The sequence below is a fragment of the Niveispirillum sp. BGYR6 genome, from assembly GCF_027568365.1.
In the GTDB taxonomy this organism is placed as follows: domain Bacteria; phylum Pseudomonadota; class Alphaproteobacteria; order Azospirillales; family Azospirillaceae; genus Niveispirillum.
Genome location: NZ_JANLNL010000005.1, coordinates 56,879 through 111,330, shown reverse-complemented (window position 1 = coordinate 111,330; position 54,452 = coordinate 56,879). Strand labels below are relative to the sequence as shown.

Genomic DNA, 54,452 nt, shown 5'->3' with positions numbered 1-54,452 from the left:
TTTAATATAGATGACGGTATTTTAATACGGACTAATGGTTTTTCCTGAAAAGGGGTTTGGCGCTTCACAGCAGAGAAATGTCAATGACAAAGGGCAGCCCGTGGCCACGGGCTGATACCAACGGTCTTAATTCATGACCATTGGTAATGCTGCGACTGCCGCTGCGCCGTTCGTGCGGCGTAGCCAAGCCAGCGGATGCTGGCGCCAGCAATTGAGGGGCACGAAAGCGTGACCTTCGGTCATGATTTCGTGCCAGTGGTATGATTAGAGCCGGGTGAGTTTAACCGGAAACGCACTTGGCGCTAAGTCCTTCTTCAGCGGGTGGATTCACGCTCCAAAGCGATTCCGCATTTCCGCGATCCACCCTAAACAAAGGCGAATAGCGTCAATGCGGCTTGGCGGGTGGCTGACCCTGACCGATCTCGCTCAACACCTCGGCCAGCCGGTGGCTGGCGCTGCCACGCTTGGCCGGCTGCTGCTGCACGCTGGCATCGGGTGACCAGCCGGCCAGGAAGATCACCTGGAAGGTGGCGGGTACGCTGCCATCCTCTTCGGCGAACAGCTCCACATAGCGTTCCATGGTACGGGCCAGCAGGGCGCTGGGCATGGGGCGGCGCAGGCGGGACAGGCCGGCATTGGTTTCCCCCATGCCGCGCAGGTCCGACAGCAGGCGGAACGGGTTGGCATAGGAGACGGTCAGCGTATCCATATCCGCCACCGGCAGGGCAAAGCCGGCCCGCTGCAACAGGCCGGCGGCATCGCGCAAGCCCGCCATCGGGCTGATGCGCGGGCTGACCCCGCCCAGAATCTCGCTTTCGGCCTCCATCAAGGCGCGGCGCAGTTCAAACAGCGTGTCGCCGCCGAACATGGCGGCCAGGAACAGCCCATCGGGGCGCAGCGCTTGCCGCACCTGGATCAAGGTTCCCGGCAGGTCATTCACCCAATGCAGCGACAGGTTGGACACCACCATGTCAAAGCTGCCAGGGGCGAAGGGCAACAGTTCCTCATCCGCCGCCAGTACAGCCGTGCCATTGGCGGCACCGGCCACGCCGGCCATGCGGGGGGAGATGTCAGCCTGGATGATCTGCTGGATGCCGGACAGCCCCTGCAGCAGCCCCGCCATTTCCCCGCCATGGCACCCCAGATCCAGCACGCGCGGGAAGCTGCGGCGGATCAGTTCCAACCGTTCGGCCAGGCGGCTGCCCACCTCCCGCAACAGGAAATCATGGTCGGCGATGGTCGCCGCCGCGCGGTCGCGGTGACGGCGGACCAGCTGGCGGTCGAAGACCTGCATTGTGTCGGCGTCGCTCATGCCCCTTGCCATATCCCGATGCGGCGTCCTTGGCAACCGGGCGAATGGGCGTCTGGCGATGTATCGCACCCGATGCTACCATGACGGGATGAACCAGATTGTCGAAACGCTTCAGGGTTGGCGGGGGCCGCTGCAGGCTTTTCTGCGGTCGGCCCTGGATTTGCTGCTGCCGCCGCGCTGTCTGGGCTGTGGGGACAGGGTGGGCACGCCCGGCACCTTGTGCCCCACCTGCTGGACCGCGATGCATTTCATCGATGCGCCTTTTTGCGCCTGCTGCGGTCTGCCATTTGATTATGATGCCGGGGCGGGGGCGCTGTGCGGGGCCTGCATCGCCGCACCGCCGCAATTCGGCCGGGCCCGTGCCGTGCTCTCCTATGATGATGCCAGCCGGCCGCTGATTCTGGGCTTCAAGCATGGCGACCGTACTGATGCCGCCCCCGGCTTTGCCCGCTGGATGGCGCGATCGGGTGCCACCTTGCTGGCGGAATGTGATGTGATTGCCGCCGTGCCGCTGCATCGCTGGCGGCTGCTGCGCCGGCGCTATAACCAGTCGGCCCTGCTGGCGCTGCATCTGGGCAGGGTGTCGGGCAAGCCGGTGGTGCCCGATCTGCTGATCCGTCGCCGCGCCACGCCCAGCCAGGGCGGGCTGACGGCCAAGGGCCGGGCGCGCAATGTCGCAGGGGCCTTCGCCGCCCACCCGCGCCACCGTGACCGGATCAGTGGTGCCCGGGTGCTGCTGGTGGATGATGTGCTGACCACCGGGGCCACGGTGGGGGAATGTGCCCGCGTGCTGCGCCGGGCGGGGGCTGTGGGTGTGGATGTGCTGACCCTGGCGCGGGTGCCGAAACCTGTGCGGCTGGACCCCATTGAAGACACGTGATGTGCTGCCCAAATTGTCCTGGATCAAATCAACGCAGGGCATTTGTGGGCCAGTGTGAAAACACCATCGCCCATGCTACATAGGGCCATCATGCATCGCTTCGCCAATCCTGCCCGCTTCCTGCGTCTGGCCACCATCATTCTGCCCTGGGCGGCCCTGCTGTCCGTGGGGCTGTTCATTGCCGGCCTCTGGCTGGCCTTGTTCAACAGCCCCGGCGATTATCAGCAGGGGGACACGGTGCGCATCATGTATGTGCATGTGCCCGCCGCCTGGATGAGCATGTTCACCTATTCCAGCATGGCCGTGGCGGCGGCCTGTGCCCTGGTCTGGCGCCACCCGCTGGCGGAGGTCTATGCCCGCGCCGCCGCGCCCATCGGGGCCGGCTTCACCCTGCTCTGTCTGGTGACGGGCAGCCTGTGGGGGGAGCCGATGTGGGGCACCTGGTGGGTGTGGGATGCGCGACTGACCAGCGTGCTGATCCTGTTCTTCCTTTATCTGGGCTTCATGGCCCTGGTGAATGCCTTTGATGATCCCGTGCGCGCCAACCGGGCCGGCAGCATTCTGCTGCTGGTCGGGGCGGTGAATGTGCCGATCATCAAATTTTCCGTGGATTGGTGGAATACCTTGCACCAGCCGGCCAGCGTGTTCCGCATGGGCGGCCCCACCATCCACCCGGATATGCTGTGGCCGCTGCTGCTGATGGCGCTGGCCTTCCAGACCTATTTCGTGGCTGTGGTCATCCTGCGGATGCGGGCGGAACTGGCCGATGCCAAGATACAGACGTTGCGCATGGCCCGCGCATCGGCCCAGGGGTGAGTGACGGCGGACCATGTCTGAGACGATGAAAGAGTTTCTGGCGATGGGGGGCTATGCTCCCTATGTCTGGGGCAGCTATGGGCTGGCCCTGGTGCTGTTGCTGACGCTGCTGGTGGCCAGTTTGGCCGGCCTGCGGTCGCGCGAACGCACCCTGGCCGCACTGGAGGCGGCGAACCCGCGCCGTCGCCGCCGCAAGGCGGATGCGGCGGCGGGTGGTGAGGGTGGGGAAGGGGCTGCCATGCTGCCCATGACCGGTGGCCGCAGCAAAGGCGGCCAGAATGATGCTACCGATGCGGATGCTGGTGGAGGCGAATGATGATGACGCGCAAGAAACGCCGGCTTTACCTGCTGGGCATCGCCATGCTGGGCCTGGGCACCGCCACCGCGCTGACCCTTTCGGCGTTTGAGGAGAATGTGGCCTATTTCTTCTCGCCGTCGGACCTGCAGGCCAAGCCGCCGGGCGACCGGCTGATCCGCGTTGGCGGGCTGGTGGAGGCGGGTTCCGTTTCCAAGCAAGGCGATGGCATCACCACGGATTTCGTCATTGCCGACCATGCCGCCACCGTGCGCGTCACCTTCAGCGGGGCCCTGCCGGACCTGTTCCGCGAAGGCCAGGGCGTGCTGGCCGAAGGGCGGATGCGTCCCGATGGCGTGTTCCAGGCCCGCGAAATCCTGGCCAAGCATGATGAAAATTACATGCCCAAGGAAGTGGCTGACGCCTTGAAGAAATCCGGCCAGTTCCGGCCGGAGGCACCGGGCAGCAAGCCTGCCGCCGGCAATGGTGGCGTGTGAGGCAGGGGAGGCAGCGACGATGAAGATGGACCATCGCTACCGGCTTCGTTCCCCGCATGACCGCGATGCTGCCGATGCCCTGGCGGCGTCGATAGATGCGGCGGGGGATGAAGGTGACCTGACCGGCCCGGTACCAACAGCCCAGCTTGCCGAAATCATGCAGGCGCTGGAGCGGGAATGGGATGCGGCTGACTGCTGATCCATCTTCCGTCTTCACATCGACTTATCCTGATTTTTCATCAATGGGCCGGCCCCGGTCAAAGCCCTTTCCAGAAGAGAGAAGCGTCCCATGATCCCCGAGATCGGTCATTATGCGCTGGTGCTGGCGCTGCTGCTGGCCATCATTCAGGGGACGCTGCCCTTTGCGGGGGCGGCCCGGCGCAATGCCGCCTGGATGGAGGCGGGGCGCATGGCCGCCTATGGCCAGTTGGGCCTGATCACGCTCGCCTTCCTGGCCTTGATGTGGGCCTATGTCGTCTCCGATTTCTCGGTGCTGAATGTGGTGGAGAACAGCCACAGCCAGAAACCGATGCTCTATAAGGTGGCCGGCGTCTGGGGCAATCATGAAGGCTCCATGCTGCTGTGGATCTTCATGCTGTCGCTGTTCGGTGCCGCGGTGGCGGCCTTCGGGCGCAATATCCCGCCGACCTTGAAGGCCAGGGTGCTGGGCGTGCAGGGGCTGATCGGCGTGGGGTTCCTGCTGTTCATCCTGGCCACCAGCAACCCGTTCATCCGCATCCTGCCGGCTCCGCCCGATGGCAATGATCTGAACCCGCTGCTGCAGGATCCGGGTCTGGCCTTCCATCCGCCCTTCCTCTATCTGGGTTATGTCGGCTTCTCCGTGGCCTTCAGCTTTGCGGTGGGGGCCTTGATCGAAGGCCGGGTTGATCCCGCCTGGGGGCGCTGGGTGCGGCCCTGGACGCTGGTGGCCTGGTCGTCGCTGACGCTGGGCATCGCCATGGGCTCCTGGTGGGCCTATTACGAGCTGGGCTGGGGCGGCTGGTGGTTCTGGGACCCGGTGGAAAATGCCTCCCTGATGCCGTGGCTGGCCGGTACGGCGCTGCTGCATTCCGCCATCGTGGTGGAAAAGCGCGACTCGCTGAAAACCTGGACCATCCTGCTGGCAGTGCTCACCTTCTCGCTCTCCCTGATGGGCACGTTCCTGGTGCGCTCGGGCGTGCTGACCTCCGTTCATGCTTTCGCGGTCGATCCGCGTCGCGGTGTCGCCATCCTGGCCCTGCTGGGGCTGGCCACCGGCGGCGGCTTGCTGCTGTTTGCCCTGCGGGCGCACGCGCTGAAGGTGGGCGGCCTGTTCGCCCCGATCAGCCGGGAAGGGGCCTTGGTGCTGAACAATCTGCTGCTGTCGGTTTCCACCGCCGTGGTGTTGATCGGCACGCTGATGCCGCTGGTGCTGGATGTGTTCGGGCATAAGATTTCCGTCGGCGCCCCCTATTTCAACGCCATTATCCCCTTCCTGGCCGTGCCGCTGGTGCTGGCCATGGCGGTGGGGCCGTTCCTGCCCTGGAAGCGGGCCGATCTGGCCGGCATCATGGGCCGGCTCTGGGTGGCGGGGATTGTCACCGTGGCGGCGGTGATGCTGGCCCTGTGGGCGCATGGGGTGAAACCGGTCATGGCCCTGGTGGGCATCGGGTTGGCCGCCTGGGCCTTTGCCGGGGCGCTGTGGGAGATTGCCGACCGGGTGAAGCTGTTCCGCATCCCGCTTTCCGACAGCCTGTCGCGCGCCGGCGGCCTGCCGCGCGGGGCCTGGGGCACGGCCGTGGCCCATGCCGGGATGGGCATTGCCATTGCCGGCATGGTCGGCACCTCTTTCTGGCTGACGGAGGATGTGCGGGTGATGGCGCTGGGCGATAAGGCCACGGTTGCCGGGTACGAACTGACGCTGGATAAGGTGGCACCGGCCAAGGGCCCGAACTACACCACCGAAATGGGTTTCTTCACCGTGCGGGTGGATGGCCGCGTGATCGCCACCCTGACGCCGGAGCGCCGCTGGTACCCGGTGGCGCGGATGCAGACAACGGAAGCCGCCATCCACACCACCTTGGTGTCTGATCTCTATGCCGTGCTGGGCGAACCCAGCCCGGATGGCAAGGGCTGGGTGGTGCGCCTCTATCACCATCCGCTGGTGCCTTGGATCTGGCTGGGGTCGGTGGTGATGGTGCTGGGCGGGTTGCTGTCTTTGTCCGACCGGCGCTTGCGCGTCGGCGTGCCGCAGCGCCGCGCCAACCCGGTTTCCCCCACCATGCAACCCGCCGAATAAGGGCCTGGCCGCACCATGTCGCCTGTTACCAAGCATCGTCTGCTGCTGCTGCTGCCCTTCACCATCTTCCTGGTGCTGCTGGCCTATTTCGCCATCGGCCTGACGCATGATCCGTCCAAGCTGCCTTCCACCATGATCGACAAGCCGGTGCCGGTGTTCGATCTGGCTGGCATCGATGGCGGGCCGGGGCTGGCCAGCACCGACCTGACGGGCAAGGTGCAACTGGTCAATGTCTTTGCCAGCTGGTGCGCGCCTTGCCGGGTGGAACATCCGCTGCTGGTGCGGCTGGCGCGGGAAGAAGGGATTGTCATCCGTGGCCTGAACTACAAGGACAAGCCCGAGGCGGCGCAAGCCTTCCTCACTATGCTGGGCAACCCCTATACCAGCGTTGGCGCCGACAAGGATGGCCGGGTCGGCATCAATTTCGGCGTCTATGGCGTGCCGGAAACCTATGTGATCGACAAGGCCGGACGCATCCGCTACCGCCATGTCGGCCCGCTGATGCCCCAGGATATGGAAAACGTGATCCTGCCGATGCTGCGGGAGCTGGCGAAATGAAGAAGTTTTTCTGTTCCCTCAAGCGCCGGGCGGGCGCATCCGCGCCCTTGGCTTACGCGCCATGGGGCGCGGGCCGCCGGTCGGCGGCCTGCCTCGCGTTGCTCGGCTTATCGTTTTCCCTCAAGCGCCGGGCGGGCGCATCCGCGCCCTTGGCTTACGCGCCATGGGGCGCGGGCCGCCGGTCGGCGGCCTGCCTCGCGTTGCTCGGCTTTTTCTCTTCCCTCAAGCGCCGTTCCGCGATGGGCTTGACCGCGCTTGCCCTGGCCTCCCTGCTCTCCGCTCCCGCCTTTGCGGTGATGCCGGATGAAAAGCTGGCCGATCCGGCGATGGAGGCTCGCGCGCGGGAGATTTCCAAGGAACTGCGCTGTCTGGTCTGCCAGAATCAGTCCATTGATGACAGCAATGCCGATCTGGCGCGCGACCTGCGGGTGCTGGTGCGTGAACGGCTGGTGGCGGGCGACAGCAATGATCAGGTGCTGGCCTATGTCACTGACCGGTACGGGGATTTCGTGCTGCTGCGCCCGCCGCTGAAAAGCTACACGCTGGTTTTGTGGGCGGGGCCGTTTGCCGTGCTGCTGATTGCGGGGCTGGGCACCGCCATCTATCTCCGCCGGCGCCGGCAGGAGGTGGAGGCATCCGCCGGTACCGTGTTGAGTGATGAGGAAGAGGCACGGCTGCAGGCCCTGCTGGATGGGACAGCGGAAAAGCGGGGGCCTGGGGCATGATTGGTTTCTGGATTGTCGCGGCGGCGCTGACGGCGCTGGCGCTGTTGCCGCTTGTGCGCGCCCTGCTGCGCCCCAGCGGCGATGTGGGGGAGGCAGCCAGCTTCGCCCGCGGCGTCTATGCCCAGCAGGTGGCAGAGGTGGAGCGCGATCTGGCGCGCGGCGTGTTGACGCCCGATCAGGCCAAGTTGGCCCGCGCGGAGATCGGCCGCCGCCTGCTGTCCGCGGCGGCGGAGGCGGATAAGCTGGAAGCTGTTGCTACCCAGGCCACCAAGCCCAGCCGCAAGCTGGCGCTGGCCCTGACCCTGGCCATGCCCGTGGTGGCGCTGGGCATCTATCTGCCCACCGGCCATCCCAACATGCCGGCCCAGATTTTCGCCGAACGGCCCAAGGGGCGGGCGGTGCCGGAAAAGGTGCTGGAAGCCGTGGCCAGCCTGGAAAAATCCCTGCAGGAAAATCCCAATGATCAGGCCGGCTGGACCCTGCTGGGCCAGACCTATGCCGCCATGGGCCGGATCGATGATGCCGCCATGGCCTATCGCCGCGCCTTGGGCCTGTCGCAGGGCGACCCGGAATTGATGAGTGCTTTGGCCGAGACCCTGACCAGTGCCGCCGACGGCATTGTCGGGGAGGAGGCGCATCGCCTGTTTGATGAGGTGGTGAAGGCCGATCCCAACAACCCGCGCGCCCGTTATTATCTGGGTGTGGCCCGCCAGCAGGCAGGCGACATCAAGGGTGCACTGGACCGCTGGACCGCCCTGGTGGGCGACAGCCCGGCTGACGCCCCCTGGCTGCCGTTGCTGATGCAGCAGATCCAGCAGGCAGCGGTTTCCGTGGGCCTGGACCCGGTGGCGATCACGCCCAAGCCCAAGCCGCCCGCCAACCCCCAGACCCCGCGCGGGCCGATGCAGGGGGGTGGCACTGGTGCGGGGGGCGGTGCGGCCCCGGCCCTGTCGGCCGAACAGATGCAGGCCATGGCCGGCATGTCGGCAGAGGATCAGCAGGCCACCATCAATTCCATGGTGGATGGGCTGGAAGCCAAGCTGAAGGATAATCCTGGCGATGTGGATGGCTGGCTGCGGCTGGCCCGCGCGCGGGAGGTTCAGGGCAATCTGGATGCCGCCCGCGATGCCCTGCGCGGGGCGGTGAAGGCCGATCCCGGTCGGGTTCAGGCCTGGCTGGACCTGTCCCGCCTGCTGGCCCCGGACACGGCCGATGGAAAGGCCACGCCGGAATTCCTGGCGGCGATGGAAAAGGTGCTGGCGCTGCAGCCGCAGAACCCGCAGGCGCTCTATTATCTGGGCCAGCAGGCGGCCAACCAGGGTGATACGGCCAAGGCGCGGGATTACTGGCAGAAACTGGTGAACAGCCTGCCCGCCAACGCCCCGGAACGGCCGGAGCTGCAGCGCCGGCTGGATGCGCTGGGCAAATAGGAAATAGCAAGGGTGGGCAGGGGGCTTCCCCACACGCCCACCTTGCCTATTCCCCTGCTTTTCACCCACACTGCCGCCCGTCTTGATCCTTGTCAGGGGGCGATCTTGGGGAACAGGCGTGGGGTGGCCCGGCGGTTGGGCCGGGTTCTGGGCTATGGGCTGGCCGGCATTGCCGGGATCGTGGCCATGGCCGCCGCCGGTGTCGGCTGGACGCTCTATGCCTCCCGCCCGGTGCTGGATGGGACGCGGCCGATCCCCGGCCTGGATGGCCCCGTCTCCATCGCCCGCGACAGCCAGGGCGTGCCACTGGTGGAAGCGCGCAGCCGCGCCGATCTGGCCCGCGCCCTGGGTTTCCTGCACGGGCAGGAACGGTTCTTCCAGATGGATCTGATTCGCCGGGCATCGGCCGGGGAATTATCCGCCCTGCTGGGGCCGATCGGCCCGGTGGTGGAGATTGACAAGACCCGCCGCCTGCACCGGTTCCGCCACCGCGCCGGGCAGATCATCGCCACAATGGATGCCGGCGAACGCGCCCTGCTGGAAGCCTATGCCGAAGGGGTGAATGCCGGGCTGGACGCGCTGGGCGCCCGGCCCTTTGAATATGCGCTGCTGCTGGCCAGCCCCCAGCCCTGGAAGGCCGAAGACAGCATCCTGGCCGCCTTTGCCATGTATCTGGATTTGCAGGATGGCGGCACCGCTGGGCAGGACCGCGCGCGGGCCGCCGCACAGGATCGGCTGGGGGCCGACCTGACGGATTTCCTGTTCCCGCGCGGCACCCCCCTGGATAGCGCCCTGGATGGCAGCCAATTGCCGGAACCGCCCATGCCGGCCGCCCTGCCGGCCGGGCTGGCCACGGCCCCGCCGGCCAAGGCGGCCCTGCTGGCCCCGCTGCTGACCCCCGGATCGGCCTTTGGCAGCAATGGCTGGGCTGTGGGCGGCGGCTTGACGGGCACGGGTGCCGGGCTGCTGGCCAACGATATGCATCTGGGCCTGTCGATCCCCGGCACCTGGTACCGCGCCCGGCTGAAAATGGCCGGCGGTACGGAGCCGGATCTGGATGTCACCGGTGCCACCCTGCCGGGCACGCCGCTGGTGGTGGCCGGCAGCAATGGGCGCATCGCCTGGGGCTATACCAATTCCTATATCGATACGGCCGATCTGGTGGTGCTGGACCCGGTGGAGGGGGCCGCCGATCAGTACCAGACGCCCGATGGTCCCCGCGCCCTTACCCGGGTGACGGAACAGATTTGTCCCGCCTGGGCCGATTGCCAGACGCTGGAGGTGGAAGAGAGCATCTGGGGCCCGGTGGTGGGCCGCGATGGGCAGGGGCGGCGGCTTTCCGTGCGCTGGACGGCGCATGACCCCGACGCCATCAACCTGCATGGCTTGCTGGGGCTGGAACGGGCGCGCAGCGTGGCCGACGCGATCAATATCGCCCATAAAGCCCGCCAGCCGCAGCAGAATCTGGTGGTGACGGATAGCGCCGGCAACGTGGCCTGGACGGTGATTGGCGCTGTGCCGCACCGGTTCGGCCAGGATGGGCGGCTGCCCACCAGTTGGGCCGATGGCCGGCGGGGCTGGGTCGGCATGGTGTCGCCCGATCAGATACCCACCATCCTGAACCCGGATGATCAACGGATCTGGACGGCCAATGCCCGCATCGTCGGCGGGGCCGCCTATGCGCTGCTGGGCGATGGCGGCTATGATATGGGGGCCCGGCAGGGGCAAATCCGCGATGCGCTGCTGGCCCGCCACCAGTTCGCGCCCAAGGACATGCTGGCCATCCAATTGGATGACCGGGGCGGGGTGCTGGATTTCTGGCAGGGCCAGATGCTGGCGGCACTCGGCCGGCATAAGGATGATCCGGCGCTGACCGCCCTGGTCGGCCCGGTGCAAAACTGGGGCGGGCGGGCCGTGCCGGACAGTGTGGGGTACCGGCTGGTGCGGGAATTCCGCCAGGGCGTGGCGCAGCGGCTTTACGGGGCCTATCTGGGGCTGACGGAAAAGCCCAGCCGGCGGGAGATGGCCCGCCAGATGGAAGCACCGCTGCGCCGCCTGCTGGAACAGCGCCCCGCTGCCCTGGTGCCGCCCGGCTATGCCGATTGGGATGCGCTGCTGTCTGCCGTGCTGACCGACCTTGCCGGTAACATCAATCAGGCCGGCGGTGTGGATGCCTATACATGGGGGGCCCGCAACAAGGCCGGCATCGGCCATCCGCTGGCCCGCATCCTGCCGCCGCTGGCCTGGCTGACCGATCCGCCGGATGTGCCGCTGCCGGGTGACGCGCTGCAGCCGCGCGCCCAGGCCCCCGGTTTCGGGGCCAGCGAGCGGTTCGGCGTGTCACCGGGACGGGAAAAGGAAGGCTATTTCCACATGCCGGGCAGCCAGAGCGGCAACCCGCTCTCCCCCTATTATCTAGTGGGTCACCAGGATTGGGTGATGGGCAACCCAACGCCCTTCCTGCCCGGTGCCGCCCGCTGGACCCTGACCCTGCGGCCGGAAAACTGATCAGCAGCCTGTTCCACATGAAAAACCCCGGCGGAAGGGGCCGCCGGGGCGTTTCGTCTTCTTGATGGTGTTACTTGGGCGTCGCCGCCGGGGCGTCCGGCTTGGCAGCCTCCGTCTTGGCCTTGTCCGTCTTGTGCTTGCCCTTGTGGTGCTTGGCGCTTTCGGCGGTCTGATGGGTGTTGTGTTCCACCTTGCCGGCGGTTTCAGCCTTGGCTTCGGGCTTTGCCTCGGTCTTGGCGGCCGGGGCCGGGGTGGCCGCCGGGGTAGCCGGGGTCGCTGCCGGGGTGGCGGTGCTGGTCACCGGCGCGCTGGGGCTGGCCGGGGTGGCAGCGGGGGCGGCGGTCTGGGCCTGGGCGGCACCAGCAAACAGGGCGGCGGTCAGACCAGCGATCAGCATCATGGAACGGGACATGTGATCTCTCCTGAATATCGTCAGAATGAAGGGGGGTGGGTTACTTCGGCGTTGCGGTCTTGGCGTCGGTCTTGGCTTCCGCCTTCACCTCCGTCTTCACATCGGCCTTGGCGGCCGGCGTGGCGGTGCTGGTGCTGGCGGTGGTGCCAACCGTCGCGGCCGGGGCAGCCGGGGTGGGCGTGACAGCGGCTTCGGTCTTCGCGGCGGCACCACTGGTTACGGCAGCCGCTTCCTTGGCCTCGGTCTTGGCCTTGTCCACGATGTGCTTGCCCTGGTGCTCAGCCTTTTCGCCGGCCTTCTCCACCTTGGCACCCGCCTGATGGGCGGTGTGCTCGGTCTTCTTGACAGCGCTGCCGACGGTTTCCGTAACCGGGCTGGTGACCTGTGCGCCGGTGCTGGCGCTGGCGGTCAGGCCCTGGGAAGCGGCACCCACGGCGCCGGTGGCATTTCCGACCAGCTGGGCCTGGGCGGTGCCGGCCAGCAGGGCGGCGGTCAGACCAGCCATCAGCAACATGGAGCTACGCATTTTATTCCTCCGAACTTCGTTCGTCTGTCGGCGTTGCGCGGGGTGCGCTCTGTTGCCCGACAGCTATATAAAGCCAGGGGAAGATGGTGGCGGATTGACCGCTCCCAGGCAGCTTGCGGGAATTGCTGCGCTATTCCCGTGTCGGGATTGCAGCGGAATTGCCTTAATTGGGGGTACCTCTGTTTTTTTCAGGGCAACCCGGCACTATTCCCCGCGCAGCATCCGGCGGATGGCCTGGGCCAGCAGCTGATAGGGATCATCGCCCCGCGCTTTGGCGACCTCCTGCAGCTTTTCGCGCAACCGGCTGTCGGTGGCCTGCCGGCGCAGCCGTTCCAGCTCCGCCGCCTTCAACCGGTCGTCAAAAACCCCGCCACCGTTTTCGGTGGCGGGGTTGGACGAGTTGGGCGGGCGGGTTGGCGGCTTTTTATTCATGGTCGGGAAGGCTCATTCCCCGACATGGATGCTGCCGCTGCCACTGCTGCTGAACTGGGTATTGCCTTCCTTGCGGGCAATATGCACAGAACCGGCGCCGGTGGCATTGATGCGGGGATTGACGGCGGTACCGTTGAACCGCACCTCCCCCGCGCCGCTGAGATTGACATCCAGCGGCTCAGCCCGGCCATCCTCGATCCCCAGCGTACCAGCACCAGAGAAATCCACCTTCACCGGGCCGTTGACCCGATTGATATTCACGTCAGCGTAGCCGGGAACGCTGATCTTGGTGGCATCATTCACCCGGTCCACCGACACTTCGCCATGGCCATTGACCTCCAGCGCCAGTGTTTCGGCCCGGCCGATGGCAAGGGAGCCGGAACCCTGGATGGCGGCCTTCAGCGGCCCATCCACCCGGTCGATGGAAATCGACCCGTTTTCCAGGATGTTGATATCGGCGGGGCCCACCCGGTCGGCGGAAACATCGCCCCGCCGCATCCGCAGCTTCACCGGCGCGTTGGTCCGGCCATCGATGCTGATATCACCCACATGATCCATCACGCTGATGGCGGCGGATTCTGGCAGGGTCAGATGGATGCTGCCCGGCGTTCCATTGCCCTGGCTGATGGTCAGCACACCATCCTTCAGGTTGGTGCGCACACCCTGGGCGCCATCCTCCACCTCCAGGCTGGTCTTGTCGTTGCGGTTGGAGATGGTGATCGTCACATCGCCGGTCAGATTGACCAGGGAAATCCCCTGGGGCGCATCGAAGCTGGCCTTGCTGACCCCATCCTGGGCGCTGCCGGCGGTGGCGGCCGTGGCGGCGGCGATCTTGGCATCGATGCGGGCTTCGGCGGCCCGCAGCCCCTTGTCCACGGCATCCGGGATATTGCCGCTGGCACTGCGCATACTTTCACGCGCGGCGGCCAAGCCCTGGCGGGCGGCGTGCAAGGCTTCCAGCTGGGTGGCATTGCGGTCAATTTCCCGCTGCGCCCGTTCCACCGCCCGTTCAACGGCGCGTTGATCGAAATGCGGCATGGGGGGCATGGGTGCGGCGGGGGCCGCTGGCGCTGCGGGTGGCACCGGCGCTTCCGGACCATCATCATTGATGGTGATCTTGAAGCTTTTGTGGTCCCCCCCGTCCTCTTTACGGCTGTCGCCGGCGGCCAGGCCCCAGCCGATAATGCCAAGGGCGATAAGCACGGCAGCAATGCCGCCGGCAGGAATGCCAGGGGTCAGGCGCGGGCGGGCAATGGTGGAGGGGGAGCCATCCATGGGACGTATCCTGCGTGTCATCGGTTTGCTGTCTTCCCTTCGACTATGCGGCCCGCCGCCGCCCCTGTCCGCCGCGTTTGCACCGGCGTTACAATTTTCAGCATCCCGTTTACACAGGCGCCAGCCTGTTACAAGCGGGTCAATTCTTCATATGCCAGCCGATGGCATAAAGCCGCCCAGCCAGGGCATAGAGTAACGCGGTCGCGCCCGTGACCACCAGCGCACAGAGGCCGGGATCCTGATGGCTGGTCCCCATCATGGCGTAACGGAACCCGTCCATCGCATAGAAGATCGGGTTGGACTGTACCAGATGGGCGAAGAAGGGCGGCATCCCCGCCACCGGGGCGAACACGCCCGACAGGAAGGACAGCGGCGTGAACAGGAAGGTGAAGTAAGCCGCCATATGGTCCCACTTGGTGGAGGCCAGCCCCGTCAACAGCCCGCAGGCCGCCATCAGCAGACCGGCCAAGGCAGCAAACAGCACGGCCAACCCCGGATGGGCCACCGGCTGCGGCCAGATCAGCAGCGATCCGAACCAGACGAACAGGCCGCTGACCAACCCCGCCGACATGCCGGTGATGGCATAGGCGGGCACCACCTCCCGCGCGCCGATCGGGGCCATCAACTGGTCCAGCACATGGCCTTCGATCTTGCCATAGAGCAGGGAGAAGCCGGTATTTTCCGCCGCCCGCATCAGGATGGACAGCATCACCAGACCGGGCACCAGGAAGGACAGCACCGCGTCACCTTCCGGCGTGCCGCGCTGCGGCCCCAGCCCGAACAGGAAACAGACGAAATAGATCACCGCCATCAGCGCCGGGGCGACGATGATCATCGCGGCCATCTTCCACACCCGCCGCATCTCCTTGCCCAGCAGGGTCAGGAAGGCGCGGGTATGGAAGGCCGGCACCATGCGGTTGATGGCGGCGTTGAAAGCGCCAGCCGGCCGGCTGGCAATGCTGTCCAGCGACATGGGGCTCGTCTCCGTCAGGTTTCCGGATGGGGTCAGGCGATCAGGCTTTCAGCTTGTAACCACGGGCAATCATCCGCCAGGCGACAAAGCCCAGCACCAGATTGATGCCCAGCATCACCAGAATGCCGGTTCCCAGCGTGCCATCCGTCTGGCCGATGAAGCCATAGCGGAACCCATCGATGAAATAGAAGAACGGGTTCAGATGGGCGATGAAATGGAAGGTCGGCGGCAGGCTGTCCACCGAATAGAAGGTACCGGAGAGGAAAGACAGTGGCGTGACGATGAAATTGGTCACCGCCGCCATATGGTCGAACTTCTCCGCCCAGATGCCGCCGATCAGGCCCAGCAGCGCCAGCAGGCTGGCCGCCGCCACGCCATGGAACAGGATATAGAATGGATGGGCCAGACCGACCGGCACAAACAGCGAGATGGCCAGGGCCGTGACAAAGCCCACCAGCGCGCCCCGCACCACCCCGCCGATAATATAGGCCAAGGTCAGTTCCAGGGCCGAGATGGGCGGCATCAGCACATCGACGATATTGCCCTGCACCTTGGCCACCAGCACGGAGGAGGAGGAATTGGCAAAGGCATTCTGGGCGATGGCCATCATGATCAGGCCGGGGGCGAGGAATTCCAGGAAGGGCACATCGCCCACCTTGCGCACCACCCCGCCCAGGGCCAGGGCGAAAACGGCATAGAACAGCAGGGTGGTCACCACCGGTGCGGCGATGGTCTGCACCCAGACCTTCAGGAAGCGGCGGATTTCCTTATGGATCAGCGTGGACAGGCCGATCCAGTTGACGGCGCCCATCTGGCGGGGCATGGGAAAGCTCGGCTGCGTCATGGCGCGAAATGGCCTTTTGGGCGTGGGGAACCGGGGCGGCATGGGGGCCGCAGGCTTTGAATTGGCGGCCACACTACCCCCATGCCAGGGGCGGGGCAATTACGGCTGTCACACCGGGCAAGAAATCCGGGCAGGAAGGGTGCGCAACGATGGATGAAATCAGGACCCCGGCTTCACCGGGGCGCAAGATAAGGCGGGTGACGCCGGAATATCTGGACCGGGCAGCCCTGCATTATCTGGAACGGTTCGCCAGTTCCAGCGCCAACCTGCGTCGGTTGCTGTTGCGCCGGGTGATGGCGTCGGCCCAGGCCCATGACACCGATCCGGCACAGGGGGCCGAATGGGTCGAGGCGCTGATCGCCCGCTATCTGCGCAGCGGCCTGTTGAATGACGGGCTTTACGCGGAAATGAAGGCGCGCGGCCTGCAGCGTCGTGGCGGCTCCACCCGCGCCATCCGCCAAAAACTGCGCGCCAAAGGGCTGGAGGATGCCGAGGTGGATGCCGCCATGGGCGAGCTGGAGGGGGCAGAGACAGGTGAGGCCGATCTGGCCGCCGCCATCGCCTATGCCCGCCGCCGCCGGCTGGGCGGCTTCCGCCCAGATCGCGGGCTGGATGCGGATGCCGCCCGCGCGCGGCGCGACAAGGATATCGCCGCCTTGGCGCGGGCCGGATTTGACCTGGAGACCGCCCGCCTTGTCATCAATGCCGATGACCCGGAAGGGCTGCTGGATAAGGACTGACTCTACACCCTTACAGCATCGGCGTTTCGTTCAGCAGATCCAGCACCGCCACATTGCCCAGATTGCGGGTGGCCAGCAGGCGCAGGCGGCGGTCCGGCCCATGCAGGAAATCCGCCGGTCCGGCCAGCCGGGGGGCCGTGGGCTGGCCCAGCAGAAAGGGGGCGATGGCCAGCCGCAGCTGATGGAAGGCGCCGGCCGCCAGAAACTGGGTCAGCACCTGGCTGCCCCCTTCCACGAACAGCCGGCGGATGCCGCAGGCCCGCAGGGCGGCCAGGATGGCCGACACGGTTTCATCGGCCAACCCTACCACTTCCGCCCGTTCCCCCAGCCTTTGCCGCAGCGCTGCCAGCTTTTCCGGCGGGCACAGCACCAGCTTGCGGCCGCCATTGTGGAAAAAGCCGGCATCGGGGTCGATATCGCACGATCGGGTCAGCACCACCTTGGCCGGCTGATCCGGCATCCCGGCGGCGCGGCGTTGGGCCAGCAGTTCCGGATAGCGCACGGTCAGGCGGGGATCATCCCGCCGCAGCGTGCCGGCGCCGACCAGAATGGCATCACAGGCGGCGCGGGCGCCATGCATGTCATGGCAATCCTCCGCACTGGACAGTACCAGCCTGTCGCCATCGGCAGCATCAATATGGCCATCCAGTGACATGGCGACGGAGAGCTGTACCCATTCCATGCCGATATTCCGCCCCTTGTCGTTATGCCAGCGGCGCCAGCATTTGCTGGCTTGGCTACGCCGCATAAGCGGCGCGGCGGCAGTCGCAGCATTACCAACGGTCATGAATGATGACCGTTGGTACTATTCACCCGATCAAGAGTGGTGCCTGCCACCCTGCCTGTCCAGTGCAACGCCGGAAAAAGGCCCCTTGATCCATGCCGGCATATTCTTTGCCTCTGGGGAGCGATCAGCGGTCCATCCATACCAGTAAATCCACAACGCACTGTTGCAGGAAGGGAAACGGGCTGCTAATGAAGAGATCAGCAAAGTATTTGCTGTTTTCTCTATTTCCCCACTCCCTTTGATGCAAGACGGCGGAGCCATCATGCGCCTTGTCATAGGCCTTTTTCTGGTACTTTGTCTTGGCGCTGTGGCGATGGCAGCGGAAACGCCGGTCAGCCGCCGCCAGGGGGAGACGGCCGCCGGCATCGTTTTTTCCTCCAGCGGCATCGGGGTGGAGGGGCAATGGCAGGCCCTGGAAAATCTGGCCCTGCGGCTGGATGGGGTGCTGTTCTTTGTCGACAAGGATTTCGGCATTGCCAATGTCTCCTATGATGGCGATGCTAGGCTGGCTTCCAGCGGGCTGACGCTGGATTATTTCCCCTGGGAAAACCGGGGCTGGCGGGCCAGCCTCGGCGTGCGGGCCAATTTCACTGAACTGCGCGCCGAAGGGATGGCGCGCGGGCCGGTGAATATTGCCACTTATTGGGTGACCCCCGAACAGCTGGGCACGGTCCGTGGTACAGCCCATTTTCCCCGCATGGCGCCTTATGCCGGCATCGGTTTCACCGGGCCGGTGGGGCGGGATGGTTTGCTGGCGGTGATGGATCTGGGGTTGCTTTATTACGGCAATCCCCGGGTGCGGCTCTCGGCCGATGGCACGCTGGCGGGCTATCCCGATTTTGTCAGGATCACCCGCAATGAAGAGGCGCGGCTGGCGCGGGAACTGAAATCGCTGGCCTTTTACCCAGCGGTGAAGCTGGGGCTGCTGTATCGTTTCTGATATGGCAAACCGGAACCGTCCCTTTTATAAACAAAAGGCGTAGGATATCGGGATTGACAGCAGGGCTTTCTTGAACTAACCGCACCGGGTGCTTGTTCCGGTTGGGGGCTTTTCTGATGGCTATTTCGCGTATTTTTACCGTTTTATGCAAACTGGCCATGCGGCGTGTTGCGCCGCTGCTGGCGGCGCTGGTCCTGGGGACCGCTGGTGCCGCCGCTGCCGATGTGGCGCTGCGGGCCGATGCATGGTGCCCCTACAATTGCGAACCCGGTGCCCGGCCCGGCTATCTGGTGGAAATTGCCAAGGCGGCGTTGGAGCCGGCCGGCCATAAGGTCACTTACGCCATGATGCCCTGGACCAAGGCGCTGGCTGCGGTCAAGGCCGGTGAGATTACAGGGGCCCTGGGTTCGGTACCGACCGAGGCGCCGGAACTGATCTATCCGAAATCCCCCCTGGGCTTGTCCCGGCCTACTCTGGTCATCCGGCGGGGCAAGGAACTGGCAGGGCTGAGCGAGAAGAACCTGGACCCGCTGAAAACTGTCCGCTTCGGTTCCATCACCGATTATTTCTACAGCGAGGCGGTCAACGCCTTCATCGATGCCAACAAGTCCCTGCCCAATATGGTGCGGGTATCGGGCGATAATGTCACCGAGGATCTGGTGAACATGCTGATCGAAGGCAAGATCGACGCCATGGTGGAGGACAGCAACGTTCTCGATTACCTGCTGGAATCCAAAGGGTACCGCAACCTGTTCAACTATGTCCCGCTGGGGGAGCCCAGCGATGTGTCCATCGGCTTTTCGCCCAAGGATCCCAATGCCAGGGCCTATGCCGAGCTGATCGACGCCAAGCTGGCGGAGATGCGCAAGAATGGTCAGCTGGTGCAGCTGCTGACCCGTTATGGGATGCGTGACTGGGCGCGCTGATGATAACAATCTCCCTTGATCGTGACCGATCCAGGGAGATTTTACGTTCCCTCAGATGCCGGGCGCTGCCTCCGGCAGCTTGGCTTGCGCGCACATGGGTGCGCGGGCCGGCGGTCGCCGGCCTCCAACCCGCCTAAAGGTCAACCTTTAGGCGGGTTGGTATTATTTGGTCACCCCCCCCCAACCGGGTACACCGGCCGGGGCGGGGGGTGGTGATCAGCCATAGCGCTGTTCGGTCCAGGGATCGCCTTCATTATGATAGCCGCGTTCCTCCCAGAAACCGGGGCGGTCGTCGGCCACGAATTCAATCCGCTTGATCCATTTGGCGGATTTCCAGAAATAGAATTTCGGTACGATGGCGCGCACCGGTCCGCCATGTTCCACGCTCAACGGCTTGCCTTCCCAGCTATGGGCCAGCAACACGTCGGCATCATCGAACACCGACAGGGCGACGTTGGTGGTATAGCCATCATAGGAATGGAAGATCACATGCCGGGCCTCGGCCAGCGGCCGCACGGTGGCCAGGATATGCCGGGCCGACACGCCTTCCCATTGATTGTCATAGCGTGACCAGGCGGTGACGCAATGGATGTCCGACACATCGGTGAAGGGCGGCTGGGTGCGGAAATCGGTCCAGCCCCAGGTCAGTGGATTTTCCACCAGCCCGTCGATGGTCAGTTCCCATTGTTCCAGCGGCACTTCCGGCTGGATGCCCAGATCCAGCACCGGCCAGTTTTTCACCAGCCGCTGGCCCGGCGGCAGCCGGTCGCTGCGCGGGGCGGCGGTGCCGGTCATCAACCGGCCTTCGGCGGCCCATTGCTGCTTGCTCTGCACCAGCTTGGCGTTGGGTACGCCGGCCGGTCCCTCTTCCTGTGCCATGTTTTAAGGTCCGCGGTTGGATAGCTTGGTATTTAACAGCGCCCTCAAACGCCGGGCGCTGCCTCTGGCAGCTTGGCTTGCGCGGGCACGTACCCGCGGGCCAGCGGTCGCTGGCCTCCAAGGGTCATGAGACATGACCCTTGGTACAACATAGCGAGGCACTGCACCCAGGGCGAGGGGGGCCATGGGCAAATGCCCCATGCGCCGCCATCGGTATAGGCCGAATGGTCAGCCCTACACCGCACGGCAGGTTGGCAGTATGAAACAGCCTGTCTAATGTGTCGCCCAAATGATTGCCGCCCGCCGGAGACGCCGTTCCCATGTCCCGCCTTGTTCGCCTGCTGTTGCTCAGCCTGTTCTGCCTGTTCATCATTGCCGGCCCGGCGCCGGCGCAAAGCCAAGCCCCCGCCGCCGACCCTGCCGTTGACGCCAAACAGGTCAATGCCCTGATCCAGACGCTGGAAGACCCGGCCAAGCGTGATGCGCTGCTGGCCCAGTTGAAGGCGCTGCAGGCAGTGGAAAAACAGCGCCAGGGGGCCGAAGCCCCGGCCAGCAGCCTGGGCAGCCGCTTCCTGTCCACCCTGTCCGACCGGGTGGAGGAGGTGAGCCAGCAGATCGCCGAGGCCGGGCGCGCGGTGATCGACACCCCCCATGCCCTGCGCTGGCTGAACCAGCAGGTGGCCGACCCGGTGAAGCGGGATAACTGGCTGCGGCTGGCGCTGCATCTGGCGGCCATCATCGGTGCCGGCTATGCCGCGCGCTGGATCGCCATCTGGCTGCTGCGCCGCCCGCGCAATGCCCTGGGGGCCCGCAACGGCATCCATTGGTGGACCAAGCTGCCGCTGCTGACGGTGCGGCTGCTGATCGATCTGCTGCCCATGGCCGCCTTCGCCCTGGCCGGGTTCGGCGTGCTGTCGGCCAGCGAGGCGCCGCGCGCCGTGCGGCTGGCCTCGCTCACCATCCTCAATGCCAGCCTGATCGTGCAGGGCACCCTGGTCATCACCCGGTTCCTGCTGTCGCCCAGCACGGCCAATCTGCGGCTGGTGCCGGTCAGTGACGAGACGGCGCATTATCTGCTGATCTGGGTCCGGCGCATCGTCATCATCGGTGTCTATGGCTATTTCATCGCCCAGGCGGCCCTTGTGCTGGGCCTGCCGGCCAAGCCCTATGCCGCCGGGTTGAAGCTGGTGGGGCTGCTGGTGACGGTGATGCTGATCATCCTGATCCTGCAGAACCGCCAGTCGGTGGCGGCCTGGATACGGGGTGACCATCTGCGCCCCGATCCGGATCATCCGGAAACCGACCCGGCCGATGCCGCCCTGCAGGCCGTGGTGGCGGGGGAAAGCGGGGGCAGCGACGCCGAACTGGGCGCCCCTGCCGGAGAGCCTGCGGAGGCAGCCGTCGTCAGCCACACGGTCCATCGCGGCCGGGCCGTGAAGGCGGTGCGCCGCCGGCTGGCCGATGTCTGGCATATCCTGGCCATCCTTTATCTGTCGGCCATCTATTTCATCTGGGTGCTGGAGATTGCCGGCGGTTTTGAATTCGTGCTGCGGGCCACGCTGGTGACCGGCGCCATCCTGATCGGCTCCCGCCTGCTGGCGGAGGGGCTGGACCGCACCATGCGGCGCGGCTTCGCCATTTCGCCAGAGCTGCAGGCCCAGTTCCCCGGCCTTGAAAACCGTGCCAACCGCTATCTACCAGTCTTGCACAGGCTGTTGAAAGGGTTGTTGTGGTTCTTCACCCTGGTGCTGCTGCTGCAGGCCTGGGGGGCCAATGCGCTGGGCTGGTTCGACACCAATTTCGGCCAGCGCATCACCGCATCGGCCGTCACTATCTTCCTGGTGCTGACCCTGGCGCTGATCGCCTGGGAGATGGTTGCGGGTGCCATCCACCGCTATCTGAATGCCACCGATGACAGCGGCACCGCCATCCAGCGGTCGGCCCGGATGCGCACCCTGCTGCCGCTGGCCCGCAACGCCCTGATGATTTTGATGATCACCATGGTGGGGCTGATCGTGCTGTCGGAACTGGGGGTGAATATCGCCCCGCTGCTGGCCGGTGCCGGGGTGGTGGGTCTGGCCATCGGCTTTGGTGCCCAGACCCTGGTGAAGGATGTCATCACCGGCCTGTTCATGCTGATCGAGGATACGTTGTCGGTGGGGGATGTGGTGAATGTCGGCGGCAAGGGCGGGTCGGTGGAGGCCATCACCATCCGCACCATCCGCCTGCGCGATTATGACGGGTCGGTCCATACCATCCCGTTCAGTTCCGTCACCACCGCCACCAACATGACCAAGGATTTCAGCTTCTATGTGCTGAATGTCTCCATTGATTATAAGGAGGATACGGATCGGGTGGTCGCCGTGCTGCGCGACATTGCCGACCAGATGCGCGCCGAGCCTGCCTATGCCGCCGCCATGCTGGCGCCGCTGGATGTGGCGGGCGTGGATGCGTTCCAGGAAAATGCCGTGCTGATCAAGGCGCGGCTGAAGACGCGGCCCATCCAGCAATGGAGCGTGGGGCGCGAATTCAACCGCCGTATGCGCATCCGCTTTGCTGAGGAGGGCATCACCATCCCCTATCCGCAGCGCACCCTGCATCTGGGGGATGGGGCAACCCTGATCGGCCCGGCCCAAAAGGCGGGGGAGGGCTGATCGGCGTCCCCCGGTACGGGCCGCTATTTCACCAGACGCAGCAGGGGCAGGCTCTGCCCCGGATGAAGGGCGGGGGCGGGCCCGCGCAGGGGCAGGCACAGGCTGCCCATGGCGAAGCTGGTGGCCACGGCACGCAGGGTGGCCACCAGTTCCGCCCGCATTCCCGGCGTGGCCAGCCGGGCCAGCAACAGATCGCCCACGACCAGCCGGGGCCGCTGCAGCCCTGCCACCAGGGTCAACAGCGCGCGTTCATCCCGGCTCAGCGTGGTGATGCAGCCATTGCCGATTTCCGGCCGGCTGCTGGGATATTGGTGCAACTGTTCCAGCGCATCCTCCCAGCTCAACATGGCATCGGCCCAGCCGCCGGGCAGCAGGCGCTTGAATTCCGCCTCCACCTGATCCCAGCGGAAACGGCCATGGCGCCAGCGCCGCGCCGACCAGAGCAGCAATTGTTCCGGCCGGGAGAGCGAGAAGACGGTGGTGCCGTCAATCCGGTCGGCCAGCTGGCGGGCACGCAGCACATGGCTTTCCGCACCATTCTCGCTCTCCATCGGGAGACCGGACCCTGCCACCGGGCCGATCGCCATCAGATCCGGCCACCATGCCACCTGCTCGCTCATCGCCTGCCTCCTCCGGATTGGCTGCAGATAATCTATTGCGAATCATTCTTAATTACAATGGAGCAAATCAGGGAGCGGGCGAGAAAATGGGGGAAGGTTATTTCTGTTTCTCGCTCTCGGGCGTTTTGGACAGGGTGGCGCAGATGCCTTGCAACGCCCGCCATTCCCGCGCCGTCAGTGCCGGTTCCGCCGCTGGGGGCTGTGGTTCGGGCTGGGCGCGCAGGGTGGTGATGCGTTCAGACAGCTGCGGGTGGCTGCCCAGCCAGCTTTCAAACTTGCCTTCATCGCCGATCCGGGCGCGCATCTTCTCAAACAGCATGGCCATGCTGCGGGCGCTGTAGCCATCCTGGTGCAGCAATTGCGCGGCATAGGCGTCGGCCTGGCGTTCCTGATCCTGGCTGAACCCGGCCTCCACCATCCGCCCCACGGCAACGGCCATGAAGCCGCCGCCGAAATCACCGATCACCAGCGAGACCAGGGTGGAGGTCAGGGTATAGCGCATCACCCGTTCCATGGAATGGCCATACACAATATGGCCCAGCTCATGCCCCATCACCGCCAAGGCCGCTTCGGGGGAGGGGGAGATTTTCAGGATGCCGTCCGTGACCACAATATGGCCGGGCACGGCAAAGGCGTTGGGCAGCTCCACCTTGATGACGCGCAGGCGGAAATCCGGCACCCCGCTGTGGGGCAGCAGGGCGCGCAGCTTGTCCAGCGCCTGTTTGCCCGCCGGGTCCACGCATTCCCGCGCCACGGTGGATTGGGTCAGCAGCATGGTGGCCACATCGGCCACCTGATCGCCCAGCCGGCGCTGCACCCCCTCCGGGATCATCGGGGCCAGGATGCTGGCCAGCATGGGCAGCACGAAAAAGGCCAGCAGCAGGGTGGATAAGGTCGCCCCGCCGATCCAGATCAGGATCGGTACCTCCCGCCGGTGGCGATGCGCCTTTCGGGAACGGCCGCCCGCCTGCTGTAACAGCGCGGTAAAGCGGGCGGCATCGGCCACCAGCAGGGCGGCATGGGCATCCACCGCCAGGGCAAAGCGGGGCCGCCCGTCCGAATCGGCGGGCAGGGCCGCCACGTCACGCGGGTTCCAGCGGTCCAGCTCCCGCCCGTCGGGTTGGGCGATGCGCAGCATCCCGCCATCCAGGTTCAGTTCCACCGGCACCAGCCGGCGGCTGACCCGATCCTCGTAAAAGGCTTCCAGCATTGCCCGTTCGCCTTGCCCGATCTGTCAGATACCGACATCGCCCAGTGCGTCGGCCAACCCTTCGCCCCGGCGGGGGGCTGGCATACCGCGGTTCAGGATATCCTCCGCCGCCTGGATATTGTCGATCAGCAGATAGCGGGCGACCAGCTTCATATATTCCACCGTCGTCCAGACAAGAGTAACGATGCTGATGCCGGCAAAGGCCAGCAGGAAGATGATGATCGGGATGACACTCATGAACAGGGTTGCGGATACTTTGCCGGCTGCCGCCATGGCACCGGCCGCGATCAACCCCGTCAGCATACCGGCGGCAAAGAGAATGCCGATCATGATCAGCCCGGCCACCAGCGGGATCAACAGCAGCCGCCAGGGGGAGACGGGGAAGCTGAAGCTTATCTCCCCCAGCCGGGTGGCGGCGGTGAAGCGGGCCAGCCGGGCCGCATTGTAGAAGGCATAGGCGATGGCGACCAGCGGCGTCAGCGCGATGCCCAGCCCCATGGGCAGGAACAAGGGCATGGGCTGGGGCGGGGGCGGCAGCCCGGCGGCCTGCCATTCCGGCAGGGACTTCGCCCATTCCATCACCGGCCAATAGCCATAGAAGAACAAGGCATAGGCTAGCAGGGCCAGCGCCCAGCAGAGCAGCCAGCGCAGCCACAGCCCCCGGCTGCTGGCATCGGCCGTGAAACCCTGCGTGCCATAAAAGGTGATGTTGGTCCGGTAATTATAAAGCCGCGCCTGCACCCAGGGGTTCAGCAGCCCCAATGTCGGCACCAGCAGCAGATAATAGCCGATATGCACCGCCATGAAGCGGCCCAACGTACCAGCCTGTCCGGCATGGATGCCGCGCCAGACCGTGCGGGTCAGCAGATAGCGCCGCGCGAAATAGAGCGCCATTACCCCCAACACGCCCAGCAGCAGGAAGACACCCCCCTGGAACAGCATCTGCGCCCCGACAGAAGTGGGCGGCACCAGCGTGCCGACCAGACCGATCAGGCCGAAGGCCGGCAACAGGATGACCAGCGCCAGCAGAAAGCCGACAAACAGTTCCTTGGCCCGGCCGGTATAGGCCAGCGGTTGCCCCAAGATGGCGACGGAACCCCAAAGCCGGCGGCGCACATGGGTGCGGGCCCAGAACCGGTAAAAGCCGATGGTGAGGATGGTAAAAAGCAGGTTCTTCAGCGCCAGCGCGAACAGGGCGCTGCGGTTCACCGCCACCACGATCCGCGCCGATTGCCGTACCCCGCCATCCCCCGCTGCCGGTACCGGTTCCCCCTGGTCCCAGCTTTCCTGACTGATCGTCATGCAACACCCCGTTATTGCAATGGCCTGTCATGCCATCCCCAGCGCCATGGATCATGGCGCTGGGGATTTACCTGTTCCCTCAAGTGCCGGGCGGCGGCATCCGCTGCCTTGGCCAACGCGGGGCATGGGACATACCCCTTGGTATCAAGCAATTATTGATGCCGTGATTTTTACCGGTTGCATATTGCCCGTCCAGCTTAAACCAAGTGGCTGTATCGGACAGCGCGCGATCTGCCGAACCGGTGAAGCGCATTTGCGAATTGGTCGCATTCCTGTCTTGACAGCGCTGCCGCAGCACCCGACATATCGCTGCAGAGGATATTGTGACGCAGGAGCATGATGATGGCATTCCAGTCCCGCCGCGCCTTCAACCGCCTGTTGGGCGGCATGATGCTGGGCAGCACGCTGCTGGCCGCCACGGCCGGCACCGCCCTGGCGCAGCAGCAGGAAGTGAACATCTACTCTTCCCGTCACTATGATGCCGACAAGCTGATCTATGCCGCGTTCGAGAAGAAGACCGGCATCCTGGTCAATGTCATCGAGGGCAAGGATGATGAGCTGATCGAGCGGCTGAAGGCCGAGGGGCGTAACAGCCCGGCCGATATCCTGCTGGCCGTCGATGCCGGCCGCCTGTGGCGGGCCCAGGATGCCGGTGTGCTGCAGCCGATCAAGAGTGCTGTGCTGGAAAAGGCAATCCCCGCCGCCTACCGGGAACCGGACGGCTACTGGTTCGGCCTGTCGGCCCGCGCCCGCGTCATCATCTATAACAAGGCGGCGGTGAAGCCGTCGGAGCTTTCCAGCTATGAGGATCTGGCCGATCCGAAATGGAAGGGCCGCATCCTGGTCCGCAGTTCCACCAATGTCTATAACCAGTCGCTGACCGGCTCCATCCTGGCGGCCCATGGGCCTGAGAAGACGGAAGCCTGGGCCAAGGGGCTGGTGGCCAATTTCGCCCGCCCGCCGCAGGGTGGCGATATTGACCAGATCAAGGCTGTGGAAGCGGGGGAGGGCGATATCGCCATCTCCAACACCTATTATTTCGGCCGGCTGGTCAATTCCAGCAATCCCAAGGAACGGGAACTGGCGAAGAAGGTGGCGGTGTTCTTCCCCAACCAGGGGGATCGCGGCACGCATGTGAACATCTCCGGCGCCGGCGTGGTGAAATATGCCCCGCACAAGCAAGCCGCTGTGACGTTCCTGGAATTTCTGGCCACGCCAGAAGCCCAGAAGATTTTTGCCGAGGCCAATTACGAATATCCGGTGGTGGCCGGCATCCCGGCCCATCCGGTGGTCGCCGCCTGGGGCGATTTCAAGCGCGACAGCCTGAACGCCGCCATCTATGGCCGCAACAATGCCGACGCGTTGAAGATCATGGATCGCGCCGGCTGGAAGTAAGCGTGACGGGTTGCTGTTGGGGGGCGGTGCCATCGGTACCGCCCCTTTTTTCATGGACGCATCACCAACCTGAACCATAATTCACCTTTCTTCTTCGCCGCTTCACCCGTACCCTGGCGGGCAATCAGGAAAGCCATGGGGGGATGTGATGCTGGGGCGGATTTTGTTGGGTCTGCTGGCGCTGGTTCTGCTGGTGCTGGGCGGGCTGGTAGCATGGCTTTACACGCCCGACCGGTCACGCGGGGCGGCGGAGGCGCGGTTCAGCCGGGGACCGCAGGATTTCGTCACCGTCGGCGATATGCGCTTCCATGTCCGCCAGGAAGGGCCGGCGGGCGCGCCGGTGCTGGTGATGATCCATGGCAACGCGTCGCAACTGCAAAGCTGGGACGGCTGGGCCGCTGACCTGTCGCGCGATTACCGGGTCATCCGCTATGATCTGGCCGGCCATGGGCTGACCGGGCCGGACCCGGCCGGCAGCTATGGGCCGGAACGCGATGCCGCCCAGTTGCTGGCCCTGCTGGATGCGCTGGGCGTGCAGCGGGCCAGCCTGATCGGCAATTCGCTGGGGGGCCAGATTGCCTGGACCTTCGCCGCCGCCCATCCCGACCGGGTGGAAAAGCTGGTGCTGGTGGCCCCCGGCGGCTATCCGCTGCCCGGTATCGGCTTTGGCCAGACGGTGGAACCGCCCGCCGCCGCCAAGCTGCGGCCTTATATCCTGAACAAACAGACGGTGCGGCTGACCCTGTCGCCGCTTTATGGCGATCCGTCCCGCTTCGGGCCAGAGGCGGTGGACCGTTATTATGAAAGCTGGCGGTCGCCCGGCGTGCGGCAGGCCGGGCTGGACCGTGTCCGCGCCTATCGCATCGAAGACCCGACCGACCGGCTGCGCAGCATCCAGGCACCCACCCTGCTGGTCTGGGGGGAAAAGGACTGGCTGGTCGCCTTCGCCACCACGCCGGCTAAATTCCAGGCAGCCCTGCCCAACAGCCGGCTGGTCAGCTTCCCCGGCCTGGGCCACATGCCGCAGGAGGAAGACCCGGCCACCACCGTGCATGCAGTGCGGGCCTTCCTGGCGGAATAGTTACCCCAATACCAACCACGCCGGGGGGGGGCGCCCCCGGCAGATTGGCATTACCCCCCGACGGTGGTGGTCAGCGTCTGGTCACCGCGCCGGACGCTGATGGTCCAGCGCCGGGTCTGGCCATTCACCGCACCGGTCAGGTCACGCACGCTGTTAATGTCCTGATCATTGACCCGCAGCAGCAGGTCGCCCGGCCGCAGGCCCAGCCCGGCGGCGGCCGAACCGCGCGCCACATCCAGCACCACCACCCCGTCGGATGCGCCTTCGAAGCGGATTTCCTCCACCAGCGCCGGGTTCAGGTTGGCCACCTTGGCGCCGGCCAGCGGGTTGCGGCCGGTCACCACCGTTTCATCCCGCGCCGGGGTTTCCGGCGGGCCGATCAGGCGCAGGCTGAGGCTCTGTTCCTTGCCCTGGCGCAGCACGGTCAGGCTGGTATTGCCGCCCACCGCCAGGGTGGCAACGCGATAGCGCATGGAATCCGGGTCATCCACGGCGCGGCCATTCACCGCCGTCACCACATCGCCCACCTTCAACCCGGACTGATCGGCCGGGCCGCCCTTGCGCACCTGATTGATCAGCACGCCGGCCGGGCGGGAAAGCCCCAGGCTGGCGGCGATATCGCTGGTGACGGCCTGCCCGCCGGCCCCGATCCAGGGCCGCACCAGCTTGCCGCCGCCGCGCACCGCATCCACCACCGTGCGCACCATATTGGCGGGAATGGCAAAGCCGATGCCGATGGAACCGCCCGACCGGCTATAGATGGCGGAATTGATGCCGACCAGCTTGCCATCCATGGAAATCAGCGCCCCGCCAGAATTGCCGGGATTGATGGCCGCATCGGTCTGGATGAAGAAATTATAGTCGGAAATGCCCACGGCCGTGCGCGCCACGGCTGAGACGATGCCACTGGTCACCGTCTGGCCGACGCCGAACGGGTTGCCGATGGCCAGCACCAGATCGCCCACCTCCAGATCGTCGCTGTCATGCATGGCCAGCACGGGCAGCTTTTCCTTGCCCGGATCGATGCGCAGCACGGCCAGATCGACCTTTTCGTCCGAGGCCACGATCTTGGCCGGGAATTCCCGGCGATCGGCCAGCACCACGGTGATCTCGTCACTGCCCTGGATGACATGGGCATTGGTGACGATCAGCCCGTCGGATTCCAGAATGACGCCCGACCCCAGCGAGCTTTCCACCCGTTCCCGCGGGATGCCGCGAAATGCCTCCCCGAAGAAGCGCTGGAACAGCGGGTCTTGCAGCAGGGGCGATACCTGCGTCTGCACCCGCCGCTTGGTGTAGATATTCACCACGGCCGGGCTGGCCTGTTTTACCAGCGGGGCAAAGGACAGGGTGATTTCGGCCCGGTTGGCGGGCGGGGCGCGATCCTGCGCCAGCGCCGGGACGGGCAGGGACAAGGACAGGGCCAGCAGCGGCAGGGCCGCCAGACGAAGGGCTTTATGGGTCATGATGCGCGTCGAATTCCCAAAGATCCGCACCCGTGGCGACGGGGGTTAAGGGGCGGGGACAATGCCGCTCAGCAACGGGCCAGACAGGCTTGCAGTTCCGCGCTGCAGGTAGCCCCCATGCCGAAATCCGTCTTCCGGCTCTGGGCTGATTGCTGATCCATGCAGACATTGTTATCGCGGTTGCATTGCGCAATACAGGCGCGACGCGGATCAAGCCCGTTGGAGACCTCCCGCTTGGCGGGGGCGGCCATGCAACCGGCCAGCATCGACAGCGCGGCCAGCGCGGCAACGGACTTCAGCAACGCATTCATCTTTGTTTTCCCGTCAGGAAAGAAGACCCCCATCCTAGGCCCCCTGCCCATCGCCGCCAAGCGGGATGCGATGCGGGGGGAGAGGGAGAGCGTATTCAACCCATGCGTCTTCCCGCTTTCCCCACCATTTCACTATCAGCAACTTCGGGCTCAGATAGGGCGGGAACAAAATCAGGTCATCCAGCCGGGGAACAGGGCGCGCAGGCCGGCGGCGATGATTTCCACCGCCACGGCGGCCAGCAACAGGCCGGTCAGGCGGTTCATGATGTTCAGGCCGGTCTGGCCCAGCTTGTTGCCGATCGGCACGGCCAGCCGCAGCGTGGCCAGCAGGCCGGCACAGACGGCCAGGATGCAGCCGACCAGGATGGCGAAATGTTCCCAGCCATGGCCGCGCTGCGCCTCGATGATGACGGCGGAGATGGAACCGGGACCGGCCAGCAGCGGCAGACCCAGGGGCACCACGCCGATGGCGGTGCGCTGGCCGGCCTCGTCGGCCTCCTGCACGGTATGTTTCACGGCCGAGACGGTGGCATTCAGCAGCGACAGGGCGATCAGCAGCAGCACGATGCCACCGCCGACGCGGAAACTGGCCAAGCTGGTACCCAGCACCGTCAGCACCGCATCACCCAGAAAGACGGAGCTGACCAGCACCGTGGCCACGGTCAGCACGGCCGACTGGGCGATGGCGTTGCGCTGTTCCCGCGTGCGCCCCTCCGTCATGCCCAGAAAGATCGGGATGGCGGCAAAGGGCGTGAGGATGGCAAACAAGGCAATGAGAAAACGCGAATATTCGGACCAGGCTTCCATGTCGCTTCCGTCGGACGAAGGGCGGAAAGCCCCTTATAGCATGGCTGAACCGGGGAAAAGAAAGCCCATCGACTGGCAAACTGCTGGGCAGCAGCCCCTTTCTTTTGCCGGGTGCCCGTGTCCTGCCGATCACAGGTTCATACCATTTGTTGCGGGAAATCCGTGCGGAACAGCCCGTTTTGTTTGATTGTTTTGGGTCACGCCCATGAAACTTTGATGATCGGGGGTGATACCGCGTAGGAGTTGGTTGACCACGCGCCCGCGCTTTGTGATATGGCAATGTGACAAGGCCGAATAATCCATCCTGGCCCGCCGCTTCTGACAAGGGCGGTGCCCGGACGGGCGGTTCGATGTGCGGCACCGCGTGCCGGCGACCCAGACGATGTGAGAACATGGCTGACATCACCACCGATGCCCTGATTTCCGGCGAGCTTCGCGCTGGCAATCTGGAGGTCCGCCTGGCGGAAACCGCCGCCGAGGTCCATGCAGCCCAGATGCTGCGCTTCCGCGTCTTCTATGAGGAGATGCAGGCCCGGCCGACGCCGGAAATGGCGGCGCAGCGGCGCGATTACGACATGTTCGATCAGCTCTGCGACCATCTGCTGGTGATCGACCATAATGTCGGTGTCGGGGCCAGCGGCGTGGTCGGCACCTATCGGCTGATCCGCCGGGCCGCAGCGGCACGGGCCGGTTCCTTCTATTCGTCGGACGAATACGATATCTCCCGGATTGAGGAATATCCAGGTGAGGTGCTGGAGCTGGGGCGGTCCTGCGTTGACCCCGCCTATCGCAGCCGGGGCACCATGCAACTGCTGTGGCGCGGCATTGCCGCCTATGCCGCGCATTACGATATCAAGCTGATGTTCGGCTGCGCCAGCCTGCCGGGGACCGACCCGAAGGCTTTGGCCCTGCCGCTCTCCTATCTCTATTACCATCATCTGGCCCCGCCGGCCCTGCGCCCGGTGGCCCTGCCGCATCGCTATGTCGAAATGGCGATGATGGAAGAGCATGAGATTGATCCGCGCCGCGGGATTAACGAGGTGCCGCCGCTGATCAAGGGCTATCTGCGGCTGGGCGGTTTCGTCGGCGAAGGGGCTGTGGTGGATCACCAGTTCAACACCACCGATGTTTCCATCGTGGTGAAGACCGACCTGATCACTGATAAATATCTGCGGCATTACGAACGGCGCGGTTCATCCCTGCTGTGATATCAATCTCCCTTGATCGTGACCGATCCAGGGAGATTTTGCGTTCCCTCAGGCGCCGGGCGGGCGCATCCGCGCCCTTGGCTTACGCGGGCATGGGCCCGCGGGCCGGCAGTCGCCGGCCTCCAATCCGCCAAGGGTCAACCCCTCGGCGGATTGGTATAACACCAACGGTCAAAGACAGCGGCGGGCAAGATGGATATCGGATCAACAGGCCGCGGCATTGTGCGGCTCAGCCTTTATGCCATTGTCACCGCACTGGGCATTCCGCTGCAGGTGCTGTTCCTGCGCTTTGGCGGGCCCTATGCCCGTTTTCCCGTCGCCTATCACCGGCTCTGCTGCCGCATCCTGGGGCTGAATGTGGTGACGCAGGGGCGTCCGGTGACCGACCGGGCGACCCTGTTCATCTCCAACCATTCCTCCTATCTCGATATTCCGGTGCTAGGGTCGTTGCTGCCCACCAGCTTCGTCGCCAAGAACGAGGTGGGGGGCTGGCCGCTTTTCGGCCTGCTGGCGCGCCTGCAGCGCACCGTTTTCGTGGATCGCAATGCCCGTCACCGCGCCGATGAACAGCGCGACAGCATCGCCGGGCGCCTGCAGGCGGGCGACAAGCTGGTGCTGTTCCCGGAAGGCACCAGCAGCGACGGCAACCGCACCCTTCCCTTCAAGACGGCCCTGTTCGCCGTTGCCGCCACCCAGGTGGATGGCAAGCCGCTGACCCTGCAGCCGGTCAGCGTCACCGCTACGCATCTGGATGGCTTGCCGCTGGGCCATGCCTGGCGGGCGCTTTATGCCTGGTATGGTGATATGGAACTGCCGCCGCATCTGTGGCAGCTGGCCCGGCTGGGCGGACGCATCAGGGTGCTGGTGGAATTTCATCCCCCGGTCTCCCTGGCCGATTTCAGCAGCCGCAAGGCGCTGGCCGACCATTGCTGGCGCAGCGTGGCCGCCGGCGTGGAACGCGCCGTAAAGGGCCGGGATGAACCGGTGGCCGAGAATGATGATGCGGCACTTCCTGCGGCCTCTGCCACGGCAGCGGGCTGAAGGCCTCTTTATTATTCCCCGCGCCGCCGGCGCAAATAGACGTAATAGGCGCCACCACCGCCATGCTGCGGCTGGGCCTGATGCACGGCCAGCACCAGATCGCGCGTCGGGGTTTCGTGCAGCCAGCGCGGCACCCCGCTGCGCAGCACGCCTTCGCCGCGCGGCATCCCGCCCTTGCCGGTAATCACCAGCAGCAGCCGGCGGCCCTGGGCATGGCTGCGGCGGACAAAGCCGATCAGCGCATCATGCGCCTCGCTCTGTGTCAGCCCATGCAGGTCGATGCGGCCATCAATGGCCAGCCGACCGCGCCGTACTTTTTCATCCGTGCGCTTGTCGATGCCGCTGCGCGCGCCAAGCGCGGTGGGGGCCAGCTGCACCGTCACCGCCGCCTTCTGCTTCAGCGGCACACCGCGCAGCAGATCGGCCAGCCGTTCCGCCAGCGCGGGTGCTGTGGGTGGCGGGGTGGGGGCGGGGCGGGTGCTGGACGAGGGTGTCGGGGCTGGCGCTGGGGCAGCCGGTGTCGGTGGAGCCTCCTCCGCCGCCTTGGGCCGCCGTTTTGCCCCACGCAGGGGCACGGCATCGCGCATCACGGTGCGCCACAGGTCCAGATCCGCCGCACTGGGTTTCTTGCCCCGCCGCTCAGCCATGGCGCACCCTGGCGCCGCGCGGGCGCCTGGACAGGGGGGGCACAGGGGGAAACGGACAGGACAAAGTGGTTTTCCGGCAAGCACAAAGGGGGGCTGCCGCTGCTGGTATCATCGGCAACCCGGCGGGGCAATGTTTCATGCGGCGTTGCGGGAGATGGGTGCCATCTGCCCGATGGCAATGGCGGCTGCGGCAGGTCAGCCGTCACCCAGATGCGGGGGCAGGTGCGCCTGACAGGCCCGCAGCTTGGCATCGAACTGGCGTGCCAGATCCCCCAGCGTCACCTGCCCCAGCCGTGTCAGCAGGGCCGACCGCGCCTCTGCCAGCGCGTCGCCCAGGCTCTGGTTGACCGCCTGTTCCACCAGACAATCGGGATTGTCGGCTGACAGGCCGATGGCGAACAGGTGCGGCTCGCCCAAGGCCCGGTAGATATCCAGCAGGCTGATCCCGTCCAGCGGCCGGGCCAGCACCCAGCCCCCGCCATGGCCCTTTTCCGACCGCACCAGCCCCTGATCACGCAGCCCCGCCATGGTCCGGCGCACCACCACCGGATTGGTGTTCAACATGCCGGCCAGCAGTTCGGACGTGGCGGCACCCTGCAGCCGATCCATATGGATCAGCGCATGGAGCATTCGGGAAAGGCGGCTATCGCTTCGCATCCTTCCTGCTTAACGGAAATCAGTATTCGTAACAAGCAGAGTTGCAAATACCGCCGCGTCACCCCATCATGTAACTTATAAAGCTTCATGAAAGGGGTGATCATGCTTCACGACGTCCTTATCATCGGCGGCAGCTTTGCCGGCCTTTCTACTGCGATGAAGCTGCCGGGTGCTGCTGTTGGATGCCGGCCGGCCGCGTAACCGCTTCGCCGCCGCGTCCCATGGGTTCCTGGGCCAGGACGGGGTGCCGCCGGGGGCCATTATGGCCGGTGCCCGCGCGCAATTGTCCGCCTATCCCACCCTGACATGCGTGGAGGGGCTGGTGGAGCAGGCAGCCGGTAGGCTGGATGATTTCCAGGTCATTCTGGCCGATGGGCAGAGCTTCCAGGGCCGGCGGCTGTTGCTGGCCATGGGCGCGCGCGATGAATTGCCCGATCTGCCGGGGATGGCGGAACGCTGGGGCACCGGCATCCTGCATTGCCCCTATTGCCATGCCGCCGGCGACGTGGCGTCCCCCCCTGCATAATGGCACGCCGGCATCAGCGGCTGGGGTGATGGCGGCATTTGCGGCCCATCATTCCCTGTTGGGGCTTTGAGTTGCGGGGGCCTGAACAGAGGCCCCTCGCCGGTCGCTTCCCTCAACCCTGCTGGCTGTTGGCCATGTCGGCCAGGGCCGGCTTGTCAGACAGGGGCAGGTGGCAACGCACGATGCAGCCACTGGGCCCATTGCCATCAATGCTGACGCGGCCGCCATGCAGCTCCACAAAGCTTTTCACCAGGGACAGGCCCAGCCCGGCACCGTTGCTGCCACCACCGCCCTGCCCGCTGCCCCGTTCAAACCGGTCCAGCACCCGTTCCCGGTCATGATCGGCAATGCCAACGCCGGTATCGGCCACGGCCAGCACCAGTTCCCCCGGCTGGCGGCTGGCGGACAGCACGATCCGCCCGCCGGCGGGGGTGAATTTGATGGCGTTGCTGACCAGATTGAACAAGGCCTGTTTCAGCCGCTTTTCGTCCCCTTCCAGGCGGCCGATGCCGTCCGGCACCTCCACCTTCAGTTCCAGCGCCTGTTTGCGGGCCCAGTCGCGCGTCAGCCCGGCCACCGAATGCACCAGCTGGGCCACGTCGAACTGTTCGCGTTCCAGCGTCATGAAGCCGGCCTCGATGGTGGCCAGATCCAGGATGTCATTCACCAGCGACAGCAGGCGGCGGCTGGCCTCCAGCACGCCCTTGGCATATTCCTGCTGCCGGTTGTTCAGCGGCCCGAAATACTGGTTATGCAGGATTTCGGCAAAGCCCATGATGGCGTTCAGCGGCGTGCGCAGCTGGTAAGAGACATTGGCGATGAATTCCGCCTTCAGCCGGTCGGCCGTCTCCAGCGCCTCGTTGCTGGCGCGCAAGGCGGTTTCCACCCGGTCGCTGTCGGTCACATCCAGGCAGGACAGCAGCACGGCCCCGTCGGGCAGCGGCACCAGCGCATAGCGCAGCACGGTGCTGTCCGTCCGCCGCAGCAGGCCGGATTCCGTCTTGCGGTCCAGCAGCCGCTCCACCAGCTGGCGGCGCAGCAGCGCCCATTCCCCGCCATCTTCCAGCAGCCCGCGCACCGCCTCCACCAGCTGGTTGGCGTGCGGTTCGCCGCGCAGGGCGGCGGCGGGCAGGTTCCACAGGCGGCGGAAGGCGGGGTTCCACAGTTTCAGCCGGCCATCGCCGCCGATCACCGCCACCCCTTCGGCCAGATTATCCAGCGTCTCCTGCTGCACGGCCATCAGGGTATTGTAGCTGGATTCCAGCGCCAGCGTATGGGTCACATCCTCCGACACGAACATCAGCCCGCCGAACGGGTGCGGCACCACCAGCGAACGCAGGGTGCGCCCGTCGGGCAGATGCACCAGTTCTTCCAGCGGATCAATCAGGGAGGTGAACAGCCCCAGCTGTTGTTTTTTCCAGCGCGGGAAATCCGCCTCTTCGGTCAGTTTGCGGCTGGCGCGCAGCTGTTCCAGCACCTCGCCATAGGCGGGTTCCTCCGCCAGCCAGCCGCCTTCCAGCCCCCACAGCTTGGCATAGGCCTGATTGTGGAATTTCAGCCGCGTGTCGGGGCCGAAAATGGCGATGGCGGACCCCAGCTGGTCCAGCACATCGCCGTGGGCGGCGATATGGCGGGCTAGCTCGTCCCGCAGGGCCCGTTCCTCTGTCCGGTCGATGGCCAGCCCCAGCTGCGACCCATCCTCCAGCCGCAGTTCCATCAGGCTGTAGAGGCGGCGGTCGCCTTCCACCACCAGGAACCGGTCGTCACGCGCCGGTGCGCCGCTGTCGCGCGCCTGCCGGGCCAGCGCCAGCGGGTCGCCAAAGCTGCTGCCCGCCAGTTCCAGCCCCTGGCGCACCACCTTGTCCGGCTGGCTTTCCAGCAGGCGGGCATAGGCATTGTTGCACCAGTTGATGGAAAGATCGGCCCCGCGCCGCCACAGCGGTACCGGCAGGTTCTGCAACAGGGCCAGCAGGTTGGCATGATCATCGCGCAGCGCCGTCAACTGCTCGGCCCGGCGCATGGCCTCGGCGGCGCTGGGCGTAATGTCGCGCAGCCACAGCACATGGATGGTCGCCCCCTCCACCCCGCTGGCATCGCTGCCGGCGGCCCCCACGCCGCGCCCGCCGCTGGCCTGGAAGATGCGCGATCCATCGGCCAGCCGCACGGTGATCTGGAAAGGCTGGCCCTTATCGACCAGATGGCGGAAGGAACCATGCAGGGCGGCGGCATCGCTGGGGGCCAGCGCCTGTTCAATATCATCCAGCCGGTTGATGCGGCCCAGCCCCAGCAGCCGGGGCAGCGAGGGGGAGACGGCCAGCCGGTCAGAAGCCCCGCTGTCGGTGGGGGCGGCCTGGGCGAACCAGCCATCGGGCACGGCATCCACCAGGGCCGCCAGCCGGGCCTGTTCGGCCCGCGCCTCCACCAGGGCGATTTGCTGCGCCCGGCCCCAGGCCAGGATGCGCAGCAGCACTGCCAGGATGATGGTCAACAGCGCCAGCGCCAGCAGGCCGACCACCGGCGTCACCGCCTTCCAGAAAGGCAGCAGCAGAAGCCCGACGCCAGCCAGCCCCAGCAGGGCCGCCATGGCGATGGCGATGAAGGGGCCGATCGCGTTCCTCACAAGGCCGGAGTTTGACCAGGGTGGCGACGGGTTGCAAGTGTCGCGCGCACGATCATCAAGGTGGCGTTAATAAAAAAACCCCCGCCGGATCGATCCGGCGGGGGTTTTCAAAAGCAGAGGTACCGGCACCGGCACCCGCCTGCAATCAATAGCGGTAGTGATCCGGCTTGAACGGGCCGGCAACCGGCACGGCGATATAGTCGGCCTGTTTCTGGGTCAGGGTGGTCAGCTTGGCGCCGATCTTATCCAGATGCAGGCGGGCCACCTTCTCGTCCAGGTGCTTGGGCAGCACATAGACCTTGTTTTCATAATTGGCGTGGTTCTGCCACAGCTCGATCTGGGCCAGCACCTGGTTGGTGAAGCTGGCGGACATCACGAAGCTGGGGTGACCGGTGGCGCAACCCAGATTGACCAGACGGCCCTTGGCCAGCACGATCAGGCGCTTGCCATCGGGGAACACCACCTCGTCCACCTGCGGCTTCACCTCGTCCCAGACATAGTTCTGCAGGGAAGCGATCTGAATTTCGCTGTCGAAATGGCCGATATTGCAGACGATGGCGCGGTCCTTCATGGCGCGCATGTGATCGAGCGTGATCACGTCCACATTGCCGGTGGCGGTGACGAAGATGTCGCCCTGCGGGGCGGCTTCTTCCATTGTCACGACCTGATAGCCTTCCATGGCGGCCTGGAGCGCGTTGATCGGGTCGATCTCCGTCACCAGAACGCGGGCACCCTGGGTGCGCAAGGATGCGGCGGAACCCTTGCCCACATCGCCGTAACCGGCGACGACGGCGACCTTGCCAGCCACCATCACGTCGGTGGCGCGCTTGATGCCGTCCACCAGCGACTCGCGGCAGCCATACAGGTTGTCGAACTTGGACTTGGTGACGCTGTCATTCACGTTGATGGCCGGAACCTTCAGCGTGCCGGCCTTCACCATCTCATACAGGCGATGCACGCCGGTGGTGGTCTCTTCCGACAGGCCCTTAATGTCGGCCAGCATTTCCGGGTACTTGTCGTGCATGATCTGGGTGACGTCGCCGCCATCGTCCAGGATCATGTTCGGGGTCCAGCCATCGGGGCCGCGCAGCGTCTGCTCAATGCACCACCAGAATTCCTCTTCCGTTTCGCCCTTCCAGGCGAAAACCGGGATGCCGGCGGCGGCGATGGCGGCGGCGGCCTGATCCTGGGTGGAGAAGATGTTGCAGGAAGACCAGCGCACGGTGGCGCCCAGGGCCGTCAGCGTCTCGATCAGCACGGCGGTCTGAATGGTCATGTGCAGGCAGCCGACGATGCGGGCACCGGCCAGCGGCTTGGAGGCGCCATATTCCGCGCGCAGCGCCATCAGGCCCGGCATCTCGGTCTCGGCGATGGTGATCTCCTTGCGGCCCCAATTGGCCAGGGAGATGTCCTTGACCTTGTAATCGGTGAAGGCGGACATGGCGGCTCCTCTGCGTATCAACGCTGCGGGTGATGTGACGAAAAGCTGTTTTGACGGCGGGCAGGCATGGGCTTGCCACCCCACCGCACGTTGCCGGCAGGTGTAACAGCAGCCCGTCCGCCGGGCAAGCATAAAGATATCTTTATGTGTGCATCTATACGGATGGACCGGTCCTCGTTTCCCCTGCCCGCCATCAGGGCTGGGGATACCCGGTCGCCGGGATCATGCCGCTTGCGCGCAACCATGCGACTTCGTCGCGCAACGTATCCATCACCGGGCGGAACCGCAGGCCAAGTTCCGTGACGCTTTTGGCTGGGTCGTATCGTGACCGTTGATTTTCCCTGGCCACCGTGCGTGCCATGGCCCAGCTGAGCAGCACCGGTCGCCGGCTGATCCGGGCGTAAATTTCGTACCCGGCAGCCAGCAGATGCAGCAACCACAGGGGAATGCGGCGGGTTGGTGGCTGCACATCCGTCACCTCGGCGATCAGGGGGATAAGGTCGGCCATCGTCATGTGCCGGCCGGCGGCCAGATAGCGCTGACCCCGCCGCCCCTTTTCGTTGGCCAGGATCATGGCTTGGGCGACATCCCGGGCATCGACCACGGAAAAGGAACCGGGCGGTATGCCCGGCAACCGGGCCAAGGCGACATCCATGACCGTTTGCCCCGCCGATGTCGGCCCGATATCGCCCGGTCCATGCATCCAGCCGGGAAGCACCAGAGCTGCCCACATATCGGAATGCTGATCAAGAAAGGAGAGAACCACCCGATCGGAAAGGATTTTGCTGCGATAATAATCGTCAGCGTCACGTTCGTCTCTGAGCATGGTCTCATTGATCAGGGCACCGCGTTCCCCATGAAGGACGGCGACTGAACTTGTGTGCACGAAGCGCCGGACGCCCGCAGCATGGGCATACGCCAACAACTGTCGGGTGCCCTCGACATTGGCCGCATGAAGCGCTTCCCAATGCCGTCCCCCCTTATAGGAATCCCGGAAATAGGCGGCCGTGTGGAACACCACATCCACCCCGGCAAGCGCTTCAGCGAAGCCTGGGACATTCAGCATATCGCCACGCACGGTTTCCACATCCAGCCCGGCAAATTGCTGTCGGGCCTTCTCGGGAGATCGTACCAGCGCCCGCACCCGCCACCCGACTGCCAGCAGTTCGCGCACAAGGTTGTTGCCCAGCAGGCCGGTGGCCCCCGTGACGAAGGCTTGGCGGCCTTCCGGGTGGTTCTGCAAATTCTCCGACATGATTTCAGCTCCATAAACGCGGGAGCCTGCCCTATAAGACTGGAGTGTGGTCCATGGTCAAGGGTGATTGCGATGCTGATTGGGGCTTTTGCCAAACGAACCGGCCTCAGCCAGGATACGGTTCGCTTCTATGTCCGCCAGGGGATCCTGAAACCGCAGTCCGGCATTCAGGGTGGCCGCAACCCCTATCAGATCTTTGCTGAGCGGGATGTCTCAATTGCCCTGATGGTTCGGTTCGCCCAGTCGCTTGGCATGTCGCTCAAGGAGATTGCGGAGGTCGCAAACGAACTCCTGGATACCGGCTTGTCGCCAGAGCGCGAGATAGAGATCATCGATACGCAAATTGCAAAGCTTGAACAAAAGGCGGTCGATCTTGTCAGGCTGCTCGATTATCTGCGCGCCAAGCGCGGCTGGATGGCTGGCGGCAAATCTGAGGGCGAGCCCCTTTTCTCCGAAGAAGGGCTATGCCTGACGCAGATTGCCGCATTCAAGCCATAGGGTATGCCTTCTTTCCAGCACCTCAACCGTCGGCATCACATGCCGCGCGAGCCTATCATGGCGGCGTAGCCGGTCCGCCGGGGGGCGGGGGCATCGGCCTGGGTGATGATGGGTTGCGGCGGTGGGGCATAGGCGCCCAGCCGCTTGGCCCCCACCTCGTCGAACAGCTCCGCCAGCTTTTCCATCATGGTACCGCCCAGCTGTTCGGCATCAATGATGGTGACGGCGCGGCGGTAATAGCGGGTGACATCATGGCCGATGCCGATGGCCACCAGTTCCACCGGGCTGCGGGTTTCGATCCAGTCGATCACCTGGCGCAGATGCCGTTCCAGATAGGCGCCGCTATTGACCGACAGGGTGCTGTCATCCACGGGGGCACCATCGCTGATCACCATCAGGATGCGGCGCTGTTCCGGCCGGCCGATCAGCCGGCTATGGGCCCAGAGCAAGGCCTCCCCGTCGATATTCTCCTTCAGGATGCCTTCGCGCAGCATCAGGCCCAGATTCTTGCGCACCCGCCGCCAGGGCGCATCGGCCGCCTTGTAAACAATATGGCGCAGATCGTTCAGGCGGCCGGGGTTCAGCGGCTTGCCCGCCGCGATCCAGCGCTCACGCGCCTGCCCGCCCTTCCAGGCCCGGGTGGTGAAGCCCAGAATTTCCACCTTCACGCCGCAGCGTTCCAAGGTACGCGACAGGATATCCGCACTCATCGCCGCGATGGAGATGGGGCGGCCGCGCATGGAACCGGAATTGTCGATCAGCAGGGTGACCACCGTATCGCGGAAATCCGTCTCATTCTCCCGCTTGAAGGACAGCGACGTGGTGGGGTTGATGATGACGCGGGCCAGCCGGGCCGCGTCCAGCATCCCCTCTTCCAGATCAAATTCCCAGGACCGGGTCTGTTTGGCCAGCAGGCGGCGCTGCAGCCGGTTGGCCAGCTTGGAGATCATGCCCTGCAGGTGCTGCAGCTGCTGATCCAGCATCAGGCGCAGGCGGGTCAGCTCATCCGGGTCGCACAGGTCGGCGGCATCCACCACCTCGTCAAAAGCGGTGCTATAGGCGCGATAGGCGGCGGGGTCCGGCTCGTTCCGGCGGGATTGCGGCGGCGGGGTGCCGGGGTTGCCGGGATCTTCCGATCCGTCCCCATCGGCCAGCTCACCGTCGCCTTCTTCACCATCCTCGCTGCTGCCGGCCTCTTCCTGGGCGGCCTGACGGCGCTGCTGGGTGGTCTGCTGCTGCTCATCCTCGCCGGACGCCTGCTGGCCGCCCTGCTGTTCCAGGTCATCATCCTGGCCGCCGCCATCGGGCGCGCTGTCGGGGGCCTGATCTTCGGCCCCTTCCTCATCCTGCGGGTCGGAACCCACCTCCATATCCATGTCGGACAGCAGGCGGCGCACGGCACGGGCATAGGCTTCCTGATCCTCGATCAGGCCGGCCAGCTTGTCCAGCGATCCGCCCAGCTTCTGCTGCACCGTATCGCGCCACAGCTGCACCGCTCCAGCGGCAGAGGCGGGCGGGGTGGCGCCGGTGATGGCTTCGCGGGCCAGCAGGCGCAGCACCTCTGACAGGCTCGCCTGTTCGCGGTCATTGATCTTGTCGAAGCCCAGGCGCCGATAGCGTTCTTCCAGCGTGGCTTCCAGATTGGCGGCAACCCCGGCCATGGCCGTGGCGCCAATCGCCTCCACCCGTGCCTGTTCCAGCGCCTCGAACGACTGGCGGGCCTGTTCGCTGTTGGGCATCAACTTGGCATGGATGCCGGCATCATGGTGGCGCAGGCGCAGGGCGGCGGCATCGGCCGCCCCGCGCACATTGGCCACATCCTTGGGGTTCAGGTCGCGCGGCGGCAGCGGCACGCGCACCCGGCTGCCATTCAACCCAGGCGGTTCGGCGGAAAAGCCGACCGTGGCATCCCTGTTATCCGCCAACGCCCGCACGGTGGCGGTGGTGGCGCGCTTGAACATCTCAAGGGGGGATTCCTGGGTCATGATCCTTCACATCAGATTTTTCCGGGCCGCCACCGGCTGCGGGTGGATGCCTTGGCCGGTCAACCGCCGCGCGGGGTGCGGTTGGCCATGTCACCGCGCTGCATCTGTTCGGCTTCCTGCCGCTGCAGACGGTACTGTTCATCCCATTCCGCCTTGGTGCGGCAGACCTTCTTCTTGGCCAGCCGCGATCCGGTGGTCGTCTGGGCCTTGCAGATCTCCCGGTTGGCATCCGGGTCAGCCTCGGCCGGGGCCTGCGCCGCCGGTGCGGCCGGGCTGGTCGCCACCTGATCCTGGCTGGATTGCGCCCAGGCGGTTGCAGCCATCGGCTGGGTCATCAGCATTACAACCGCAAGACTGGCAATCATGTTCTTCATCTTCAACTCCCATTCGGTAAGCCCCATGCGGTCACCGTAATGGAAACCGCCCGGTCCCGCAATCGCGCCACCGGGCGGCATGAACAGCCTCAGACCAGCGTGCCCTTGAAGGCACCGGTCGGCAGTTCCTTACCGAAGCAGCGCTGGTAATATTCGGCCACAGCCGGGCGTTCCACCTCGTCACACTTGTTCAGGAAGGTGACACGGAAGGCAAAACCGACATCACCACCAAAGATGGCGGCATTCTGCGCCCAGGTGATGACGGTACGCGGGCTCATCACCGTGGAGATATCGCCATTGATGAAGCCGGCGCGCGTCAGATCGGCCAGCCGCACCATGGCGGCGACGATGCTGCGCTTATCCTCGCTGGTATTGTATTCCGGCACCTTGGCCAGCACGATCTCCGTCTCCTGCGCATGGGGCAGGTAATTCAGGGTCGTGACGATGTTCCAGCGGTCCATCTGGCCCTGGTTGATCTGCTGGGTGCCGTGATAGAGGCCGGTCGTATCGCCCAGGCCCACCGTATTGGCGGTGGCGAACAGGCGGAAGGCCGGGTGCGGCCGGATTACCTTGTTCTGGTCCAGCAGGGTCAACTTGCCTTCCACTTCCAGCACGCGCTGGATGACGAACATCACGTCCGGACGGCCGGCATCATATTCATCAAACACCACGGCACAGGCGTGCTGCAGGGCCCAGGGCAGGATGCCTTCCCGATATTCCGTCACCTGCTTGCCATCGCGCAGCACGATGGCGTCCTTGCCGATCAGGTCGATACGGCTGATATGGCTGTCCAGGTTGACGCGCACGCAGGGCCAGTTCAGCCGGGCGGCCACCTGCTCAATATGGGTGGATTTGCCGGTGCCGTGATAGCCCTGCACCATGACGCGGCGGTTATAGGCAAAGCCCGCCAGGATGGCCATGGTCGTCTCGCGGTCGAAACGATAGGCCTCGTCCCGCTCCGGCACATGCTCGGTCGCGGTGGAGAAGGCAGGCACCACCATGTCGCTGTCGATGCCGAAGGTATCACGCACCGAAACGGTGATATCGGGCAGCGTGTGCGGGGTGGCCTGGGGAGGGGTTGCCATATCGAGTGCCATGATTTCCGGTTCTGCGGGGTCTGGTTCGTCGTCGGTCGGTCGGGTGGTCGGGGCGGCTATTGCCCGCTGCCGAAGGCGGCCTTCAGGGTGTTGTAGGCCTGGTTGATGGTTTTCAACCGTTCCTCCGCCTCCTTGCTGCCGCCATTGGCGTCGGGATGGTGCTGTTTGGCCAATAGCCGGTAACGCGTCTTGATGGTGGCGAAATCGGCATCGGGAGGCAGCTCCAGCACGGCCAGCGCCTCTTCCTCCGCCGTGCGGGGCTTGGGGCGCGGGGGCTGGCGCTTGCTCTGCGTCTCCTCCCCCGACCAGTCGGCGCCAAAGGCGAAGCCGCCATTGAAGATCTTGTCGCGCGTATTGCGTTCCCGCGTGCGCCAGTCGCCCATGGGCCAGGTCGGGCGCTGCCAGGTGGTGTCCTGGCGCAGATGCTTTTCGATCTGCTCCTGCGTCATGCCGGCATAGAAGTCCCAGGACTTGTTATAGTCCCGCACATGATCCAGGCAGAACCACCAATATTCGTTCAGCTTGTCCCGCCCCTTAGGCGCGCGATATTCCCCATGACCCGTGCAGCCGGGATGTTCGCACAGCCGCAGCTGGCTGCGGGGCGTTTCCCGGAAATCAAAGGACAGGTTGGGGCGGTTCTTCTGCATGGGGGCTGAGTATGGGGGCGGGCCGGCGGGCTGGCAAGGAACTGGATGGAAAAGAAGGTGGCGTTTGTGCGGGTGCCACCCCCTCCTGCGGGAGGGCGAAGGTTAACGCCGCGAATCAGCCGCCGCCACCGCAACCAGCCCGGCGGCGATGAAGCCCAGCCCTGCGATGTTGGTGATTGTCATTGCCTCGCCCAGCCATAGGGCCGATGCCGCCAGCCCCACCACCGGCACCGCCAGGGTGGAGAGCGACAGGGTGATGGCCGGCAGGGCGCGGTTGACCGTCACCATGGCCCAGAAGCAGAAGGCGGTGGCCAGCGGGCCGTTATAGACCAGCAGGGTGACCAGCTCGCCCGACCATTGGATGCGCGCCACATCCTCTGTGGCCAGCGCGAAACTGCCGGTCAGCAGGGTGGCCATGCCCATCTGCCAGGGCGCCAGCGACAGGGGCGTGCCCACCCAGCGGTGCCCGCGCACCTGGACGATATTCACCGCCCACAGGGCCGCCCCCGCCATCAACATGCCATTGCCGGTCAGTACGGCCGGGTCAGACCAGTCAAAGGCGGCCGGATTGAACAGTACCGCCACCCCCGCCAATCCCAGCAGCAGCCCCCCCACCTTCAAGGGCGACAGTTTCTCCTTCAGGAAGATCAGGGCCAGCGGCACCACCCAGAGCGGGGTCGTATAGGCCAGGATGCCGGCGCGGCCCGCCGGCACATGCTGCAGCGCCAGCGTCACCAGCGTCATGAAGCCGGTCATCTGCAACAGCCCCACCGACAGCAGCACCGGCAGATCGCGCCGGTCCGGCAACCGCAACTGCCCTGCCGCCCAGGCCACCGGGATCAGCGTGGCCGTACCCAGCGCCAGACGGGCGGCAACGAACAGCATGGGCGGCATCTGCCCCACCACCCGCTTCATCACCGGCCAGTTCACCCCCCAGAGCAGGATCACCAACCCCAGCAGGATAGCGGCCACCAGCGGCGTTACCGGACGGGATGGGGGGCTGGTGGCGGCCTTGGCGCTTTCATCGGCCATGATGTTGGACTACCTCTTGGGCGATCATCGGGGAACGGCCAGCCCGCCCCCTTGCCGCAGCAGGAACAGGAATGCCGCCATGGCCGTCTATGCGACCCGGATGGAAAACAAGCTGACCCAGGCTTTAGAGCCCCAGGCCCTGGTCATCAAGGATGTCTCACACAGCCATGCCGGCCATGCCGGGGCCGACCATCCCGGCGGGGAAACGCATTTTGACGTCACCATCGTCTCCGACCGGTTCCAGGGGCTGGGCCGGGTGGCCCGCCAGCGGCTGGTCTATGAGGTGGTGAAGGAAGAGCTGGCCGAGCGGGTCCACGCGCTTTCCATCAAGGCGCTGACCCCGGAAGAGGCGGCGAAGGACTGAACCACCCCCGCCCCAGTTGCAACCCTGCTGCGCGTCGTTGCGTCGCAGGGTTTTTTGCAGTGCAACATGACAGGGTCTAGGCTGAAAGCTGTGGCTGGCGAGCCCGCCGGTTCCAACGAGAAGGGAACAGCCCATGACCAGATCAGCCAAGGCCAGCAGTGCGAGTGCCCGCAGCGTGGAAGTGGCGGCGGAGATTGCCGGTACGGCCGTCGTGCTGGGTGAAACCCTGTGGGCGGCCCAGCAGACCATTGCGCTGCGCCTGATGCGGCTGGCGGAAACGGCGATGGACCCCGACCAGCTGCGCGATCCGGAATTCATCCGCATGGTGTCGGAAAAGCTGCGCGCGGCCCTGGAAGCCAATCTGGCCGTGGCCGGCGGCATGGGTGCCATTGCCGATGCCGCCATGGAATGGGCCAGCCAGCAGGGCATGGCGATGGAACAATGGGCGCTGGCCTGCTGGGGTCTGCCCGATCCGCTGCGCTGGGGCCATGCTAGCAGCCGCTATGTGGAAACCAGCCTGAATATCGCTGAAATGGCCTGCGCCCATCTGGCGCTGGAGGCGACGCGCCTGGGGGGGCTGGGCCTGAAACCCTATCACAAGGCCACCAATGAAAATGCCCGCCGCCTGTTGCGGCAATTGCCGGCCCTGCACGCCAGACGGGCCTGACAGTCAGGGGCCGGGCGCTGTTGCAGCGCCACAAAAATGCCGGGGTCAACCCGGTTAATAAGGATAGTCCGGGGAGGCAGGGGCATATGGCCGTGCGAACGTCGCAGCCGTTTAACTTCTTTCGTGGCATAATGGGCACCAGGGATGATCCCGGAACCATTAAGATGCCTGCCGATACCGCCTCTCTTTCCACCCACACCCACAGCGCCACAACCACCGATGCAGCCAGCGGCAGCAGCCGCCGGCCGGAAGGGTCGCGCCCCATCATCCCCAACCGTGCTGCCGTCGGGCGGCGGTTCGCCGCCCTGGTGGAAGGCCATCATGGCTCCATCGATGGCTTGCGCGGCCCCGCACTCGCCCTGCTGAAGGAAGTGCTGGAAGAGGGGCGCACCGCCGTGCGCGCCCGGTTTGAGGCCACCCATCGCGGCGATGATTGCGTGCATCAGACGGCGCGGCTGACCGATGCCATCGTGCAGGCGCTGGCCGATTTCACCCTGGACCATGTTTATCCCACCGCAGAACTGACCAAGGGCGAGCGGCTGGCCATTGTCGCCATCGGCGGCTATGGCCGCGGGGAGATGGCGCCCTTCTCCGACGTCGATCTGCTGTTCCTGCTGCCCTATAAGCGCACGCCCAGGGTGGAGCAGGTGGTGGAATATATGCTCTACCTGCTGTGGGATCTGGGCTGGAAGGTGGGCCATGCCGTGCGCTCGGTGGATGAATGCATCCGCCTGTCGCTGGAAGACATGACCATCCGCACCAGCCTGCTGGAATCCCGTTTCCTGTGGGGGGAGGCGGTTCTTTACAAGGAACTGCGCAAGCGCTTCACCAAGGAAGTGATCGGCGCCGCCGGCAGCGTGACGGCCTTCATCGACGCCAAGATGACGGAGCGCAAGGAGCGGCACCGTAAGATCGGCGGCAGCCGCTATATGCTGGAGCCCAACATCAAGGAGGGCAAGGGCGGCCTGCGCGACCTGCAGACCCTGTTCTGGATCGCCAAATACGCCTATCAGACCGATGAGGTGCAGGCCCTGGTCTCCAAGGGCGTGCTGTTGCAGGAGGAGGCGCAGCGCTTCGCCAAGGCGGAAAGCTTCCTGTGGGCGGCGCGCTGCCAGCTGCATTACATTGTCGGGCGCCAGGAAGACCGGCTGACCTTCGACATGCAGTCGGAAATGTCGCGCCGCCTGGGCTATACCGAACATGCCGGCACCAGTGCCGTTGAACGGTTCATGAAGCATTACTTCATGGTGGCCAAGGATGTGGGCGATCTGACCCGCATCTTCTGCGCCAATCTGGAGCATGAGAACCGCCGCACGCCCCGATTCGCCTTCCTGCGCCGCAGCTTCGCCAAGCCGGAGGTGGAGGGCTTCACCCTGGATGCCGGCCGCCTCAACGTGAAGTCGGACCGGCATTTCCGCGATCATCCGGTGGATATGATCCGGCTGTTCCGGGTGGCGCAGCAGCAGGATCTGGATGTGCATCCGAATGCGCTGCGCGCCATCACCCGTGCCTTGTCGGCCATCGGTCCGAAGCTGCGCGATGATGTGGATGCCAACCGGCTGTTCCTGGAAATCCTCTCTTCCCGCAAAGACCCGGAAGTGGCCCTGCGCCGCATGAATGAAGCGGGCGTGCTGGGCCGCTTCGTGCCGGATTTCGGCCGCATCGTCGGCATGATGCAGTTCGACATGTATCATTATTTCACGGTGGATGAGCATACGCTGTTCGCCGTGGGCATCCTGCACCAGATCGAACAGGGCAACCTGAAGGATGAGGTGCCGCTGGCGTCAGAGGTGATCCACACCGTCAATTCCAGGCGCGCCCTTTATGTCGCCATGCTGGTGCATGATATTGCCAAGGGGCGCGGCGGGGATCATTCCATCCTGGGGGCCAAGGTGGCGGAAAAGCTCTGCCCCCGCCTGGGCATGACGGAGGAGGAGACGGAAACCGTCGTCTGGCTGGTGCGCTGGCACCTGGCCATGTCGGCCACCGCCCTGAAGCGCGACCTGGATGATGAAGGCACCATCCGCAAATTCGTCGATCTGGTGCAGAGCCCGGAACGGTTGAAGCTGCTGCTCTGCCTGACCGTGGCGGATATCCGCGCCGTCGGCCCCGGCCGTTGGAATAACTGGAAGGCCACGCTGCTGCGCCAGCTGTACCGCCGGTCGGAAGAGCTGATGTCCGGCACCGTGCTGCCGGAAGGGCGCGATGGCCGGGTGCTGGCGGCGCAGGCGGGGCTGCGCCCGCTGCTGGTCGATTGGCAGCCGGCGGAGATTGATGCCCATCTGGGCCGGGCCTATCCGGCCTATTGGTTGGGCTTTACCGCCGAAACGCTGGCCCACCATGCCCGCCTGATCCGGGAGGCCGAACGCGGCAAGGCGCCGCTGACGCTGGATACCCGCATCGACCGGGGCCGCGCCGTGACGGAGGTGACGGTCTATACCGCCGACCATCCGGGCCTGTTCTCCCGTCTGGCCGGGGCCATCGCGCTGGCCGGGGCGGATATTGTCGATGCCCGCATCTTCACCATGACCAATGGCATGGCGCTGGACGTCTTCTCCATCCAGGCCGCCGGCGGCGGCCCGTTTGACAGTGGCGACAAGCTGGCCCGCCTGTCGGTGATGGTGGACAAGGTGCTGGCCGGGGAGCTGCGGCTGGTGGATGAGCTGGCCAAGCGCCGCCCGGTGCAGACGGCCCGCGCCCGCGCCTTCAAGGTCGCACCCCGCGTGCTGGTGGATAACACCATCACCGGTAACCATACGGTGATTGAGGTGAATGGCCGTGACCGTCCGGGCCTGCTGTTCCACCTGACCCGCGCCTTGACCCAGGCCAACCTGCAGATTGCCTCGGCAAAAATCTCCACCTACGGCAATGTCGCCATCGACGTGTTTTATGTGAAGGATGTCTTCGGGCTGAAGGTCACCCATGAACGCAAGCTGGCCGACATCCGTGCCGCCCTGCTGACGGCCCTGGCCGATCCGGAGGGGGAGCCGGAGAAATCCGCCAAGCCCGGCCGGCGCAAGGCGGCGTGACAAAGCCGCCTTGGGGGAATTTCTTTACCATCCTCTGTCAGGCTGGGGCCTTCATCACCAACTGGGCATGGTTGTCGCCATGGGTGGAGAGGTCTTTTCCTTGATGCGTCGTCTGCCGTGCCTGTTGCTGGCCGCCCTGCTGCTCTCCCCCGTGGCGGCCCATGCTGCCAGCCCGCGCTGCGCCATGCCGGGTTCCTTCTTGATTGCCGGTGACATGGGCCGGCTGCGCGCCGCGCTGAACAAGGGCGGGCCGGTCACCATTGTCGCCTTCGGGTCCAGCAGCACCGAAGGGGTGGGCGCTTCCACCCGCGAAAATGCCTATCCGGCGCAGTTGGAAGCCATCCTGCGGCAACGCCTGCCGGGCGTGCCGTTGCGGGTGCTGAACCGGGGGATCGGTGGCGATACGGTGCGCCAGATGATGGCGCGGCTGGACCGCGATGTCATCGCCGCCGATCCCGATCTGGTGATCTGGCAGACCGGCACCAATGATGCCCTGCGCCGCATCGACCTGAACCTGTTCGAGGATATGACGGAAGACGGGCTGGACCGGATGCGGGCCAGCGGGGCCGATGTGATGCTGATGGAACCGCAATATCTGCCGCAGGATACGCCCGGCTCCCTCTATGCCCGCTATGTGGAGGAAGTGCGGACCATCGGGCGGGAGGAGAAGGTGCCTGTGCTGCTGCGCCATGCCGCCATGGCGCATTGGGCCAAGTCGGGGGCCTTATCGGGGGCGGCCCTGCTGTCACACGACGGGCTGCACATGACCGATGCCAGTTACCGCTGTCTGGCTGAACTGGTGGCCGATGCCATCGTCCCGCCGGTGGCCCAGCCGCTGACCCCGGCCCCCACCAGCCCGGCCATCGTCCCCCCGTCAGCCCCGGTCAGGTGATGGCATCCAACTGCCGATCGGAGAGCGATCCCGGCACCACGGTGACGGGGATGCGCAGGCTGCCGGACATCTGGCCCACCACATAATTGATCAGCGGCCCCGGCCCGCCGCGCCCTGTGCCAGCCGCCAGCACCAGGATGGAGATGCTGGGCTCCTCCTGGATCAGCTTCATCAGCTGTTCAGAGGCCTGGCCTTCACGGATATAGAGCGTGGGCATGGTACCGGAAATATCCACCACCTCCTTGGCCAGCCGCTGCAACAGCTGCTCGGCCTCTTCGCGCTGTTCCTGCTTCATCAGTTCTTCGATGGCGCCCCATTGCTGCAGCTCCCCCGGCGGGATGACATGCAACAGGGCGACACGCCCGCCACTGTTGCGGGCGCGGCGGGCGGCATAATGCAGCGCCACGCTCATTTCCTCCGTCTCATCGACGACGACCAGGAAGATACGGGCTTGCTTCTCTTGGCTCATGGGCCTCTCCCGGTAACGCGGAACCCGAATTAGGGTTTGCGGAAGATAATGCCAGCCAGCCAGCCGGCCGTCACGGCCAGCATGATGGACAGAACGGCATAGAAGACCGACTGGCGCTGGGCGAATTCCGTCACATTGGCGGAAAAGCCGATCTTAGAGACCAGCAGCGGCGTTGTCTGGGCGCTGACCACATCGCCATCACGGATCAGGAAGACCGACGCCGTATAGGTGCCGGTGGGCACATTGGCGGGGAAATGGATGCGGGTGCGGAACAGGCGCTGACCGAGGAAGGAAACCTCCCCGGCTTCTGTGGCGTAAAGCCCCATGCGCTGCTTGTTGCGGATCAGGGCGGCGCGGTATTCGGCCAGTTTCTCCGCCTTGTCGATCTTCTGCGTCGGGGCCAGGCGGATATAATCCAGGCCAATTTCATGCCGTTGCAGCACCGCCGGCGGCACCACCCCATCCAGCGGGGCAGACAGGGCCACGCTGTAAAAGGCGGGGACGCGGGCAAAGGCAATCTCATCCGTGTTGATCCAGATGCCGGCCACCCGGTCCTTGTGGCGGACCGTCACCTCACCTTCCGGCCCCTGCACCACCACGGCGACATCGCCTTCGCCATCCACGGCACCGAACAGCACCACATCGGTGCCGGTAAAGCCGGTGGTGATGGCGATCAGGTGGCTGGACAGGTCGGCCACCAGCGATTGGCCCCAGGCATCGGCCCGCAAGGCCAGCAGCAGCATGAAGCCGGCCAGCAGGCCGGCGGGCAGGGCCAGCAGGCGGCGCCCCCGCATCATGCCCCCCCCGGCAGGGTGATGGAGAACAGATCTTCCGGCCGGATGATCAGGTCCACCGCCAGCTTCACCGCCACGGCCAGCACCACCAGGGCCAGCAGGGCGCGGGCCTGTTCACCGCGCAGTTTGGCCCCGACGCGGGTGCCGAACTGCGCCCCCACCACGCCGCCGACCAGCAGCAGCAGGGCCAGCATGATATCCACCGTCTGGTTGCCCACCGCCTGCAGGAAGGCGGCAATGCCGGTGGTGAAGATGATCTGGAACAGGGAGGTGCCGGCCACCAGGGCCGTCGGCATCCCCAGAATATAGATCATGGCCGGCACCAGCAGAAAGCCGCCGCCAATGCCCATGATCGCCACCAGCAAGCCGCAGAAAAACCCGATCAAGGCCGGCAGCAGGGCGGAGATATACAGCCGGGAGCGGGGAAAGCGCATCTTGAAGGGCAGGCCATGCAGCCAGGTATGGTGATGCAGCTTGGACCGGCTGGCGACACTGCGCCCACGCAGCATGGCCCCTAAGCTCTCCCACAGCATCAGGCTGCTGACCGTGCCCAGGAACAGCACATAGGAGAGGGAGATCACCAGATCGATATGGCCCAAAGCCTGCAGCAGGCCGAAAATCCACACGCCCAGCGCCGTGCCCAGCGACCCGCCGCTGAGCATCACCAGCCCCAGCTTCACATCCACATTATTGCGCCGCCAATGGGCCAGCACCCCGGAAACCGACGCCCCCACCAGCTGGTTGGCCTGGGTGCCCACGGCCACGGCGGGCGGCACGCCGATGAAGATCAGCAGCGGCGTCATCAGAAAGCCGCCGCCCACACCGAACAGGCCGGACAGGAAACCCACCCCACCCCCGAGCATCAGGATCAACAGGGCATTGACCGAAAGTTCCGCGATGGGAAGGTAAATCTGCATGATGCCGTTTTTGTTGCGGCGCGGGGGATTATGGAAACCTTACCCCTACCCCGCGCGCAGCCCAAGTGTAAAACGGCCCTGGAACGGCTTTGTCATGCGATTGAAATGGAACCGGCCAGCCGTTGCAGCAGGATGCGGGCCGCCTGTTCCAGCCGATCCGGCACCATGCCGGTGCGATGGCCCCGATCTTCCGGTTTCAGCCCCTCAGGGAAGGGCGGCACATGGATGAAGCCGGCCGGCAGATCGGGCCGCCAATGCCGCATCCCGAAGAACAGATGGTTGCAGATATAGCCGCCGGCATCGCGGCTGAACTTCACCGGGAAGCCGGCCCCGGTCAGATCATCCGCCATGGCATCCAGCGGTAGAGACGACCAGTATCCCATCGGCCCCGCCGGATCGATGGGGCTGTTGCGGCGGATGGTGCCGTCATTATCGGGGGCGGGCGCATCATCCAGGTTCAGCGCCAGCCGTTCCGGGCGGATGCTGTCCGTCTCATAGGCCAACCCGAACATCACCACCGCATCCGGTTGGGTGGCGGTGACGGCTGCCTGCAGGGTGGGGACCGCACCGGTGAAGGTGACGGGCAGTTCCACGCCCCGGATATTGGCCCCCCCGATCACCGCCCCATCCAACTGGCCGGCCAGCCAGGATGTCGGGTTGACGGCATGGCCCAGGAAGGGGGCGAAACCGGTGATCAGGATGGTGGGCATAGGGGGCCTTGTGGGTTTGGGGAGCTACGTTTGTTACCTCTTGCCCGTCATCCCGGCTTTCACCCCTGGGTGCTAAGTCAGGGGTTAGCACCTTTGCTGCCTCCCCCGCGAAAGCGGGGGTCCAGGGGCCAGTGGCACCGATGCACAGTGCATGTGGCCCCTGGATCCCCGCTTTCGCGGGGAAAGCAACTCAGTGCAGGAGGTTAACCTGGCGCCTGAATGACGGGAGGGAGTTGGCAGGGGAAGCCCCCTTCAGAACCGCACCAGCCCCACAATATCCTTCACCTCATTCACCGTCTTCTCGGCAATGGCCCCGGCCCGTTCGGCACCCTTTTGCAGGATGCGGTCCAGTTCAGCGCGGTCGCCCAGCAGGCGGTTCATTTCACCAGCGATGGGGGACAGCTTGGCAACGGCCAGATCGGCCAAGGCACCCTTGAAGGCGCTGAATTGCTGGCCGCCATAGTCGGCCAGCACCTGCGCCTTGGTCTGGTCGGACAGGGCGCCATAGATGGTCACCAGATTGGCGGCCTCCGCCCGGCCCTCCAGCCCTTCCACCACCGACGGCAGCGGTTCCGGGTCGGTCTTGGCCTTGCGGATTTTCAGCGCGATGGTGTCGGCATCGTCGGTCAGGTTGATGCGGCTATATTCGCTCTCATCCGACTTGGACATTTTCTTCGTACCGTCGCGCAGGCTCATCACGCGG

General features: G+C 65.4%; 54 protein-coding genes (1 of these 54 cut by a window edge). 24 read left to right on the top strand and 30 right to left on the bottom strand.

Annotated elements, in window-relative coordinates:
- Positions 1–385: 385 nt before the first annotated feature.
- Positions 386–1,312: a methyltransferase domain-containing protein gene (locus tag PCJ49_RS12950; protein ID WP_269911274.1), complete on the bottom strand. Its 927-nt coding sequence runs from the start codon at positions 1,310–1,312 to the stop codon at positions 386–388.
- Positions 1,313–1,370: 58 nt separating this feature from the next.
- On the opposite strand from PCJ49_RS12950, the gene PCJ49_RS12945 reads away from it, so the two are divergent.
- From PCJ49_RS12945 to PCJ49_RS12900, 10 genes are all read left to right on the top strand, one after another.
- On the top strand, positions 1,371–2,192 hold the full coding sequence (locus PCJ49_RS12945; protein ID WP_269911273.1) for a ComF family protein: 822 nt from the start codon (positions 1,371–1,373) through the stop codon (positions 2,190–2,192).
- Between the two features lie 90 nt (positions 2,193–2,282).
- Positions 2,283–3,008 carry a heme ABC transporter permease gene (locus PCJ49_RS12940; RefSeq protein WP_089288773.1) on the top strand — a complete coding sequence of 242 codons (726 nt, stop codon included), beginning with the start codon at positions 2,283–2,285 and terminating at the stop codon, positions 3,006–3,008.
- Between the two features lie 13 nt (positions 3,009–3,021).
- Entirely contained in the window at positions 3,022–3,324 is a 303-nt protein-coding gene (gene ccmD / locus PCJ49_RS12935) for a heme exporter protein CcmD (protein ID WP_269911272.1), read from the top strand.
- Between the two features lie 2 nt (positions 3,325–3,326).
- A complete protein-coding gene (gene ccmE / locus PCJ49_RS12930) occupies positions 3,327–3,800 on the top strand; it encodes a cytochrome c maturation protein CcmE (RefSeq protein ID WP_153202833.1) in 474 nt (157 codons plus the stop codon).
- A 19-nt stretch (positions 3,801–3,819) separates the two neighbouring features.
- Complete coding sequence (locus PCJ49_RS12925) at positions 3,820–3,999, top strand: hypothetical protein (protein ID WP_269911271.1); 180 nt, start codon at positions 3,820–3,822, stop codon at positions 3,997–3,999.
- A gap of 90 nt (positions 4,000–4,089) precedes the next feature.
- Positions 4,090–6,078, top strand: coding sequence for a heme lyase CcmF/NrfE family subunit (locus PCJ49_RS12920; RefSeq protein WP_269911270.1), 1,989 nt, complete (start codon positions 4,090–4,092; stop codon positions 6,076–6,078).
- A gap of 15 nt (positions 6,079–6,093) precedes the next feature.
- Complete coding sequence (locus tag PCJ49_RS12915; protein WP_269911269.1) at positions 6,094–6,636, top strand: DsbE family thiol:disulfide interchange protein; 543 nt, start codon at positions 6,094–6,096, stop codon at positions 6,634–6,636.
- 239 nt (positions 6,637–6,875) lie between these two features.
- Entirely contained in the window at positions 6,876–7,361 is a 486-nt protein-coding gene (locus tag PCJ49_RS12910) for a cytochrome c-type biogenesis protein (RefSeq protein WP_269911268.1), read from the top strand.
- Positions 7,358–8,791 carry a c-type cytochrome biogenesis protein CcmI gene (ccmI, locus tag PCJ49_RS12905; RefSeq protein ID WP_269911267.1) on the top strand — a complete coding sequence of 478 codons (1,434 nt, stop codon included), beginning with the start codon at positions 7,358–7,360 and terminating at the stop codon, positions 8,789–8,791. Before PCJ49_RS12910 ends, ccmI begins: the two co-directional genes overlap by 4 nt.
- Positions 8,792–8,896: 105 nt before the next feature.
- Entirely contained in the window at positions 8,897–11,299 is a 2,403-nt protein-coding gene (locus PCJ49_RS12900; protein WP_269911266.1) for a penicillin acylase family protein, read from the top strand.
- A 70-nt stretch (positions 11,300–11,369) separates the two neighbouring features.
- Here PCJ49_RS12900 and PCJ49_RS12895 read toward each other — a convergent pair whose 3' ends face one another.
- The 6 genes from PCJ49_RS12895 to PCJ49_RS12870 form a co-directional block, all read right to left on the bottom strand.
- Positions 11,370–11,711, bottom strand: a complete 342-nt coding sequence (locus tag PCJ49_RS12895) for a hypothetical protein (protein WP_269911265.1) — start codon at positions 11,709–11,711, stop codon at positions 11,370–11,372.
- Between the two features lie 40 nt (positions 11,712–11,751).
- Positions 11,752–12,237: a hypothetical protein gene (locus tag PCJ49_RS12890; RefSeq protein ID WP_269911264.1), complete on the bottom strand. Its 486-nt coding sequence runs from the start codon at positions 12,235–12,237 to the stop codon at positions 11,752–11,754.
- Between the two features lie 204 nt (positions 12,238–12,441).
- Positions 12,442–12,669, bottom strand: a complete 228-nt coding sequence (locus tag PCJ49_RS12885) for a hypothetical protein (RefSeq protein ID WP_269911263.1) — start codon at positions 12,667–12,669, stop codon at positions 12,442–12,444.
- 12 nt (positions 12,670–12,681) lie between these two features.
- Complete coding sequence (locus tag PCJ49_RS12880; RefSeq protein WP_269911262.1) at positions 12,682–13,944, bottom strand: DUF2807 domain-containing protein; 1,263 nt, start codon at positions 13,942–13,944, stop codon at positions 12,682–12,684.
- Positions 13,945–14,083: 139 nt separating this feature from the next.
- Positions 14,084–14,917, bottom strand: coding sequence for an ABC transporter permease (locus PCJ49_RS12875; protein WP_269911261.1), 834 nt, complete (start codon positions 14,915–14,917; stop codon positions 14,084–14,086).
- Between the two features lie 40 nt (positions 14,918–14,957).
- A complete protein-coding gene (locus tag PCJ49_RS12870; protein WP_269911260.1) occupies positions 14,958–15,761 on the bottom strand; it encodes an ABC transporter permease in 804 nt (267 codons plus the stop codon).
- 149 nt (positions 15,762–15,910) lie between these two features.
- On the opposite strand from PCJ49_RS12870, the gene PCJ49_RS12865 reads away from it, so the two are divergent.
- Complete coding sequence (locus tag PCJ49_RS12865) at positions 15,911–16,501, top strand: RecX family transcriptional regulator (RefSeq protein ID WP_269911259.1); 591 nt, start codon at positions 15,911–15,913, stop codon at positions 16,499–16,501.
- Between the two features lie 10 nt (positions 16,502–16,511).
- On the opposite strand, the gene PCJ49_RS12860 is transcribed toward PCJ49_RS12865, so the two are convergent.
- Positions 16,512–17,288, bottom strand: coding sequence for a dihydrofolate reductase family protein (locus PCJ49_RS12860; protein WP_269911258.1), 777 nt, complete (start codon positions 17,286–17,288; stop codon positions 16,512–16,514).
- A 262-nt stretch (positions 17,289–17,550) separates the two neighbouring features.
- Here PCJ49_RS12860 and PCJ49_RS12855 point away from each other — a divergent pair, with 262 nt between their 5' ends.
- Both PCJ49_RS12855 and PCJ49_RS12850 read left to right on the top strand, forming a co-directional pair.
- Positions 17,551–18,228 (top strand): hypothetical protein, encoded by a 678-nt coding sequence (locus tag PCJ49_RS12855; RefSeq protein WP_269911257.1) that lies wholly within the window; start codon positions 17,551–17,553, stop codon positions 18,226–18,228.
- Positions 18,229–18,386: 158 nt separating this feature from the next.
- Positions 18,387–19,154 carry a transporter substrate-binding domain-containing protein gene (locus PCJ49_RS12850; RefSeq protein WP_269911256.1) on the top strand — a complete coding sequence of 256 codons (768 nt, stop codon included), beginning with the start codon at positions 18,387–18,389 and terminating at the stop codon, positions 19,152–19,154.
- A gap of 216 nt (positions 19,155–19,370) precedes the next feature.
- Here PCJ49_RS12850 and PCJ49_RS12845 read toward each other — a convergent pair whose 3' ends face one another.
- A complete protein-coding gene (locus PCJ49_RS12845; RefSeq protein ID WP_269911255.1) occupies positions 19,371–20,033 on the bottom strand; it encodes a sulfite oxidase-like oxidoreductase in 663 nt (220 codons plus the stop codon).
- A 320-nt stretch (positions 20,034–20,353) separates the two neighbouring features.
- Here PCJ49_RS12845 and PCJ49_RS12840 point away from each other — a divergent pair, with 320 nt between their 5' ends.
- Complete coding sequence (locus PCJ49_RS12840; RefSeq protein ID WP_269911254.1) at positions 20,354–22,687, top strand: mechanosensitive ion channel domain-containing protein; 2,334 nt, start codon at positions 20,354–20,356, stop codon at positions 22,685–22,687.
- Positions 22,688–22,710: 23 nt separating this feature from the next.
- On the opposite strand, the gene PCJ49_RS12835 is transcribed toward PCJ49_RS12840, so the two are convergent.
- The 3 genes from PCJ49_RS12835 to PCJ49_RS12825 all read right to left on the bottom strand — a co-directional run bounded on the left by PCJ49_RS12835 (position 22,711) and on the right by PCJ49_RS12825 (position 25,819).
- The gene (locus PCJ49_RS12835; protein WP_269911253.1) at positions 22,711–23,307 is read right to left on the bottom strand and encodes a hypothetical protein; all 597 of its coding nucleotides are present in this window, start codon (positions 23,305–23,307) and stop codon (positions 22,711–22,713) included.
- A gap of 97 nt (positions 23,308–23,404) precedes the next feature.
- Positions 23,405–24,517, bottom strand: coding sequence for a M48 family metallopeptidase (locus PCJ49_RS12830; RefSeq protein ID WP_269911252.1), 1,113 nt, complete (start codon positions 24,515–24,517; stop codon positions 23,405–23,407).
- 24 nt (positions 24,518–24,541) lie between these two features.
- Positions 24,542–25,819, bottom strand: coding sequence for a DUF898 family protein (locus PCJ49_RS12825; protein ID WP_269911251.1), 1,278 nt, complete (start codon positions 25,817–25,819; stop codon positions 24,542–24,544).
- A 336-nt stretch (positions 25,820–26,155) separates the two neighbouring features.
- Here PCJ49_RS12825 and PCJ49_RS12820 point away from each other — a divergent pair, with 336 nt between their 5' ends.
- Both PCJ49_RS12820 and PCJ49_RS12815 read left to right on the top strand, forming a co-directional pair.
- Positions 26,156–27,214, top strand: coding sequence for a Fe(3+) ABC transporter substrate-binding protein (locus tag PCJ49_RS12820; RefSeq protein ID WP_269911250.1), 1,059 nt, complete (start codon positions 26,156–26,158; stop codon positions 27,212–27,214).
- A gap of 148 nt (positions 27,215–27,362) precedes the next feature.
- The gene (locus tag PCJ49_RS12815) at positions 27,363–28,295 is read left to right on the top strand and encodes an alpha/beta hydrolase (protein ID WP_269911249.1); all 933 of its coding nucleotides are present in this window, start codon (positions 27,363–27,365) and stop codon (positions 28,293–28,295) included.
- 50 nt (positions 28,296–28,345) lie between these two features.
- On the opposite strand, the gene PCJ49_RS12810 is transcribed toward PCJ49_RS12815, so the two are convergent.
- The 3 genes from PCJ49_RS12810 to PCJ49_RS12800 all read right to left on the bottom strand — a co-directional run bounded on the left by PCJ49_RS12810 (position 28,346) and on the right by PCJ49_RS12800 (position 30,879).
- Positions 28,346–29,761, bottom strand: a complete 1,416-nt coding sequence (locus PCJ49_RS12810) for a DegQ family serine endoprotease (RefSeq protein ID WP_269911248.1) — start codon at positions 29,759–29,761, stop codon at positions 28,346–28,348.
- A 68-nt stretch (positions 29,762–29,829) separates the two neighbouring features.
- Positions 29,830–30,072: a hypothetical protein gene (locus PCJ49_RS12805; protein WP_089288805.1), complete on the bottom strand. Its 243-nt coding sequence runs from the start codon at positions 30,070–30,072 to the stop codon at positions 29,830–29,832.
- Positions 30,073–30,243: 171 nt separating this feature from the next.
- Complete coding sequence (locus tag PCJ49_RS12800; RefSeq protein WP_089288681.1) at positions 30,244–30,879, bottom strand: MarC family protein; 636 nt, start codon at positions 30,877–30,879, stop codon at positions 30,244–30,246.
- Positions 30,880–31,271: 392 nt separating this feature from the next.
- On the opposite strand from PCJ49_RS12800, the gene PCJ49_RS12795 reads away from it, so the two are divergent.
- Entirely contained in the window at positions 31,272–32,087 is an 816-nt protein-coding gene (locus tag PCJ49_RS12795; RefSeq protein ID WP_269911247.1) for a GNAT family N-acyltransferase, read from the top strand.
- A gap of 192 nt (positions 32,088–32,279) precedes the next feature.
- Entirely contained in the window at positions 32,280–33,128 is an 849-nt protein-coding gene (locus PCJ49_RS12790) for a lysophospholipid acyltransferase family protein (RefSeq protein ID WP_269911246.1), read from the top strand.
- A gap of 11 nt (positions 33,129–33,139) precedes the next feature.
- On the opposite strand, the gene PCJ49_RS12785 is transcribed toward PCJ49_RS12790, so the two are convergent.
- Both PCJ49_RS12785 and PCJ49_RS12780 read right to left on the bottom strand, forming a co-directional pair.
- Positions 33,140–33,775: a Smr/MutS family protein gene (locus PCJ49_RS12785; protein WP_269911245.1), complete on the bottom strand. Its 636-nt coding sequence runs from the start codon at positions 33,773–33,775 to the stop codon at positions 33,140–33,142.
- A gap of 195 nt (positions 33,776–33,970) precedes the next feature.
- Complete coding sequence (locus PCJ49_RS12780; RefSeq protein ID WP_089288685.1) at positions 33,971–34,432, bottom strand: Rrf2 family transcriptional regulator; 462 nt, start codon at positions 34,430–34,432, stop codon at positions 33,971–33,973.
- A 169-nt stretch (positions 34,433–34,601) separates the two neighbouring features.
- On the opposite strand from PCJ49_RS12780, the gene PCJ49_RS12775 reads away from it, so the two are divergent.
- Positions 34,602–34,958 (top strand): hypothetical protein, encoded by a 357-nt coding sequence (locus PCJ49_RS12775; protein ID WP_269911244.1) that lies wholly within the window; start codon positions 34,602–34,604, stop codon positions 34,956–34,958.
- Between the two features lie 112 nt (positions 34,959–35,070).
- On the opposite strand, the gene PCJ49_RS12770 is transcribed toward PCJ49_RS12775, so the two are convergent.
- The 3 genes from PCJ49_RS12770 to PCJ49_RS12760 all read right to left on the bottom strand — a co-directional run bounded on the left by PCJ49_RS12770 (position 35,071) and on the right by PCJ49_RS12760 (position 40,274).
- Entirely contained in the window at positions 35,071–37,578 is a 2,508-nt protein-coding gene (locus PCJ49_RS12770; RefSeq protein ID WP_269911243.1) for a PAS domain-containing sensor histidine kinase, read from the bottom strand.
- A 145-nt stretch (positions 37,579–37,723) separates the two neighbouring features.
- Positions 37,724–39,019 carry an adenosylhomocysteinase gene (gene ahcY, locus PCJ49_RS12765; RefSeq protein WP_089288688.1) on the bottom strand — a complete coding sequence of 432 codons (1,296 nt, stop codon included), beginning with the start codon at positions 39,017–39,019 and terminating at the stop codon, positions 37,724–37,726.
- Between the two features lie 193 nt (positions 39,020–39,212).
- Complete coding sequence (locus tag PCJ49_RS12760) at positions 39,213–40,274, bottom strand: SDR family oxidoreductase (RefSeq protein ID WP_269911242.1); 1,062 nt, start codon at positions 40,272–40,274, stop codon at positions 39,213–39,215.
- Positions 40,275–40,346: 72 nt separating this feature from the next.
- Between PCJ49_RS12760 and PCJ49_RS12755 the strand changes: the two genes are divergently transcribed.
- Complete coding sequence (locus PCJ49_RS12755) at positions 40,347–40,772, top strand: MerR family transcriptional regulator (RefSeq protein WP_269911241.1); 426 nt, start codon at positions 40,347–40,349, stop codon at positions 40,770–40,772.
- A gap of 35 nt (positions 40,773–40,807) precedes the next feature.
- Here the strand turns inward: PCJ49_RS12755 and cobT are convergent, their stop codons facing one another.
- From cobT to PCJ49_RS12730, 5 genes are all read right to left on the bottom strand, one after another.
- Positions 40,808–42,757, bottom strand: a complete 1,950-nt coding sequence (gene cobT / locus PCJ49_RS12750) for a cobaltochelatase subunit CobT (protein WP_269911240.1) — start codon at positions 42,755–42,757, stop codon at positions 40,808–40,810.
- A gap of 59 nt (positions 42,758–42,816) precedes the next feature.
- Positions 42,817–43,131 carry a hypothetical protein gene (locus PCJ49_RS12745; RefSeq protein ID WP_269911239.1) on the bottom strand — a complete coding sequence of 105 codons (315 nt, stop codon included), beginning with the start codon at positions 43,129–43,131 and terminating at the stop codon, positions 42,817–42,819.
- An 89-nt stretch (positions 43,132–43,220) separates the two neighbouring features.
- Positions 43,221–44,228, bottom strand: coding sequence for a cobaltochelatase subunit CobS (gene cobS / locus PCJ49_RS12740; RefSeq protein WP_269911238.1), 1,008 nt, complete (start codon positions 44,226–44,228; stop codon positions 43,221–43,223).
- Positions 44,229–44,284: 56 nt separating this feature from the next.
- Positions 44,285–44,875: a J domain-containing protein gene (locus tag PCJ49_RS12735; protein ID WP_269911237.1), complete on the bottom strand. Its 591-nt coding sequence runs from the start codon at positions 44,873–44,875 to the stop codon at positions 44,285–44,287.
- 102 nt (positions 44,876–44,977) lie between these two features.
- Complete coding sequence (locus PCJ49_RS12730; RefSeq protein ID WP_269911236.1) at positions 44,978–45,907, bottom strand: DMT family transporter; 930 nt, start codon at positions 45,905–45,907, stop codon at positions 44,978–44,980.
- Positions 45,908–45,986: 79 nt separating this feature from the next.
- Between PCJ49_RS12730 and PCJ49_RS12725 the strand changes: the two genes are divergently transcribed.
- The 4 genes from PCJ49_RS12725 to PCJ49_RS12710 all read left to right on the top strand — a co-directional run bounded on the left by PCJ49_RS12725 (position 45,987) and on the right by PCJ49_RS12710 (position 50,859).
- The gene (locus PCJ49_RS12725) at positions 45,987–46,271 is read left to right on the top strand and encodes a BolA family protein (protein WP_269911235.1); all 285 of its coding nucleotides are present in this window, start codon (positions 45,987–45,989) and stop codon (positions 46,269–46,271) included.
- Positions 46,272–46,404: 133 nt separating this feature from the next.
- Positions 46,405–46,938 carry a hypothetical protein gene (locus PCJ49_RS12720; protein ID WP_269911234.1) on the top strand — a complete coding sequence of 178 codons (534 nt, stop codon included), beginning with the start codon at positions 46,405–46,407 and terminating at the stop codon, positions 46,936–46,938.
- 164 nt (positions 46,939–47,102) lie between these two features.
- Entirely contained in the window at positions 47,103–49,967 is a 2,865-nt protein-coding gene (locus PCJ49_RS12715; RefSeq protein ID WP_269911233.1) for a [protein-PII] uridylyltransferase, read from the top strand.
- 103 nt (positions 49,968–50,070) lie between these two features.
- Positions 50,071–50,859: a GDSL-type esterase/lipase family protein gene (locus PCJ49_RS12710; RefSeq protein WP_269911232.1), complete on the top strand. Its 789-nt coding sequence runs from the start codon at positions 50,071–50,073 to the stop codon at positions 50,857–50,859.
- Here the strand turns inward: PCJ49_RS12710 and PCJ49_RS12705 are convergent.
- The 5 genes from PCJ49_RS12705 to trpS form a co-directional block, all read right to left on the bottom strand.
- The gene (locus PCJ49_RS12705; protein ID WP_269911231.1) at positions 50,852–51,328 is read right to left on the bottom strand and encodes a universal stress protein; all 477 of its coding nucleotides are present in this window, start codon (positions 51,326–51,328) and stop codon (positions 50,852–50,854) included. The genes PCJ49_RS12710 and PCJ49_RS12705 overlap by 8 nt on opposite strands.
- A gap of 29 nt (positions 51,329–51,357) precedes the next feature.
- Positions 51,358–52,125 carry a TIGR02186 family protein gene (locus tag PCJ49_RS12700; protein ID WP_269911230.1) on the bottom strand — a complete coding sequence of 256 codons (768 nt, stop codon included), beginning with the start codon at positions 52,123–52,125 and terminating at the stop codon, positions 51,358–51,360.
- Positions 52,122–53,039 carry a sulfite exporter TauE/SafE family protein gene (locus PCJ49_RS12695; RefSeq protein WP_269911229.1) on the bottom strand — a complete coding sequence of 306 codons (918 nt, stop codon included), beginning with the start codon at positions 53,037–53,039 and terminating at the stop codon, positions 52,122–52,124. Before PCJ49_RS12695 ends, PCJ49_RS12700 begins: the two co-directional genes overlap by 4 nt.
- 92 nt (positions 53,040–53,131) lie before the next feature.
- Entirely contained in the window at positions 53,132–53,749 is a 618-nt protein-coding gene (locus tag PCJ49_RS12690) for a pyrrolidone-carboxylate peptidase (protein WP_269911228.1), read from the bottom strand.
- Positions 53,750–54,001: 252 nt separating this feature from the next.
- Positions 54,002–54,452, bottom strand: the 3' end of a protein-coding gene (trpS, locus tag PCJ49_RS12685; RefSeq protein WP_269911227.1) for a tryptophan--tRNA ligase. It continues 551 nt past the right edge of the window; the window shows 451 of its 1,002 coding nt (coding positions 552–1,002); its start codon lies beyond the right edge, outside the window — the gene reads right to left on this strand; its stop codon occupies positions 54,002–54,004.

What these genes read in the sequence shown, in the direction of transcription:
- PCJ49_RS12845 (WP_269911255.1), bottom strand. Translation starts at nt 20,033, where the DNA reads ATGGCACAGGAAGAGGGACCGGCCGGCGTACCCAACGCCAAGCTGGTG.
- ccmI (WP_269911267.1), top strand. Translation starts at nt 7,358, where the DNA reads ATGATTGGTTTCTGGATTGTCGCGGCGGCGCTGACGGCGCTGGCGCTG.
- cobT (WP_269911240.1), bottom strand. Translation starts at nt 42,757, where the DNA reads ATGACCCAGGAATCCCCCCTTGAGATGTTCAAGCGCGCCACCACCGCC.
- PCJ49_RS12725 (WP_269911235.1), top strand. Translation starts at nt 45,987, where the DNA reads ATGGCCGTCTATGCGACCCGGATGGAAAACAAGCTGACCCAGGCTTTA.
- PCJ49_RS12945 (WP_269911273.1), top strand. Translation starts at nt 1,371, where the DNA reads ATGTATCGCACCCGATGCTACCATGACGGGATGAACCAGATTGTCGAA.
- PCJ49_RS12795 (WP_269911247.1), top strand. Translation starts at nt 31,272, where the DNA reads ATGGCTGACATCACCACCGATGCCCTGATTTCCGGCGAGCTTCGCGCT.
- PCJ49_RS12720 (WP_269911234.1), top strand. Translation starts at nt 46,405, where the DNA reads ATGACCAGATCAGCCAAGGCCAGCAGTGCGAGTGCCCGCAGCGTGGAA.
- PCJ49_RS12895 (WP_269911265.1), bottom strand. Translation starts at nt 11,711, where the DNA reads ATGTCCCGTTCCATGATGCTGATCGCTGGTCTGACCGCCGCCCTGTTT.
- PCJ49_RS12880 (WP_269911262.1), bottom strand. Translation starts at nt 13,944, where the DNA reads ATGGATGGCTCCCCCTCCACCATTGCCCGCCCGCGCCTGACCCCTGGC.
- PCJ49_RS12825 (WP_269911251.1), bottom strand. Translation starts at nt 25,819, where the DNA reads ATGACGATCAGTCAGGAAAGCTGGGACCAGGGGGAACCGGTACCGGCA.
- PCJ49_RS12810 (WP_269911248.1), bottom strand. Translation starts at nt 29,761, where the DNA reads ATGACCCATAAAGCCCTTCGTCTGGCGGCCCTGCCGCTGCTGGCCCTG.
- PCJ49_RS12815 (WP_269911249.1), top strand. Translation starts at nt 27,363, where the DNA reads ATGCTGGGGCGGATTTTGTTGGGTCTGCTGGCGCTGGTTCTGCTGGTG.
- PCJ49_RS12780 (WP_089288685.1), bottom strand. Translation starts at nt 34,432, where the DNA reads ATGCGAAGCGATAGCCGCCTTTCCCGAATGCTCCATGCGCTGATCCAT.
- PCJ49_RS12860 (WP_269911258.1), bottom strand. Translation starts at nt 17,288, where the DNA reads ATGACCGTTGGTAATGCTGCGACTGCCGCCGCGCCGCTTATGCGGCGT.
- PCJ49_RS12790 (WP_269911246.1), top strand. Translation starts at nt 32,280, where the DNA reads ATGGATATCGGATCAACAGGCCGCGGCATTGTGCGGCTCAGCCTTTAT.
- PCJ49_RS12710 (WP_269911232.1), top strand. Translation starts at nt 50,071, where the DNA reads ATGCGTCGTCTGCCGTGCCTGTTGCTGGCCGCCCTGCTGCTCTCCCCC.
- PCJ49_RS12940 (WP_089288773.1), top strand. Translation starts at nt 2,283, where the DNA reads ATGCATCGCTTCGCCAATCCTGCCCGCTTCCTGCGTCTGGCCACCATC.
- PCJ49_RS12870 (WP_269911260.1), bottom strand. Translation starts at nt 15,761, where the DNA reads ATGACGCAGCCGAGCTTTCCCATGCCCCGCCAGATGGGCGCCGTCAAC.
- PCJ49_RS12850 (WP_269911256.1), top strand. Translation starts at nt 18,387, where the DNA reads ATGCGGCGTGTTGCGCCGCTGCTGGCGGCGCTGGTCCTGGGGACCGCT.
- PCJ49_RS12840 (WP_269911254.1), top strand. Translation starts at nt 20,354, where the DNA reads ATGTCCCGCCTTGTTCGCCTGCTGTTGCTCAGCCTGTTCTGCCTGTTC.
- PCJ49_RS12695 (WP_269911229.1), bottom strand. Translation starts at nt 53,039, where the DNA reads ATGCAGATTTACCTTCCCATCGCGGAACTTTCGGTCAATGCCCTGTTG.
- PCJ49_RS12875 (WP_269911261.1), bottom strand. Translation starts at nt 14,917, where the DNA reads ATGTCGCTGGACAGCATTGCCAGCCGGCCGGCTGGCGCTTTCAACGCC.
- PCJ49_RS12830 (WP_269911252.1), bottom strand. Translation starts at nt 24,517, where the DNA reads ATGCTGGAAGCCTTTTACGAGGATCGGGTCAGCCGCCGGCTGGTGCCG.
- PCJ49_RS12700 (WP_269911230.1), bottom strand. Translation starts at nt 52,125, where the DNA reads ATGATGCGGGGGCGCCGCCTGCTGGCCCTGCCCGCCGGCCTGCTGGCC.
- PCJ49_RS12745 (WP_269911239.1), bottom strand. Translation starts at nt 43,131, where the DNA reads ATGAAGAACATGATTGCCAGTCTTGCGGTTGTAATGCTGATGACCCAG.
- PCJ49_RS12785 (WP_269911245.1), bottom strand. Translation starts at nt 33,775, where the DNA reads ATGGCTGAGCGGCGGGGCAAGAAACCCAGTGCGGCGGATCTGGACCTG.
- ccmD (WP_269911272.1), top strand. Translation starts at nt 3,022, where the DNA reads ATGTCTGAGACGATGAAAGAGTTTCTGGCGATGGGGGGCTATGCTCCC.
- PCJ49_RS12835 (WP_269911253.1), bottom strand. Translation starts at nt 23,307, where the DNA reads ATGAGCGAGCAGGTGGCATGGTGGCCGGATCTGATGGCGATCGGCCCG.
- PCJ49_RS12800 (WP_089288681.1), bottom strand. Translation starts at nt 30,879, where the DNA reads ATGGAAGCCTGGTCCGAATATTCGCGTTTTCTCATTGCCTTGTTTGCC.
- PCJ49_RS12690 (WP_269911228.1), bottom strand. Translation starts at nt 53,749, where the DNA reads ATGCCCACCATCCTGATCACCGGTTTCGCCCCCTTCCTGGGCCATGCC.
- PCJ49_RS12925 (WP_269911271.1), top strand. Translation starts at nt 3,820, where the DNA reads ATGAAGATGGACCATCGCTACCGGCTTCGTTCCCCGCATGACCGCGAT.
- PCJ49_RS12920 (WP_269911270.1), top strand. Translation starts at nt 4,090, where the DNA reads ATGATCCCCGAGATCGGTCATTATGCGCTGGTGCTGGCGCTGCTGCTG.
- PCJ49_RS12730 (WP_269911236.1), bottom strand. Translation starts at nt 45,907, where the DNA reads ATGGCCGATGAAAGCGCCAAGGCCGCCACCAGCCCCCCATCCCGTCCG.
- PCJ49_RS12760 (WP_269911242.1), bottom strand. Translation starts at nt 40,274, where the DNA reads ATGTCGGAGAATTTGCAGAACCACCCGGAAGGCCGCCAAGCCTTCGTC.
- PCJ49_RS12890 (WP_269911264.1), bottom strand. Translation starts at nt 12,237, where the DNA reads ATGCGTAGCTCCATGTTGCTGATGGCTGGTCTGACCGCCGCCCTGCTG.
- PCJ49_RS12885 (WP_269911263.1), bottom strand. Translation starts at nt 12,669, where the DNA reads ATGAATAAAAAGCCGCCAACCCGCCCGCCCAACTCGTCCAACCCCGCC.
- ccmE (WP_153202833.1), top strand. Translation starts at nt 3,327, where the DNA reads ATGACGCGCAAGAAACGCCGGCTTTACCTGCTGGGCATCGCCATGCTG.
- PCJ49_RS12950 (WP_269911274.1), bottom strand. Translation starts at nt 1,312, where the DNA reads ATGAGCGACGCCGACACAATGCAGGTCTTCGACCGCCAGCTGGTCCGC.
- PCJ49_RS12755 (WP_269911241.1), top strand. Translation starts at nt 40,347, where the DNA reads ATGCTGATTGGGGCTTTTGCCAAACGAACCGGCCTCAGCCAGGATACG.
- PCJ49_RS12865 (WP_269911259.1), top strand. Translation starts at nt 15,911, where the DNA reads ATGGATGAAATCAGGACCCCGGCTTCACCGGGGCGCAAGATAAGGCGG.
- cobS (WP_269911238.1), bottom strand. Translation starts at nt 44,228, where the DNA reads ATGGCACTCGATATGGCAACCCCTCCCCAGGCCACCCCGCACACGCTG.
- PCJ49_RS12910 (WP_269911268.1), top strand. Translation starts at nt 6,876, where the DNA reads ATGGGCTTGACCGCGCTTGCCCTGGCCTCCCTGCTCTCCGCTCCCGCC.
- PCJ49_RS12805 (WP_089288805.1), bottom strand. Translation starts at nt 30,072, where the DNA reads ATGAATGCGTTGCTGAAGTCCGTTGCCGCGCTGGCCGCGCTGTCGATG.
- PCJ49_RS12820 (WP_269911250.1), top strand. Translation starts at nt 26,156, where the DNA reads ATGATGATGGCATTCCAGTCCCGCCGCGCCTTCAACCGCCTGTTGGGC.
- PCJ49_RS12915 (WP_269911269.1), top strand. Translation starts at nt 6,094, where the DNA reads ATGTCGCCTGTTACCAAGCATCGTCTGCTGCTGCTGCTGCCCTTCACC.
- PCJ49_RS12855 (WP_269911257.1), top strand. Translation starts at nt 17,551, where the DNA reads ATGCGCCTTGTCATAGGCCTTTTTCTGGTACTTTGTCTTGGCGCTGTG.
- PCJ49_RS12715 (WP_269911233.1), top strand. Translation starts at nt 47,103, where the DNA reads ATGCCTGCCGATACCGCCTCTCTTTCCACCCACACCCACAGCGCCACA.
- ahcY (WP_089288688.1), bottom strand. Translation starts at nt 39,019, where the DNA reads ATGTCCGCCTTCACCGATTACAAGGTCAAGGACATCTCCCTGGCCAAT.
- PCJ49_RS12735 (WP_269911237.1), bottom strand. Translation starts at nt 44,875, where the DNA reads ATGCAGAAGAACCGCCCCAACCTGTCCTTTGATTTCCGGGAAACGCCC.
- PCJ49_RS12705 (WP_269911231.1), bottom strand. Translation starts at nt 51,328, where the DNA reads ATGAGCCAAGAGAAGCAAGCCCGTATCTTCCTGGTCGTCGTCGATGAG.